This is a genomic window from Flagellimonas alvinocaridis, assembly GCF_004916895.1.
GTDB classification, from domain to species: Bacteria; Bacteroidota; Bacteroidia; order Flavobacteriales; family Flavobacteriaceae; genus Flagellimonas; species Flagellimonas alvinocaridis.
The window spans coordinates 57,672-115,342 of sequence record NZ_SNTZ01000005.1 but is presented as its reverse complement, the minus strand read 5'-3'; the positions used below and the strand labels follow the sequence as shown (position 1 = coordinate 115,342).

Here is a 57,671-nt window from a genome sequence, read left to right as displayed (position 1 = left end):
GGGGAATCACCTCAATGGTATTTCCTCCAAAAATAGATTCAAAAAAGTTGCTGTTCACGTAGAAGTTGGGCAACAAATTTTTTCGGGCCTCTTCACTACCCTCTTTTTTTCCGGTAAAAGCATCAATCTTTTGTTTGAAGTAGGATCTCATCTGCTCTTTCCGAACCAATTCATAATACTGGTCCGGGGTAAGGATAACAGGATAATTGATATTGAAATCACCAATACTTTCTGTGTAGATGTAGCGATCGGTTTGGGGGTCGTAGGTGTATTTGGCAATAATGCTGTCAGGATTCTCCAATATGAGTCGACCAAGGTCTACCCCTGTCTGCACAGAATCCTGAACCTGTTCATTGGTCTCCTCCTGCCCCATCAGGGAAGTGACGGCCAAAAAACAGATCAATACAAAAATGTACTTAAAGCTGGATGGTTTAAGTATTGGTTTTGCCCCTCTTTTCAAACTAGTTACAAATTTTTCAGCGCCTGTTTAATAGTGTTCTCAACGCTTAGTGAAGGATCTCCGGACAACACCTTGTCCACAACCTTTTCAGATTGTTTTCTGGTGAAACCAAGAACCTCTAAAGCAGATAACGCTTCTTCTTTGCTTGTATTGTTTGATGGAAGGGAAACTTCTCCCATATCGTAAACTTTCAAAATTTTGTCCTTCAGGTCCAATATTACGCGTTGCGCCGTCTTAGCCCCTATTCCCTTGACACCCTGTATGGAAGGCACATCCCCATTGGCAATGGCATCCCTGACTTCTGTGGGCGAAAGAGAGGACAACATGGTCCTGGCAATACTGGACCCCACGCCTGAAACTGAAATCAATAACCTGAAAATTTCACGCTCCGATCGTTCCACAAAACCAAACAAAGTATGAGAGTCCTCTTTAATTAAAAGATGGGTGTACAACTGAATGTTTTCCTCATCGCCCAATAAGGAAAATGTATGTAGCGAAATGTTTAAAAAATATCCTACGCCATTACATTCAATAATTACATAGGTTGGGTTCTTCTCTACCAATTTTCCTCTTAAATGGGTAATCATATTTGGTATGTTGGATTATTAGACTTTAAGATTTCAGAAACTACTCAGATTCTCTCCTCATTTTTCTGCGCTTTTCACGTTCTTGGGCATCAATAACGGCCACAGCGGTCATGTTCACCATCTCATCCACACTGGCGCCCAATTGAAGAATATGCGCTGCCCTCGTCAATCCTACCATAATAGGTCCTATGGAGTCAGCCTTATTGAGCCCTTTGAGGAGTTTATATGTAATGTTGGCCGATTCCAAATTGGGAAAAATAAGTGTGTTCACCTTTTTACCGGACAATTTGGAAAACGGAAAATTATTGTTACACAATTCTTGGCTCAATGCAAAATCGGTTTGGATTTCCCCGTCCACCACTAAATCAGGGTTCTTTTCATGAAGAATCCGAACCGCTTCCTTAACCTTTTGGGCATTGGGGTGGTTTGAAGATCCAAAATTGGCGTAGGAAAGCATGGCCATAACCGGACTAAAACCAAACGTGCTGGCCACATTGGCAGTCATTTGGGCTATTTCAGCCAGTTCTTCTGCGTTGGGATCTATATTGATGGAGGTGTCCGCCAAAAATAGTGGCCCTCTTTCCGTAATCATAATATTTACTGTGGAAGCATTTTTAACCCCCTTGGCTCTTCCCAAAACCTCAAAAACAGGTCGAAGCACCCTTGGATATGACCTTGAATATCCCGAAATCATACCGTCGGCATCCCCTTCAAGCAACATCATGGCCCCAAAATAGTTGCGTTTGCCCATGTTTACCCGTGCACTATACTTGGTCTCCCCTTTTCTTTTTCTGGATTCCCATAGCTTTAAGGCATACTTGGTCCGCAATTCCTTGGATTCATCGGAACGTGGATCAATAATAGTCACTTCGGCATCAAAATCGAGTTCTTTTTTAAGGTTTTCAATAGTTTCCCTGTGCCCCAATAGAATGGGTTCTGCAATGCCTTCCTCATAAACTATTTGGGCAGCTTTCATTACATCCAACAATTCAGCCTCAGCAAAAACAATTCGCTTTGGGTTTACTTTGGCCCTATTATGAAGTAGTCTTACCACCTTGTTATCGTTGCCCGATCTTTGATAGAGTTCTTCCTCATACCTGTCCCAATCCTGAATAGGTGCTTTGGCCACCCCACTTTCCATGGCCGCTTTGGCTACAGCCAAAGGAATGGTGGTAATCAGTCTTGGGTCAAAAGGTTTCGGGATAATATATTCTTTTCCAAAGGCCAAACGTGTGGCATCGTATGCTATGTTTACCTGCTCGGGAACAGGCTCACGGGTAAGATCGGCCAAAGCCCTCACGGCGGCCATCTTCATTTCTTCATTGATTTTGGTGGCGCGTACATCAAGTGCCCCTCTAAAAATAAAAGGAAATCCAAGCACATTGTTCACTTGATTGGGATGGTCGGAACGCCCAGTGGCCATGATAACATCCTTTCGGGTCTTGCAGGCCAAATCGTAGGCGATCTCCGGATTTGGATTGGCCATGGCAAAAACAATGGGGTCCTTTGCCATGGATTTAAGCATTTTTGGAGTCACTATATTGGCAATGGATAGACCAATAAAGACATCCGCATCCTTCATGGCCTCTTCCAATGTGTCAATTTTGCGATCTGTGGCAAACTCCAGTTTCTCCCCACTTAAATTTCCCCTATCGCTCCGGATAACCCCTTTACTATCCAGCATAACAATATTCTTGGCGCTGGCCCCAAAAGCTTTGTAAAGTTTTGTACAGGAAACCGCGGCAGCACCGGCACCGCTGACCACAATTCTTACTTTATCAATTTTCTTGTTGGTCAACTCAATGGCATTCAGCAAGGCTGCAGCAGAAATTATGGCAGTACCATGCTGATCATCATGCATTACGGGAATATCCAATTCTTCCTTAAGACGTCTTTCTATTTCGAACGCCTCTGGTGCTTTAATATCTTCCAAGTTGATGCCACCAAAAGTGGGGGCAATGGTCTTTACGGTTTCAATGAATTTATCCACATCCTCCGTGTCCAATTCAATATCAATCCCATCGATATCCGCAAAAATTTTGAAAAGAAGGCTTTTCCCTTCCATCACGGGCTTTGATGCTTCTGGGCCTATGTTGCCCAACCCCAATACGGCCGTTCCATTGGAAATCACGGCCACAATATTTCCTTTGGCGGTGTATTTGTATACATCGTCCTTGTTCTTTTCTATTTCCAGACAAGGTTCTGCCACTCCAGGGGAGTAGGCCAGTGCTAAATCTCGTTGCGTGGAATATGGCTTTGTAGGCACTATTTTTATTTTTCCAGGCTGTGGTTTAGCATGGTATAATAGTGCTTCCCGTCTTTGTTTTTCCTTGCTCATATAGTGAAAAATGAATGGGTAAAGTTAGGGGATTCCTTGGTTTTGGAAAGTCCCTTTCCATCAATTTTAATATAATCCTTGAAACCCCTGTAAAATGGAACTTCACATAAGGGCAGACTCAAGGCATTTCAATGTCCAGTTCAGTATCCTGTTTGTTCTTTGGGACATTTAGGCGCATGGCCAAAAGGGAAGCCATAACAAAACATCCGCCTGCAAACAACATGGCATTGACAGAGTTTGCCCCGAGTAAATTTTTAAAAATGGGACCGAATGTCAATGTTTGGATACCCATTGGAATTACGATCATCATATTTAGGATACCCATGTACACCCCACGTCGCTCTTGAGGAACAATCTTGGAAACCATACTATAGGGAATGCCCATCATGGCTGCCCAACCTATGCCGAATAGAACCATGGGGAACAATACATGCACCGGGTCTTGAATATTGGGAATGGCAAACAAGGCTATGGCAGTTCCCAACAGACTTAATGCATAGATTTTCTTTCCACCAAATCGCATGGTCAACGGGACCAAAATCAATGCCACTACGGCCGTAACAATATTATAGGTAGTACTCATTTTTGCCGCTTGAGCTGCAGCTTCCGATGTATCAAAACCCATGGTTGTCCTGAACAATGGGGTTATAAACTGCCAATACACGAACAGGGCATACCACTGAAACAGATATACGGCAGACAATCGCCACATAAACTGGGGCATTTCCTTCACCGCATGTGATATTTCCACAAACGGGGTTTTAAAACGCTCCATAAAAGGCAAAGACTTGTGCCTATTGATTTCTGCCAATTCTTCATCGGAAGGCGGTATCTCCGGAGTCTTTAAAACCGACCACAATATGGTGACTATGGACAAAAACGAGCCAATAAAGAAGGAATAATACAACCATTTGGGAACGGCACCTTCTATCTCCTGTCCTCCACCAAACCAATCTTGAAATAAAAAAATAGATGCATTGGCCAATAAAATACCAGCTCCTACAAACAAGCTTTGCATTTGGTAGCCAATGCTCAATTGGGTATCGGGAAGCTTATCTCCCACAAAAGCCCGGTAAGGTTCCATGGCCATATTGTTCCCCACATCCAAAATCCACAAAAGGCCTACGGCAAACCACAGTGCAGGACTCAATGGAAATGCAAACAGACAGAGACTTCCCATCACCGCTCCAATCAAGAAAAAAGGTTTTCTTCTTCCCCATCTTGGCGACCATGTTTTATCTGATATGGCCCCAATTATTGGTTGTACAATCAATCCAGTAACAGGGCCGGCAATATTTAAAATGGGCAAGATTTCTTCTTTGGCCCCCAAAAAAAGAAATATGGGGTTTATTGCGCTCTGTTGAAGTCCAAAACTGTACTGGATTCCCAAAAAGCCAACATTCATATTGAATATCTGCCAAAAACTTAAACGGGGTTTTATGATCTTCATCCTGTGTGTTGTTTGGTTTGAAAAGAATGGTGTTTGAAAATCAAGAATTTTCAATCCATTAAAAACATGACTCAAATTTTGAGGATTTCTCAATACGAATCCAATTCAATATAGTCTTTTTAATTATTTCATTGAAAAAACTTAGACGCAAATTGGCCTTGCACCAAAACGAAAACGTTATAGTTGACCTCTAGGATTTTAAAAACTTAACATTTCGCTGAAGACCACTGTACTTAGTGCGCTTAACGGGTGATTTTTTAAAAATCCTCTGGAATACTTCTTCGGTAATTTCTTCCCAATCTTTTTTGGTCATGGACAGCAACTGGGGGTCGGGATCAAAAAGAGGTTCCCTGTGTGGTTTTGAAAAACGGTTCCACGGACAAACATCTTGGCATACATCGCAGCCAAACATCCAATCATCCAACTTCCCCCTGAACTCAGTAGGAATTTGGTCTTTGAGCTCAATGGTAAAATAGGAAATACATTTACTGCCATCCACCATATAGGGTTCCACAATGGCCTCAGTAGGACAAGCATCTATGCACGCTGTACAGGTACCACAGTGGTCTGTTGTTGGCGTATCGTACTCCAAATCCAAATCCACAATAAGTTCCGCTATAAAATAAAACGAGCCAACTTGCTGTGTCAGTAGATTACTGTGCTTGCCTATCCACCCCAAACCACTACGGGCGGCCCATGCCTTATCCAAGACAGGTGCGGAATCCACAAAGGCCCTTCCATGGACCTCCCCGATTTCATCCTGAATAAAATGCAAAAGACTTTTGAGCTTGTCCTTTATTACAAAGTGATAATCGGTTCCATAGGCATACTTGGAAATTTTATAGGAATCTGGGTTTTGCTGTTCTGAGGGAAAATAATTCAACAGTAATGAGATGACGGATTTTGACCCTTCCACGAGCTTGGTAGGGTCCAAACGCTTGTCGAAATGGTTTTCCATATACTTCATCTGGCCATGCATGTTGGCCTTAAGCCATTTCTCCAATCGCGGGGCTTCCTCTTCCAAAAATTGTGCTTTGGAAACGCCGCAAGACAAAAAACCGAGGCGCTTGGCTTCGGTTTTAATCAATGTGGTATGTTTGGTTTTTGGAGTCAAATCAAAAAAGCCCTCCTTGCGTTCCCCCTTTGATCCTCCCCAAATGTTTATAAGCTAACTCAGTGACCTCGCGTCCGCGGGGGGTGCGCATGATAAAACCCTGCTGAATCAGAAATGGTTCGTACACCTCCTCAATGGTCTCAGCACTTTCGGAAACTGCCGTGGCCAAGGTTGTGATTCCGACGGGTCCTCCCTTGAATTTATCAATAATGGTGCTCAAAATCTTATTGTCCATTTCATCCAAACCATGTGCATCTACATTCAAGGCCTTGAGGCTAAACTGGGAAATTCCCAAATCGATGTTGCCATTTCCCTTGATCTGGGCAAAATCCCGAACCCTGCGTAAGAGGGCATTGCAAATTCTAGGGGTTCCCCTACTTCGTCCTGCAATTTCAATGGCCGCTTCCTGGGTTATAGGTACTTTTAGGATTTCCGCGCTTCGTTCCACAATGGTAGAGAGCAGTTCTGTATTGTAATATTCCAATCGACTCTGGATACCGAACCTTGCCCGCATGGGTGCCGTGAGCAATCCAGATCGTGTGGTGGCCCCTATCAACGTGAAGGGACTCAAATTAATTTGAACGGTCCTTGCATTGGGACCGGTTTCGATCATGATATCAATTTTATAATCCTCCATGGCCGAGTAGAGGTATTCCTCCACAATGGGACTCAACCGGTGGATTTCATCAATAAAGAGTACGTCCCTCTCCTCTAAATTGGTCAACAGGCCCGCCAAATCGCCGGGCTTGTCCAACACAGGGCCAGAGGTTACCTTGATTCCCACGCCAAGTTCATTGGCCAGAATATGGGCCAAGGTAGTTTTTCCCAATCCCGGGGGGCCATGGAAAAGGGTATGGTCCAAGGCCTCATTCCTAAGATTGGCCGCCTGCACAAAAACCTTAAGGTTTTCCAATACTTGGGCCTGTCCCGTAAAATCGTCGAATGTAATCGGGCGTAACGCTCTTTCAATATCGAGCTCCTCTTGGGAAAAATTATGGGCCGTTGGATCTAAATTTTCATTCATGGCTTAACAAATATAGTTGAAAAGCCCATGAGGCTAAAAGCAATTCAGCCAAAATGATTGTAAGTACACATCTTAGAAAACTAAACCTTACCTTAGATACTTAGAAAACAAAACAACCCCATCTTAACCCAAAATGCAATGATGACAACAGATTATTCCTTGGGAATCCTACAATACATCCCTTTTTTCTATGTCATTTGGTCCGATGATCTATTATCGGCTTCTGAAATTTCTGTGGTGGAGAAAAGCATTTCCGATGACACCTCTTTGGACCCCTCGGAAAAGAAGCAACTTAATCATTGGCTCAACAGGGAAAATCCGCCCAAGGACCAAGAGATAAAATCATGGAAACATACCATTGCCAGCTCTGGGGTAAAACTCGTGGAAAGTGACACTTATCCTTTAGCATCTTTGAGTAAACGTTTGACCCAAACACGAAGTGATGCCATTACTTTCAATGATCACTTAAAACATATCGAAATTAATTTGGGCATACAGCCCAACCATTACAACCATTTGTTCGATGTTGAAGTGGTCCATGAAAAGACTTCGGACCTATACGATGCCAGCGTTCTGGACAAAATCCTAAAAGGGGATCACGCAACGGTTGTGGATGAATTTCGGCAGTTTTTGAAACACCCATCCTTTACGTGGGACATCCGAAGAAACAAGGAAGAATTTAGGAGCACAATCTTGAAACAAGTAGCGCTTTTGGGTGAAAAGGGGTACGGTGCCATGGCCTATCCGGCTAAATATGGAGGTACGGATAATATGCCCGCTTACGCCGCCATATTTGAGCATTTGATGTTTGTGGACGGTAGCCTTGCGGTAAAATTTGGGGTGCAGTTTGGTCTTTTTGGAGGTAGTATCCAAAAATTGGGCACTAAAAAACACCATGACCAATATTTATCCGATGCCGGGAAAACCAACCTACTCGGTTGTTTTGCCATGACCGAGACGGGGCACGGCTCTAACGTAAGGGGTATAAAAACTACTGCTACCTACGACACTACCACGGATTCCATCATCATCCATACTCCAGGCAAGAATGACAACAAAGAGTATATTGGCAATGCGCTGCATTCCAAAATTGCCACCGTTTTTGCCCAGCTTATCGTGAATGGAAAAAATGAAGGGGTACATGCCATCTTGGTGCCTTTACGGAACGAAAAACATGAACTGCTCAAAGGTATCACCATTGAGGATAATGGCTATAAACTTGGATTAAATGGCGTGGACAATGGAAAAATTTGGTTCGATACTATAAGTGTTCCCCGAGAAAATCTTTTGGACAAGTATGGAGAAATCACTTCAGATGGCCAATATTTTTCATCGATAAAAAATCCTAACAAACGTTTTTTCACCATGCTGGGCACGTTGGTAGGTGGGCGCATCTGCGTGGCTCGAGGGGCGTTGGGAGGCGCCAAGATGGCCTTGACCATAGCCGTGAAGTATGCCTTGAACCGCAGACAATTCAATGATAGCATCAAAATTCAAGAGGATTTGATCATGGACTATCCCACGCATCAGATACGATTGACCCCAGCCATAGCCAGTGCTTATGTCTACCATGTGGTATTGGAAGAAATGATGAAGCGTTACAGTGACGACTCCCAACCGGACAAGCGGCAAATTGAAACCCAAGTCGCAGGTCTTAAATCGGTGATCACCTGGTTTGCCAATGATACCATACAAGAATGCAGGGAAGCTTGCGGTGGAAAAGGATATTTACTGGAAAACCGGATTGCCGACCTCAAAGGGGATGTGGATATCTTTACCACATTCGAAGGCGACAACACCGTGCTCCTTCAACTGGCCGCCAAAGGAATTCTATCGGATTTTAAGGCAGAATTCAACAGTGCTGGGTTCACATCGGTGTTGAAATTGCTGCAAAGTCAACTTTCGGACAAATTAACGGCCATCAATCCGCTGTATTCCAATAAAGTGGATGCCGAACACTTGTACAACCCAAAATTCCACAAGCATGCCTTTAATTACCGAACCCGTAGATTGACCTATACCTTGGCTATGCGGATTCGTGGTTATATCAAAAAAGGGGTGCCTTCGTATCAAGCATTCTTAAAGGTGCAAACCCATTTATTGGCCTTGGGAAAGGCCTATAGTACCGAATTGGCCTACTCCATTTTTTCTGAATTTTGCGCCACGGTACAGGATGAGACCTATAGGAATCTTTTGGAAAAGGTGGGTACACTCCATGCTTTGCAACAGATACACTTGGATGCTCGATGGTATTTGGAACAGGGTTATTTGGGGAGTACAAAATCCAAGGCGATACGCCAACGGGTAGAACGTCTATCCACCGAGCTACGACCCCATATTGAGGTCTTGGTGGACGGCTTTGGTATACCGGAGCATTGCCTTACTGCACCCATTGCCCAGTAAACTTATTCTTGTTTTTTGATGAGTTGGGAAGTATCCAGAAATTCATGGATTGTGATTTTCGGGGTACCGTAGAGGTATGTTCTGGAATCTCCTTTGGCACTGAGCTCAAGTTCCCCATGAGCGTAGATTCTCGCACTGGTATTGCTTTCCAAAGCCATCTTAACGGCTCCTACCCCCATGGTTTCACCCTTATATTTGGCATTTCCGACCAACCGCGCCTGAATTCCATTCGAAGTTCCCTCCAGGGTCAATGAAGCATTGTCTTCCAAATCTACCAAGCTCACTTCGTTCACCGCATAGATGTATGCTTCCGATCTATGTCCCATGGTGATATTCAAACTATCTACATCCACATTAAAATCGCCATGACTTGTGTCTTCTAAATTAATATCCATTACCGCTGCGTTGGCTTTGATATCGAGTTTTGTATTGTTGAATCCATCCACAAATAGCTCATCACTTTCAATAATATCATGGGAAAGGATGCTGCCATCTTTTAAAGTTATTGCCCTTAAATCCACATAATTTACCGTAATGTCCAATTGCTTCTTAGCGGTAACATCATAATAGGAACTGATCAGTAAAGTGCCATCTTGCACATCAAACTTGAGGATATCGATAAGGTTATCATCGGCAACGACCTCATACCCCGGCCCGAAGGATTTCTTCAGTACAATATCGAGATTGTCATTTAAAATTATAGCATTGAACGGAGGAAGCTCTTCATTGACTTGGGTTACGATTCGGCTTCCTTTTATACGCGGTTTGCGCTGTGCTTGAATTAATATGGGAAAAATGAACAGAACTAAGACTACTATTTTTTTCACGGTTTTACTTTTTGGGGTTCTGTGCCTTAAAGATATTATAATTGTTGCTAACTCTTGTGATTCAATATCATACAATCAAAAAAGCCCATCCTTTTGGATGGGCCTCTATTTTATGATATAACCTTAGTGGTTGAGTTCTTCTTCGTTTTCCTGAAGCGGTATGTTCTGCGGAACAAAATCCTGTCCCGGTATAATGTACTCCCCATTTTCGTAGGTCTTACTGTAATCGTAAGCCCAACGGGTCACATGTGGAATGGCTCCAGGCCAGTTTCCGTGCATGTGTTCCTGTGGGGTTGTCCACTCCAAGGTGTTAGCTTTCCATGGGTTTTGCGGACCTTTTTTACCGTAGAATATACTAATGATAAAGTTATAGGCAAATACCAATTGTACACCCGCAGTGATGATGGCAAACACGGTCATTAACACCTGAATGTTCGTTAAATCATCAAACATTGGGAACGCAGTGTTCTGGTAGTAACGTCTTGGAACACCTGCCATTCCCACAAAGTGCATGGGGAAGAAGATTCCATAGGAACCAATGGCCGTTACCCAAAAATGAACATATCCTAAATTCTTGTTCATCATTCGTCCTTGGAACATCTTGGGGAACCAGTGATATACACCAGCAAACAATCCATAAAGTGCAGATATACCCATTACCAAGTGGAAGTGGGCCACTACAAAATAGGTGTCGTGAACGTTGATGTCCAAAGTGCTGTCACCCAAAATAATACCTGTAAGACCCCCAGTAATAAAGGTAGACACCATTCCGATGGAGAATAACATACCGGGGTTTAATTGCAGATTACCTTTCCAAAGGGTCGTAATCCAGTTAAAGGCTTTAACCGCCGATGGAATCGCAATCAAAAGAGTTGTAAATGTAAATACAGAGCCCAAGAATGGGTTCATTCCTGAGATGAACATATGGTGCCCCCATACAATGGTAGAAAGGAATGCAATGGCCAAAATGGAAGCAATCATGGCACGGTACCCAAAAATAGGTTTACGTGCATTTACAGCCATTACTTCGGAAACAATTCCCATTGCAGGCAATATAACGATATAAACTTCCGGGTGGCCCAAGAACCAGAACAAGTGTTCGTATAATACGGGTGACCCTCCTTGATAGTGCAATACCTCACCTTGTATAAAGATATCTGATAGGAAGAACGATGTTCCGAAGCTTCGGTCCATAATCAGCAACAAAGCTGCTGAAAGAAGAACTGGGAATGAAATCACCCCGATAACCGCTGTTACAAAGAACGCCCAGATGGTCAATGGCAAACGGGTCATTGACATCCCTTTGGTCCTCAGATTGATAACAGTTACGATATAGTTCAATGAACCCAACAACGAGGAAGCAATGAATATGGCCATGGAGACCAACCAAAGGGTCATCCCCATACCTGAACCGGGTTGCGCCATTGGTAAGGCACTCAAGGGCGGATAAATGGTCCAACCTGCTGCAGCTGGTCCAGCTTCAACAAACAGGGAAATTACCATGATTACTGAAGACAGGAAGAACAACCAGTATGAAACCATATTCAAGAAACCGGAAGCCATGTCCCTTGCACCGATCTGCAATGGAATCAATAAGTTACTGAAGGTACCACTCAATCCAGCGGTAAGCACAAAGAATACCATGATGGTACCGTGAATAGTAACCAATGCCAAGTAAATATCGGCGTCCATGACCCCATCAGGCGCCCACTTTCCAAGTAGGGCCTCAAAGATTGGGAAGGATTCCCCTGGCCATGCCAATTGCATTCTAAACAACAGCGACATAGCTATACCGATGAATCCCATGATCAGACCTGTTATCAGGTACTGCTTGGAAATCATCTTATGGTCTTGACTAAAGATGTATTTGGTGATAAAGGTCTCTTTATGATGATGCCCGTGATCTTCGTGTCCGTGTTCGTCGTGTCCGGTAGCTGACATAATCTTCTTAAGTTTTGTTATGGTTTCTTTCCTAGCCTAAATTATTCTGCGGGAGCTACAGTTTGTTTGAACGTAGTCTGTTCCGCCATCCATTTGTTGAACTCCTCTTCGGTCTCCACTATAATCTTCATCTGCATGTTATAGTGTGATTTTCCGCAAATTTTATTGCAAAGCAATACATAGTCGAACTCCCATGGATCGGAATTCGGTCTTCCTTCTGCGGCCCACTCTGCCCTAATGGCATTGGTCCGTTTTACTTTTTCCACTACATCTGGGTTCAAACGCATTTCTTCCGTAGTAACAGTAGGCGTGAACGAGAATTGCGTAATCATACCGGGAACACAGTTCATCTGTGCCCTAAAGTGCGGCATGTAGGCAGAATGCAATACATCTTGTGAACGCATCTTAAAATTCACCTTTCGCCCTACGGGCAGGTGCAATTCCTTTACAATGACATCATCATCCCCATTAGGATCTGACTCATCCAAACCTAAAACGTTCGCTCTGTCAATATCAATAAGTCGTACACTGGCATCTCCCAAAACATTGTCGTCGCCTCCATATCGGGCAGTCCAGTTAAACTGCTGGGCATAAAGCTCAACAATCAAGGGGTCGTCCTCATCGTTGACATCCATAATGTTGGTCCACGTATACAATCCCCATAAGATCAATCCGGCCAAAACAACTACTGGAATGATGGTCCAAATGAACTCCAAACGGTCGTTATCTGCATAGAACAAGGCCTTTTTTCCTTCTTCCCCACGGTACTTGTACCCAAAATAGTGCAGCAAAGCCTGTGTAATAAACTGAACAAAGAAAATGATCGCAAAAGACACCCACATCAATTGGTCGTATTCTCCACCATGAGCGGATGAAGCCTCAGGCAACAGTACCTTTGTATATTTTGCAAAACTGAAAATGGTGATTCCGTAGATGAATATCAGGAATGCAAACAAAAGATACCCGTTGTATTTGTTATCCGTATCGTTTGCTATCTCGGCCTTCTCTGTTTTAAGTTGGGACAATTCAAAAATCTTGGTCATTTGCCATATCGCAATCGCCACCAGTACTAAAACAGTCAATGTTAATAATGCAGTCATTGTATACTTATCTAAGACTTAAATCGTATTAATAATGAAAATGTCTACTTTCCTCAATAAATGGATTGCGCTTTGGTTGCAATGGCGCTTTGGTCAAGGTATTGAACACCCAGTACACAAATAACCCTCCAAAGAACAATATACCTCCTATTTCTGGCAATCCAATATACCATTGATCCCCTACTGTTGCTGGCATAACCATATTGAAGACATCCAAATAGTGTCCTGCCAACACCACAACACCAGCCATGATCACAAACCAGTTGACCCGCTTGTAGTCGCTGTTCATCAACACCAACAATGGGAACACGAAGTTCATCACCAACATGGCAAAGAACGGCAGTTTGAAATCTTGGAAACGTGCCACATAATACGTAACCTCTTCTGGAATGTTGGCATACCAAATCAACATGAACTGGGCAAACCACAAATAGGTCCAGAAAATACTGATACCGAACATAAACTTGGCCAAATCGTGGATGTGGCTATTGTTCACTTGCTCCAAGTATCCTTTGGACTTCAGGTAAATGGTCACCATGGCAATCACAGTGATTCCTGATACGAACATACTGGCAAATACATACCATCCGAAAAGGGTACTGAACCAGTGTGGGTCCAAACTCATGATCCAATCCCAGGACATCATGGATTCGGTAACGAGATAGAATACCAAGAATCCGGCAGACCATCTAAAGTTCTTTACAAAGTTGCTGTTATCATCGGACTCATCCTGAGCCAAAGAAAGTTTTCTGGAATATTCACGATAAAAAATCCATCCACCCAAAAATATAGCGGCCCTTACCAAGAAGAAGGTTGGGTTCAAATACCCTGCTTTTCCTTGTAATAGTTTATCGTGTGCCACAACATCGGCATCCATCCACACGAACATATGGTTCATATGCATTACGGACAGTACCAAAATCACAAATACAATGATACCTCCTGGCACCAAATAGGAAGTAATTCCTTCCATGACCCTAAACAACAAGGGAGACCAACCAGCTTGTGCGGCACGTTGTATGGCGTAGAAAGCCAATACTCCCAAAGCGATCATAAAGAAAAAGAAAGCAGCTACATACAGAGCGGCCCACGGCTTGTTCTGTAGTTGGTGCAACAAATGCTCATCATGAGCGGCATCATGTCCTTCATCATGTGAAGCTTCTGCGCTGTGTGCGGCACTTTCCCCATGGCCTTGATCACCTCCATGGCTTACAGCCTCTTGTCCGTGACCACCTCCGTGGCCATCATCATGGGCAGCCACAATGGCCTTTGCCTCTTCCACTGTTGATGGAGCCGATAGAAAACCAATGGCCAAGAAAATAACTCCAAGCCCCATGGCAATGAAAGATCCTATTTTAAGTCTGTTTGAAAAGGTGTACATAGTTTACTCTTATCCAATTATTTTGTTAGGTCCTCCTTTAACTTCATCACGTATTCTGACACCTGCCACATCTCCTCTTCGTTGGCGAACTGAGATGCATAGGAGCCCATGGAATTTAAACCATAGTAAATGGTATGGTACGTAGTACCCACGGTAATGTTTCTTGCCGCATCACTATAGCTGGGAACACCCAATATTTTTTCACGTTTTACCAAGTTTCCTTGTCCATCCCCTTTAGGTCCATGGCATACCGCACAATAAATAGCGTACAATTCCGCTCCGGCAGCCAAGTCTTCCTCCAAATTCAAGGAATCCAAGGGACTTGTATTCAACCTTGCCAGTTCTTTTCCTTCAGGAGTATTTTCGAACTCATAGGGCATATACCCTCTGGAGATGGTTCCTTCCACAGGCAACATGGCTTCCGTTCCTTCAGGGAACAATCCATTATCCACTCCTTGATAGGTTTCATATCCTACGCCTTCGTACATATTTGGCATAAATTGGTAGTTTGGTCTGTTTTTGTCAGCGCAAGCAGCAACAAACAACACCACGGCCAATACAACACTTATTTTACCTAGTAGTTTCATAGTATTAAGACTCCTTTTCTGTAACTTTTATTTCCACCGCTCCTGTTTCCCACAACAAATCGGTCAACTCCTTTTCATTATCGTGCACTCCAATTTCCATTAAAAAATGGTCATCCGTAGTACGTTTGTCTGGGTTTTCAGCTTTTTTGAAGGGCCACATTTTACTTCTTAGGTAAAAGGTGATTACCATCAAGTGAGCTGCGAAGAAAACCGTCAACTCGAACATGATCGGAACAAAGGCGGGCATATTTTCCAAATAGCTAAAGCTGGGCTTTCCTCCAATATCTTGGGGCCAATCCTCAATCATGATGTAGTTCATCATCACAATGGCAACGGTCAATCCCAAACAACCATACATGAAGGAAGTGATCGCAATTCGCGTATCTGCCAATCCCATGGCCTTGTCCAAACCGTGAACTGGGAAAGGGGTGTATACTTCCTCTATATGATGGTGCTCTGCCCTCACTTTCTTTACGGCATGCATCAACACATCGTCATCGTGGTAAAGCGCCTGAATAACTTTTGATGCCATAACTATTTCTTATCGTTTAATTTTTTTGCTTGACCTGCCCAATCATCACGCTGCGCCCTTCCCGGGAAGGAACCTGTAATGGAATCCAACAGATCATATTCTTTTTCGGTCATTTTACTTACCTGTGCAAAGGTATGGATGCCTATCTGGTTCAATGCTTCCTCCATTTGTGGACCAATACCTTTGACCTTTTTCAAGTCATCCGCAGTATCCGTTTCAGGGTCGAATGTGCCGATAGCTTCCAACAGGGATGAAACTTGTTTTGGATCGACCTCTTTTGCTTCAGCTTTAGGAGCCTCTACCTTTTTAGAGCCACCTTTAGCCGGCATTTCATACAATGGTTTTCCAGAATCCCTAAGCTTCTTGTATTTTTCACCTGATGCCTTCAAGATAGATTTCACTTCCGCCTGGGCAATTACAGGGAAGGTTCTGGAATACAACAAGAACAACACAAAGAAGAATCCAATGGTTCCGATGAAGATTCCGATATCCACAAAGGTTGGGGAGAACATGGTCCAAGAAGACGGCAGGTAATCCCTGTGCAATGAGGTAACAATGATCACAAAACGCTCGAACCACATCCCTATGTTTACCACGATAGAGATAAAGAAAGAGAACATGATACTGGTACGCAATTTTTTGAACCACATGAACTGCGGCGAGAACACGTTACAGGTCATCATGGACCAGTACGCCCACCAGTAAGGTCCTGTAGCCCTGTTCAAGAAGGCATATTGCTCGTACTCAACCCCTGAGTACCAAGCAATGAACAACTCCGTGATATAGGCACATCCAACGATGGAACCTGTGATCATGATTACGATGTTCATCAACTCAATATGTTGTACAGTGATATACGCTTCAAGGTTACACACTTTACGCATAATGATCAAAAGCGTGTTCACCATGGCAAATCCAGAGAAAATCGCACCAGCAACGAAGTACGGTGGAAAGATGGTGGTGTGCCATCCTGGAATTACCGAGGTAGCAAAGTCAAACGATACAATGGTGTGTACGGAAAGTACCAAAGGTGTTGCCAAACCGGCCAATACCAAGGAAACTTCCTCGAAACGTTGCCAGTCTTTGGCTCTACCTGTCCAACCGAAGCTCAACAGGCTGTATATTTTCTTTTGGAAAGGTTTTACCGCTCTATCGCGGATCATGGCGAAGTCAGGCAGTAGCCCTGTCCACCAGAATACCAATGATACGGAAAGGTAGGTTGAAATCGCGAATACATCCCAAAGCAATGGTGAGTTGAAGTTCACCCAAAGGGAACCGAATTGGTTAGGGATGGGAAGTACCCAATACCCCAACCATGGACGACCCATGTGGATGATCGGGAACAAACCTGCCTGAACTACCGAGAAAATGGTCATCGCCTCCGCGGAACGGTTAATCGCCATTCTCCATTTTTGACGGAACAACAACAGTACCGCCGAAATCAGGGTTCCTGCGTGACCAATACCCACCCACCATACAAAGTTGGTGATGTCCCAGGCCCAGTTCACGGTTCGGTTAAGACCCCAAACCCCAATACCAGTGGAAATGGTGTAAATGATACATCCTAGACCCCAAAGGAATGCCACAAGGGCAATGGTGAAGACAATCCACCATTGTTTATTGGCCTTTCCCTCTACCGGACGGGCAATGTCCACGGTTACATCGTGGTATCCTTTGTCTCCAAGTACTAAGGGCTTTCGAATAGGTGCTTCGTAATGCGACGCCATAATTTATCTTCTAGTTACTTCTTTTTATTGATTACGCCTCGTTGGTGTTTCTTACCTTAACATGATAGAACACATTGGGTTTTGTACCCACATGCTCCAATAAGTGGTACATTCTATCATCTTCCTTCAACTTGGCAACCTTACTTTCATTGTCGTTGATGTCTCCAAATACCATGGCTCCACTGCTACATGCCGCAGAACAGGCTGTCTGGAACTCACCATCCTTGATGACTCGTCCATCTCGCTTGGCATCCAAAATGGTCTTTTGTGTCATTTGGATACACATAGAGCATTTTTCCATTACCCCTCTTGAACGAACGTTCACGTCTGGGTTGATGACCATCTTGCCCAAGTCATTGTTCATATTGAAATCGAACTCGTCATTGTTGTTGTACAAGAACCAGTTGAATCGACGTACTTTATATGGACAGTTGTTGGCACAATATCTAGTACCCACACAACGGTTGTATGCCATGTGGTTCTGACCTTGCCTACTGTGTGAAGTGGCCGCAACAGGACAAACTGTTTCACAAGGTGCGTGGTTACAGTGCTGGCACATTACTGGCTGGAAGGCTACCTGAGGATTGGCAGATGGATCTTCCATCTCCCTGAATCCGCCCAAGGAACCTTTTTCACCCCAAAGACCATCCATTCCATCCTTCTTCTCATTATCTTGTTCAAAGGTCTCCTCTGAAGAGTAATATCTATCGATTCGCAACCAGTGCATGTCGCGTGAACGACGCATCTCCGCTTTACCTACAACCGGAACGTTGTTTTCAGCATGACAAGCTATAACACAAGCCCCACATCCTGTACAAGCATTCAAGTCGATGGACAAGTTAAAGTGGTGCCCAATGGAACGATCGAACTCATCCCAAAGGTCGGCATCTGGAGAAGTCACAGGGATTTCATTGTGGTTCAATGAAACATGTGGCATATGATTCCATTCTGCATGGTCTTTAGTATTGAAGATTTCCAAGGTGGTTTCCTTGATGATATCTCCTCTACCCATCAATGTTTTTTGCGACTGGATACAAGCAAATTCATGCTCTCCACCCACTTTTTCAATGGTTACGGACTGTACATCTGAAAAATTGGAATACAAAGCGTAAGCATTTACCCCCGTGGCCATTTCAGACTGCATTCCGGCTTTTTTACCATATCCAAAAGAAAGTCCCACGGTACCTACTGCTTGACCAGGCTGTACGATTACAGGAACGTTTTCCAATACTTTTCCGTCCACGGTAAGGTTCACGTAACTACCATTCACTCCACCATCGGCAACCATTTTGTTTTCAACCTCCCATTTTTCGGCATCGGCTTTGGAAACGGTCACATAGTTGTCCCAAGAAACCCTGGAAATAGGATCAGGAAACTCTTGCAACCATGGGTTATTGGCCTGTCGACCATCACCCATACCTACTTTGGAATACAGCACCAATTCTGTTCCGGTACTGGCAGCATTCACCAAGGAGCGAATTGCGGATGCAATGGGAACCACTGTGGATTCACCTTCTGCTTCTTCCGCCTCAGCTTGCGAAGCTGCAACAGCACCCTCCTCTTGGGCAACAGGAGAAGAAGCCACAAAAACCCCATCCTGAAGCGCCTTGTTCCAAGACCCTCCTTGAAGGATATCTGTGCTCCAAGTTTCCTTAATGTAATCGTAATATGTTTTTTCACTACCCATCCAAGTCAACAAAGCGGTTTGAAACTGTCTAGTATCAAACAACTGTCGGATGGCAGGTTGCATTAAAGTGTATTGTCCTTTTCTGAATTGCGCATCTCCCCAAGACTCCAAGTAATGGGAAGCAGCAGCTACATAACCAGCCGCTTGGGCGGTTTCGTCGTTATTGAACGCAAATGCCACGGAAACATCAACCTTTTCAAGTCCGGATACGAACTCCTCGGCATTGGGCAATGTGTACGCAGGATTCACCCCGTCCATTATCAAAGCGCCAACTCGACCGGCATTCATATCGGCAATCAACTTACCTACTTTGGCCGTATCACCCTGACGAACATATCTTGGGTTCTCTGCATCAAAAGCTTCACTGGCCAATAATTTATTGATGGCCAAGACAACAGTCTGCGCATTTACATCATTAAGTCCTGTAACCACAACAGCTTTGCTTCCCGCTTTTTTCAACTCGGAAGCAACCTTATCCACAGCCTCATCCACATCAGAAGTACCTCCACCCACACTACTGCCGTTCAATTTGCCATACAACTTGGCCAAGGCAATTTTTTGTTGGGTGGGCGTCATGGGATAACGCTTGTCCGCATTGGCTCCGGACAAAGACATATTGGACTCCAATTGAATATGCCTGGACATTTTCCCATGTTTGGGCACACGTCCTTTGGCGTATCCACTATCATATCCTCCTCCTTGCCAATCTCCTAAGAAATCAGCCCCGAAGGAAACAATCAATTCTGCTTTTTCAAAATCATAATCAGCCAAGGCACGTTCACCATAGGCCTCATTGAATGCGTTGAGTGCAGCGTCTTCAGAAATGGCATCGTAAACCACGTGGTTCACATTTTCACCATAAGCTTCCTTGAACTCGGCAATCAATTTATCGGTAGATGGGCTTGCATAAGTTTGGGTCAACAAAACAATTTGTCGGTTAGACCCTTTCAAACTGCCCAATTTGGCTTTTACCGTAGCATCCAACACCTTCCACTCAACAGGCTCACCATTGGCACTTGGCCCCTGGACCCTCTTGCTATCATACAGTGTCAATACAGAGGCCTGAACCCTTGCATTGGCACTTCCATTCACCTTGGCATCGGTGTTGTTTTCAATCTTTATAGGTCTTCCTTCCCTTGTTTTCACCAAAACACTGGCAAAATCAAAACCATCCGCAATAGTGGTTGCGTAATAGTTGGCCACACCCGGAACAATATTGTCCGGCTGTACCACGTAGGGTATGGACTTGTGGACCGGTCCCTCACATGCAGCAACCGCTGCCGCAGCTGTACTGAACCCAACATATTTCAGAAAGTCCCTTCTGTTGGTATTTGAAGCGGACAAGTTTTCCTTGTCACCCAAAAACTCATCAACGGGGATCTGTTCTGTAAATTCGTTTTGTCTTAGCGTCTCAACAATGGAATCGTTCGGATTCAACTCCGCTTCACTTTTCCAATATTTTTTGTTTGATGCCATACGATATATCTGAGATTATCTTCCTTTAATTCTTAATAGTGACACTTACCACATTCTATACCACCCATCATGGCCGCAGTCAACTGCTCAACGCCATATTTTTTGGACAACTCCTCATGAATGGCCTCGTAGTATGCATTGCCCTCCATCTTTACATTGGTCTCCCTGTGACAGTTCACACACCAACCCATGGTCAATGGTGCAAATTGCTCCACAACTTCCATTTCCTCGATTGGTCCGTGACAGGTTTGACAGGCTATCCCTGCAACCGACACGTGTTGGGAGTGATTGAAATAGGCAAAATCTGGCAGGTTATGGATTCTCACCCATTGCACTGGCTTTGTTTCACCCGTATATTTTTGATTTTCCTCATCCCATCCAACAGCTTTATACAACTTTTTGATTTCAGCTGTATAGAATTCATTGGTGTGCCCAGCAGCCAAATCCTCAGCTGATGGCCCTTCAGGGTTTCCAGCATATTCATAAATGGATTTGTGACAATTCATACATACGTTCAATGAGGGTATTCCTGAAGTTTTGGACACCCTTGCAGAAGAGTGGCAATACTTACAATCTATCTTATTGTCCCCGGCGTGGATTTTGTGCGAAAAGTGAATGGGCTGTACGGGAGCATATCCTTGATCCACACCAACCTGCATCATCCAACCGTACGCAAAGTAAGCACTTGCCAACAATAGAAAAATAGCACTGACCAATACCAAAAATTGATTTTGGGCAAAAGCTTTCCAAATTGGCAGACGTTTCTCCGCCTTTTCATTTTCCAAGACAACACCATTGGCTTCCGCTATTCTACGCAGCGTCTTATTCACCAAGACCAACATGATCACCAAAAGACCAAACACCAACGCCAAAGCTCCCAAAATCACTTCATTGGATATCCCAGAACTTTGAGCTGGAGTAAGAGTAACATCACCTCCAGCAGCAGCTGCCACAGGTTTGGCTGGCGGAGCGGCCGTGTAGGCCAAAATATCATCGATGTCCTGATTGGACAACGTTGGGAAAGGCGTCATTGCCGCCTGATTATACTCAGCGTAGATTGCGTTTGCATAGGAATCCCCAGAGCTTATCATCCCAGGACTGTTCTTGATCCAAGAATACAACCACTCCTTATCCAATCCTTGATCTTCCGACAAACGCGACTCCACATTGGCCAACGCGGGACCGGTCATTTTGCGATCCAAGGAATGACAAGCGGCACAGTTCTGATTAAAGAGCTGTTTCCCTTTTGCAGGATCCCCACCACCGGCATCGGCGGCAGCTTCTTCCTGCGCATAAAATGAAATGGAAAAAAATAGGAGAGAAAGACCTAAAATTTTAGAAAATAGATGGCGGTACAAAACCTTTTTCATATTAACGAAATTTCTATCGAAATCTTTGGCATGATTGTTTCTATTGATATAGAGAACAATAGCTTTTTATCCTACCAAAATTGATCACAAAAGTACGACATAGCACCATTTTTTGAAATGTTAAGGTATTTATAACATCTAATTTATAAAGATTCTAAATAAAAGACGGTCCACAGGTTTAGACCATAAAAATTTACTTTTGCATAAACACATTAATACAAAACACTTGAATCCTATGAAATCTCTTGTATATGCATTCTTTTTTATTGGGCTTTCCCTACAGTTGTCCGCACAAGAGGGCAGGGTTTCCATACAGCAAGATTCTAGAATAGATGAATTGGTCAAGCTCTATGCCGAGGCAAATTCAAAAGCTGAATTTTATCAGATACAAGTAGGATTTGGTTCCTATCAGAAAGCACAAAATCTAAAGGCTCAAGTAGACATAGATTTTCCAGGATGGTATTCAAAGATTGAGTTTGAATCTCCCACTTATCGGGTACGCCTTGGAAAGTTCAAAACAAAATTGGAGGCTGAACGAAAATACCTTGAAGTCCGAAAAAAATATCCGGATGCCATGCTGCTTAAACCGGAAAATTCTTCCAAATAAAAAAATCCCGTTTAAAACGGGATTTTTTTATTTCTATGTTATCTCTCTTTAGAGCTTTTTCTTTACTGCCACTTCTTGGAAAGCTTCTAAAATATCACCCTCCCTGACATCATTGTAGTTTTTCACCTGAAGACCGCAATCATACCCTTTGGAAACTTCCTTCACATCATCCTTAAATCGTTTCAAGGATGCAAGTTCTCCTGTATATATGACCACCCCATCCCGGATAAGCCGTATTTGGGAATTTCTGAAAATCTTTCCACTGGTGACCATACAACCTGCGATGGTTCCGATTTTGGATATTTTGAAAGTTTCCCTGATTTCAGCATTACCAGTGACTTCTTCCTTCATCTCTGGCGAAAGCATACCTTCCATGGCGTCTTTCAAATCATTGATGGCATCATAAATAATGGAATAGGTCCTGATATCAATCTCCTCTTTCTCGGCGACCATGCGGGCATTGCCCATAGGCCTTACATTGAATCCTATAATAATGGCGTCTGAAGCACTTGCCAACAAGACATCCGATTCTGTAATGGCACCAACACCCTTATGGATGATGTTCACCTGAATTTCGTCAGTAGACAATTTTTGGAACGAATCCGTCAAGGCTTCCACCGAACCATCCACATCACCCTTGAGGATAATATTAAGCTCTTTGAAGTCGCCCAATGCAATTCTTCGTCCAATTTCATCAAGTGTAATATGTCTTTGGGTCCTGACCGTTTGTTCCCGTTGCAACTGTGAACGTTTTGCGGCTATTTGTTTGGCCTCGCGTTCATCTTCCAACACATTGAACCTATCCCCTGCTTGTGGGGCACCATCCAATCCCAAAATTGAAATTGGTGTGGCCGGCCCGGCAATTTTCACGTTCTTACCTCGCTCGTCTTGCATGGCTTTTACTTTACCACTGCATGTACCAGCCAAGACATAGTCTCCTATTTTTAAAGTTCCTGTCTGAACCAAAATAGTCGAGACATAACCCCGACCTTTATCCAAAAAGGCTTCAACAACGGTACCTGATGCCAATCGGGCAGGATTAGCCTTCAGCTCCAATAATTCGGCCTCCAACAAGACTTTCTCCAATAATTCCTTGACACCTTGCCCAGTTTTGGCAGAAATATCATGGGACTGGATTTTCCCACCCCAATCTTCCACCAAAAGGTTCATCTGTGCTAGGCCTTCTTTAATTTTATCGGGATTGGCCGTTGGCTTGTCCACCTTATTTATCGCAAACACAATGGGCACACCAGCCGCCTGTGCGTGACTGATGGCCTCTTTGGTCTGAGGCATGATATCATCGTCCGCAGCAATCACAATGATAGCAATATCGGTAACCTGGGCTCCACGGGCACGCATTGCCGTAAAGGCTTCGTGTCCCGGAGTATCCAAGAAGGTTATTCGCTGACCATTATCCAGGGAAACCCCGTAGGCACCAATGTGCTGCGTAATTCCCCCACTTTCTCCGGCAATAACATTTTCTTCCCTGATATAATCCAACAATGAGGTTTTACCGTGGTCTACGTGACCCATAACGGTAACAATCGGCGCTCTTGGTTTTAAATCGTCCGGAGCATCGACTTCTTCCTCAATGGACTCTTCTATTTCAGCGGTAACGAATTCTACCTCATATCCAAACTCATCGGCAACAATGGAAAGTGTCTCAGCATCCAAACGCTGGTTCATGGTCACCATGATACCTAAAGACATACAGGCAGAAATAATCTGGGTCGTGGAGACATCCATCATGGTAGCCACTTCGTTTACCGTAACAAACTCGGTCACCTTAAGGATTTTGCTTTCCAGCTCTTGCTGCTCAAGATCTTTCTCTGTCTGTTGACGGTGTTGATCTCTTTTCTCCCTTCTATATTTGGCTCCTTTGCCCTTTCCAGATTTCCCTTGGAGTTTTTCCAAGGTTTCCCTTACCTGCTTTTGTACTTCTTCTTCTGTAGGCTCCACTTTGGGAACGGAGGTACGTTGGCCACCCCTTCTTCCTTGTCCGTTACCCCCTCTATTATTGGGGCGTCCATTTCCAGGTTGACCATCATTCTTAACAATTCTTTTCCTTCGTTTCCTACGGTCGGAACTACTGTCGGAATCCTTGGAATCAGTTTTCTTCTGATCCTCTTTCTTCTTCTTTGGTTTATTGAATTGTGTAAGGTCTATCTTGGCCCCAGTAATCTTGGGTCCGGAAAGTTTCTTGTATTGGGTTTTGATGGTATCGGACTCTTCTTTGGGAGCTTCTTCTTTGACTTCCTCCTTCTTTGCCTCTACCTTGACTTCTTTGGGAGCCTCCTTTTTTGGAGTCTCTTCTTTTTCAGGGACTTTTTCTTCAACCTTGGGCTCCTCGACTACTTGTTCTTGTTCTTCAACCTTGGGAGCTTCCGACTTTTTGTCCAAATCTATTTTACCAACGGTCTTGGGGCCGGCAAGTTCCGCTTTGGCTTTGATCACCTGCTGTTCTGCCTCTCTTTTTTCCCTAGCCAGTCTGCGCTCTTCCTGCTCCTGCTCCATCTGGATTCGGATAGCCTCTTTCTCTTTGCGCTTTTCCTCGCCAACCTCTTTGGAAGCTACCTTCTTGCTCTTGTCCGTCTGGAATTCATCCAACAGTACTTGATACACTTCGTCCGTGATCTTGGTTGTGGGACGTGCCTCCACGTCATGTCCTTTTGACGAAAGGTAATCCACTGCCCGATCAAGTGAAATGTTCAATTCCCTGAGAACTTTGTTAAGTCGTATTGTTGGGTTTCCTGCCATAAATTGTTTTACTTGCCCTAAAATTCGCTGCTAATATATAGTTTAATCTTCAAACTCTTCCTTGAGGATGCGAACGACTTCCTTAACGGTTTCCTCTTCCAAATCGGTTCGCTTCACCAAATCATTTACATCTTGCTCCAAAACGCTGCGCGCGGTATCCAATCCAATCTTTTTGAATTCATCAATCACCCAGCCTTCTATCTCATCGGAGAATTCTGTCAATTCCACATCTTCCTCCACACCTTCACGGAACACATCAATCTCATAGCCAGTCAATTGACCCGCCAATCGGATATTATGGCCACCTCTTCCAATAGCCTTGGAAACCTCCTCTGGCTTTAGGTAGACCTGAGCCGTTTTTTTCTCATCATTGAGTTTAACGGAAGACACCCTTGCAGGGCTCAATGCTCTTGTCACCATTAATTGCGAATTGTTGGTCCAATTGATGACATCGATATTTTCATTGCCCAATTCACGGACAATACCATGGATTCGAGATCCTTTCATACCCACACAGGCACCAACAGGATCAATTCTATCATCATAGGAATCCACGGCAACTTTTGCTTTTTCACCAGGGATACGAACCGCTTTTTTGATGGTTATCAAACCATCGAACACTTCAGGGATTTCTTGGAAGAACAATTGCTCCAAGAAAATAGGCGAAGTCCTCGACATGATGATGGTGGGTTTATTTCCTTTTAACTCCACACTCTCAATGATTCCCCTAACGTTATCACCTTTGCGGAAAAAGTCAGATGGAATCTGCTTTTCCTTTGGAAGAATGATTTCGTTCCCTTCATCATCCAACAAAATGATGGCCTTGTGGCGTATGTGGTGCACTTCAGCTGTGTAAATCTCACCCTCCAAGTCTTTAAATTGCTTGTAGATGGTAGTATTGTCGTGCTCATGGATCTTGGAAATAAGGTTTTGACGCAACGCCAAAATAGCCCTTCTCCCAAGGTCGATCAATTTCACTTCTTCGGAAACATCTTCCCCAACCTCAAAATCGGGCTCGATTTTTCTAGCTTCCGTAAGGGAGATTTCCTCGTTGGGATCTTCCACTTCACCGTCCTCTACCACAACTCGGTTTCTCCAAATCTCCAAATCCCCTTTATCTGGGTTGATGATGATATCAAAGTTATCATCGGAACCAAATTTCTTCTTGAGTGCATTTCGGAACACATCTTCCAAAATGGCCATAAGGGTCACCCTGTCAATAAACTTATCGTCCTTAAACTCCGAAAAGGATTCGATGAGCGCTAGGTTTTCCATTTTTTAACTACAATTAAAATTTTAAAATAACTTTTGCTTCTTGTATATCAGAATATGCAATCTCCTGCTTTTTCTGCACAGTAACCTTTCCTTTACCCACTGGCTTGGGCTCGCGGGCCTTCCATTCCAAGGTAATACTATTTTCCGAGGTCTGGATCAAGGTTCCTTCCAATTCTTCGGCCCCAGTCCTGACCTTAATCTTTCTTCCAATATTTTTTTTGTACTGACGCGGCAATCTTAATGGAGAAGTGGCACCTGCCGAGGTAACTTCCAAAGAAAAATCTTCTTCTTCCCGATCCAAATTGTGTTCAATGGCTCGGCTGATGTTCATGCAATCCTGGAGATCCACACCTTGATCACCATCCAAAACCACCCTAATGGTGTTGTCCCCACCAACAGTAAAATCAATCAAAAACAAAGAAGGATACTCTTCCAGAGCTTTATCCAACAACGATTTCACTTTCTCCTTAAACATAAAATCAAGTAATAAAAGAGGGGACCCAAAGTCCCCTCATGAATACTTTTATATCCGTTCAGCGGTGCAAATATACGATAATTTCATCAGTATGTGCAAACTAAGGCCACAAAACTGTTTTCCTCTTCGATCTTAAACCAAAATACCCCTAAAAGCCTCAATTCAATACTAGACATCCATATTCTTCCATTTCACAACAAATATTTTCATCAGCGTACACTACAGTTAGCTTTGCATTCTTAAAAATAGTGATAATGGGCTCATTTTATGGCGATAAGCCGGTAATGCAAAGAGCATCAATGCTTCGTTGCCTTTTTTTCTTTCTCTTTCTACTGGGAGTCACCCCCATTTTTTCACAAACCACACTTTGGAGCGAGAACTTCAGCTATGGCAATGGCACCGAAAATGGAACGGCATCAGGTCCTTCCGCTTCGGATTGGACCACCAATCGCGGGGGCAGGCTATCCGTCAGAAACAATACCTTAAGAGGTAGAAACCTGGATTCCCAAGGCACTTGGCAAACCGACCCCATTGACATAACCGGATACGATTTTATAAGTTTCAGCATGGATACATGGGTGGACGATGAAGATGAAATGGACAATGGCAATGACTATTTTATTGGAACGTACCGCGTTGATGGAGGCTCGTGGCTGCAGTTTGTAAATGTCTCTGGATCTGATTCTGATCCACTGGACCCTTCATACACCGTAAACCTATCAACAACTGGGAATTCCACACTTGAAATCAGGGTACAAATGCTTAACCATGACAACGATGAACAATATTTCATTGATGATGTGGAGGTTGTAGGATATTCTGGAATATGTAATGGTGAGATTGACTTTGAATTTTATGATAGTGTTCCTTCTGGGTATACCACAGACAACATTCCAACCACAGGGGCCCTAGGCACCGGTGTGTTCTCCAGTTTTGACGTGGATGCCCTCCAAAATCAGGAAGACCCTGGTGATGCTGAAAGTTTCAGTATCAGGTACTCAGGATACATCCAGATCAACACGGCAGGCTCCTACACTTTTTACACCTCATCCGATGATGGATCAAAATTATTTATTGATGGAACCCAAGTTGTTGATAACGATGGTCTACACGGCACACAGGAAAGATCAGGCTCAATATCCCTCACTGCAGGCTTGCACGACATAACCGTCCTATTCTTTGAAAACGGCGGTGGGGAGACCTTGAATGTTCAATACCAAGGACCGTCCATATCCAAGCAGAACGTTCCCTTTTCCATATTGTATTCAAATTGTAGTATTGCCATAGCAGATTTAGATGGCGATGGCATTGAAGACAGTGTTGATCTAGACGATGACAACGACGGGATATTGGATACGGATGAATGTGGCGGATTGAGTGGAAACTATGCCATATCAGCCACCAATATCAGACACTTCAGCAATGACTCCAACGCCCAAGGAAATCCCGGGACATCGTACGCCGCCAACTCTGCCACCACATATCCTGGAGCAAGCTCCATTCTACTTTTTCAATTCCCAAATGCATTGCCCATAGGCACCAGTGTAAGTGTATTTTTAGGGGCAGACCCCGCAGTGACCGATACGGATATGCAATTGCAACGTTCTGATGCCGCAGGAAATAGCAATGGTTGGATCGCCAATGCCGACAATACAGCACCAGGCTCTATACGGGAAGTAACCTTCACCGTAAGTGGAAGCCCCTTAGAGTATCTCCGTATTGAGGCCTACCAAATCGGAGCAAGAATCTACGGTGCCAGTTATGGCGGTTCCGTGGATTGCACCACAATAGACACTGATGGCGATGGCATCCCCAATTACCAAGATCTTGATAGCGACGGTGACGGTATTCCCGATAACGTGGAGGCCCAAACCTCTTTGGGATATACGGCCCCCACAGGTAGTGATTCAGATAATGATGGTTTGGACAATGCCTATGAAAGCAGTGGTATTTCGTATATAGATTCCGATGGTGACGGCACCCCGGATTTTTTGGACACGGACAGCGATAATGATGGAACAAACGACACAACTGAAGCCGCTCTCACCTTAGCTGGTACCGATAGCGACAATGATGGCTTGGATGACAACATAGACACCTCAACAGACTATAGTGACCCGGGTGGAACCATTGATAATCCTACCACAACCGGTGGAGGCAGTATTTCCTTACCAGATTCTGATGGGGATGCTGCATCCGGTGGCGATCTGGATTTCAGGGACGATACCAATGATGGCAACCAACCACCATCCATTTCAGCAACTGGAGATCAAATATTCTGTCCCGGAAGCACCATTGCCATTGTTGAGAGTGTATCCATCTCAGACCCGGATGACACAACCTTGGATGCCGTTTATATCCAAATCACATCGAACTACGACAACACAGGAGACCTATTGACCTTAACGGGAACACACCCCAATATTTCCTCTAGTTGGGACGTTTCTGAAGGAAGATTAACATTGACCGGCCCTACAACCTTGGCAGAATTTGAAGCTGCCATTGGCGCCGTGGTCTTTCAAACAACAGGAACAGTTACGTCTGGCGATACCCGGACGTTCTCCATAGTGCTCAATGAAGCCAATTACCTTGCTTCAACCGGTCACTATTATGAGTATGTGCCCGCATTGGGTATCACATGGACCTCAGCTAGGGATGCCGCTGCTCTACGTACATTTTATGGTCTTCAAGGTTATTTGGCCACCATCTCCATTCAAGATGAGTCTGATCTTTTAGGGTCCCAAGCTCCCGGAGCAGGATGGATCGGGGCCAGTGATGCTGCCTTGGAAGGCGATTGGTACTGGGTGACTGGTCCTGAAGCCGGAACCTTGTTCTGGAGAGGAGGTGCTTCAGGAACTGCCTTTGCCTACGAATTTTGGAACGGCGGGGAACCAAACAATTCAGGCGACGAGGATTATGCGCATATTACCGCTCCAGGGGTCGGTTTGCCGGGATCATGGAACGACCTTTCAAACACGGGTGCTGCCAGTGGGGATTATCAGCCAAAAGGTTATTTGGTGGAATATGGCGGCATGCCTGGAGACCCACCCTATCCTAACCTTGCGGCCACCACAACCATTACGGTTGACAATGTAGCCCCAACCGCCAGTAATCCTGCACCCCTAACGGTATATTGTACAGATGATGTACCCGCACCAGATATTACAGCCGTAAATGATGAAGCTGATAATTGCGACCCCAGTCCTACAGTAACATTCATAAGCGATATAAGTGATGGTGGCACCAACCCTGAAATTATAACACGCACCTACAGAATAACCGATGCATCTGGAAACACCTTGGATGTCCAACAGACCATCACAGTATCCCCATATGCCATTTCAAGTCAACCCACCGACCAAAATAGCATTGCAGGCAACAATGTCAATTTTTCAGTTACCGCCAGCAATGTGGACACATACCAATGGGAAGTAAGCACCGATGGGGGCAGTAATTTTGTACCCCTAACAGATGGTTTGGAATATACCGGGACCCAAACGGCCAATCTTTCAGTGATTGCAGCCGGCACAGACAAAAATGGCTACATTTTCCGCGTATTGGTTTCCAACTCCTCGGGATCTTGCAGTATCCTGGCTTCGGACGAAGCCACCCTGACCGTAAAAGTAGGGACCGTAATCACCAATAGAAGGGTTACTTACAGGGTAAACAAGAATTGACCTAGTACTTAAGCCACTGCATATTGAACCACGCCCTTGGCCAAAATCCAAGCGCTTTTTTCATACCAAATTCCTGTTACCTTTACAGCATGAGGTTTTTTCAAAATCCGAAGACTGTATACTATATTAAGCGTATTCTTCCTTTTGGAATCATTTGGCTGGTGCTCAGTTGGTTTATTTTGCTTATTGAGTCCATGGCCACCGAATACAAAAACGTACGCCCTGAAACGGACATAACGGTTACGTGGGATGTTTTCCTATTCGCATCCCTTGCAGTCTTTGTAGTAGGTTTGGCCGTAGGGACCTTAGAGGTCTTTTGGTTGGGCAAATTGTTCAAGTCCAAAGGTTTTGGACAAAAAATCCTCTACAAAATGGGATTTTATCTTCTGTTCATGTTGGCCATTAACCTAATTGCCTATCCAATTGCGGCCAGTATAGAGTTAAAAACTTCGCTTTGGGATTCTGAGGTATGGCAAAAGTTTTCAAACTATAGTACCAGCCCTACTTTTTTGAGCACCATGGCATCCTTGGCTTTTAGCATTTTTGTCTCTTTGCTCTATTCTGGCATCAGTGAACATTTGGGACATGATGTCTTGCTCAACTTTTTCTCGGGGAAATATCATCGACCCAAAGAAGAGTCCCGAATTTTTATGTTCTTGGACATGAAATCTTCCACATCATTGGCAGAGCAATTGGGACATAAACAGTACTTCCGTTTCTTAAGGGATTACTACAACCAACTTTCCAACGCAATCATAAAACACAATGGCGAAGTGTACCAATATATAGGGGACGAAATTGTAATCACTTGGAAGCAAGACAAGGGGCTATCTAGGCAAAACTGTGTACGTTGTTTTTATGCCATGAAGGACAATCTTAACAAAAAATCAGCTTTTTTTATAAAAACCTATGGTGTGATCCCTTCGTTTAGGGCTGGGCTACATGTGGGTAAGGTAACAACAGGGGAAATTGGCGCCCTGAAAAAAGAAATATTTTTTACAGGAGATGTTCTTAATGTTACCGCCAGAATACAAAAGCTGTGCAAGTCCCTTGATCAAGAACTTCTCATTTCCGGAGAATTAAAAAAGTTATTGGAGCCATCAACCCCGTTTGGGTTTGAAAGCCTGGGAACCATGAATTTGGAAGGCAGGAAAGCCCAAGCATCACTTTATGCCGTAAAACATTTCGGTTAGACACTTCAATTGTATTCACATTTCAAAAAACTTGAACCGACTCAAATCCTCTTGTCCTGGAAAACTCACAATGTTCAAAATAAAAAAGCCTCCCAAAGTATTACACTTGGGAGGCTTTCTGTTGGCCTACTAGGACTCGAACCTAGAATGACTGAACCAAAATCAGTAGTGTTGCCAATTACACCATAGGCCAGTACCAAAATTCTGCTGAACTTGATTCAGCTTTTGAGCGTGCAAATTTATAACAAACTTTGGTTTCAACAAATATTTTAGCAAGATTAGCTGCTATTTTTCCGCACTATCCTGTTAAAGCTTTTCCAAAAATGGCCAATCGTCTCTTCTATATTTACTAAATTCGCCACAACTTGGTTAACCACCATCCAATATGTTTGCAAAAGACTTCAAAAAATGGGACACCATCCTTGGATGGACTTCCTTCGCCATAGCCTTTATTGTTTATGCCCTGACCGTTGAACCTACAGGAAGTTTTTGGGACGCAGGGGAATACATTTCCACTTCGGCAAAATTACAGGTGGGCCACCCTCCTGGAGCACCACTTTTACAAATGATAGGTGCTTTTTTTGCCATGTTTGCCTTTGGGGACACTTCAAAGATTGCATTAATGGTCAATGCCGTATCCATAGTTTCCAGTGCTTTTACAGTATTGTTCACGTTTTGGACCATAACCAATTTAGTCAGGAAGCTTATTGTAAAGAACAAATCCATTGGCAATAGTCAGGCCATAGCTATTTTAGGTAGTGGTCTTGTCGGTGCTTTGGCCTTTACATTTTCAGATAGTTTCTGGTTCAATGCCGTAGAGACCGAAGTTTACGCCATGGCAAGCTTGATCATGGCCTTATTGCTATGGCTGGGATTAAAATGGACCGACAATTTGGATGACCCGAGAGGTCATCGTTGGCTACTACTGATTTGCTTTTTGATCGGACTTACCTTCGGAATCCAGTTTATGGGCTTTTTGGCCATTCCATCCATAGGATTGCTTTATTATTTTAAAAAGTATAAGCAAACCAACGTTAAGAATTTTTTGCTGGCCAATATTGCCGTGGTGACTATTTTGATCTTGGTCTACAAATTCTCCCTTACCTATGTTTTAAAGCTTTTTGGTTGGAGCGAAGTCTTCTTTATCAACGAAGTGGGGCTGCCCTTTAACTCGGGAACAATCATAATGGGATTGATTTTTATCGCTGCTTTCTATTTTGGACTGAGCTATACCCGAAAACACCATTTTTATACAGGCAACATCATTGTATTGTGCCTCATGTTTGTTTTACTTGGATTTTCTTCTTGGTTGATGTTGCCCATTCGAGCCAATGCAAAGACCGTGGTAAATGAGAACAACCCTGCTGATGCCCGGGCACTGTTGGCCTATTATAATCGTGAGCAATATCCCGGTGTGGAAAGTCCATTTTATGGAGCGTATTACTCCGATGCATTTGCCCCGGCTGGAGAAGACAAGGACGAAAGTCCCAAATATGAAAAAGATTTACAACTAGGTAAGTACGTTATTGTAAACCATTACAAAGGTGCTCTTCAAGGACCCAACGCAAAACATGTGGGATTCCTTCCCAGAATGTGGAGTGGCCAACACGCAGAAAATTACATGCGCTACTTTGGCGCCCTGGATTTCCGTATCAAGTCCGAATACATTTCCAACAATGATCTTAGGGAAGCCGTAAACCAATTTAAAACTGCCTATTCGCAAGGGGAGTTGGATACTGAACAATACATTCGGTTTTTACGTGAGTTTGGTGAGTACATTGAAGTAGAGCCACCTACTCTTGGCCAAAACCTACGATATCTTTTTGAGTTCCAGTTTGGGTATATGTACATGCGCTATTTTATGTGGAATTTTGTAGGTAAACAAAACGATGTCCAAGGCAGATATGATGAAAATGGGCATTGGCTCAGTGGCATTGGCTTTTTGGACAGCATGCAATTGGGAAGCCAAGAAAACCTACCCACTGAATGGAAAAACAATAAAGGCAGAAACACCTATTTCTTCCTTCCGCTACTTTTGGGAATCATTGGGATTGTTTTCCTTGTTTCTAGAAACCCAAAGTACTTTTGGGTATTGTTTGTCTTCTTCATATTTACTGGACTGGCCATTCAGTTCTACACCAATCCCTATATTTTTCAGCCTAGGGAAAGGGACTATTCTTTAGTGGGGTCTTTTTACATTTTCTGTATTTGGATAGGAATAGGGGTCTATGGTCTATTTGAGGAATTCAAGAAACTGTTGTCTGCCAAGATAGCCGCTCCGTTGATTACCACACTTTGTATTTTGGCCGTTCCTCTTTTGATGGCGTTTGAAAACTGGGACGACCATGACCGTACTGGACGTTACACAGCCCAATCCACTGCAAAAGCGTATTTAGATAGCTGTCAAGAAGATGCTGGGGGTATTTTGTTCACTATTGGCGATAATGATACTTTTCCACTTTGGTACGTGCAGGAAATAGAGCAGTACCGTACCGATGTTCGAGTTGTGAACACCAGCCTATTTGCCACCGATTGGTACATAGACCAAATGAAACGAAAAGCCTATGAGAGCGATCCTATTCCTTCTCAACTAACCCATGACAAATACCGTTATGGTACACGGGATGCCATCTACTATCAAAATGTAACGGATAATCGGTGGAGCATCAAGGACTTTATGAATTGGGTGGGCAGCGATAAGCCGCAAACCAAGTACAGACATATTATGGAAAGTAGGGGTGCGGATATCAGCCAATATCCTGAGAGCACATTGGACATTGTCTATTATCCTACGAACAAAATCCGCATCCCCGTAAATAAAAAGAATGTTTTGGAAAGCGGTCTTGTAAAAGAAAAGGACTCTGCTTTGATATTGGATTACATTGATATAGATCTGCCGCAAAGCGCCCTTCCAAAAAACAGAATCTTAATGCTGGACCTCATTGCGAACAATGACTGGAAACGTCCCATATACTTTTCAGGAGGTAGCTTTGATAGTGCAGAATATATCTGGATGAAAGATTATCTTCAATTGGATGGACTGGTCTATAAATTGGTCCCCATTAAAACCGAGAGTAGAAACTCTTTTGAAATGGGAAGGATAGATAGCGACCTCATGTTTGACATCGTTAAAAAATGGGATTGGGGAAATTCTGGAAGCGACAAGATCTACCATGACCCGCAAACCCGTTCCCAAGGCCTATCCTTTAGGGGCAATTTGGCTAGATTAATGGAGACCCTGATTGCGGAAAACAAAATAGACAAGGCTCGTGAAGTAATTGAGCTTACCATGACCAATATGCCTGTAGACAAATACGGTTTCTACGCATTTGTGGAACCTTTTGTGGATGGCTACTACAAAGTGGGCGATACGGAGAAAGCCAGGGCATTATTTGAAAAGTTGAAAAAGATTTATCAAGAACGTCTGGAATACTATGCAGGAGCACCTTTGGATGAGCAGTATGATAGGATTGAAGACATCTTGGCCGACATGCAGGCGTACAGAAGAAACATTGACATTCTTATCGAGAACAAGGATAGGGAATTGGCCGAATCAGAAACCTTGATTTTCAATGATTATATTGACAAATTCTCACAGTTTATGGGTGATGAAGAAGATGCTTTTGAGGAACCTGCCTTGGAAATCAACCCCGACTTGGAAGACTCTATTTCCCTAGACACCATAGAAGCTATTGAAGATACCGTAGCAGTGGAACAACCATAAAAAAAGCGAGGTGAAAACCTCGCTTAAATATATTCGTTGAGTATGCCGATGAGCGTATTGGCGTCTTGTTCGCCGCTCTGTCGCCAGACCATTTCTCCTTTTTTGTAAATCATCAACGTGGGCAATCCCTTTATTCGTAAGGCTTGCGACAATTCCTTGTTTTTGTCCACATCAATTTTTATTACCTTTCCCTTGTCGCCGAGGGCTGCAGCCACATCGCGTAGAACTGGGTGCATGGAAGTGGATTGTTCGTTCCACTCTGCATAAAAGTCCAACAACACTGGGACCTTTAAATCTATGAGTTCACCAAATTTAGACATATGTATTCTCTGGTTTACTAGCCAAAAGTAAGAAAAATTGTTAAAGTTTTACATCAAGTCAACGCTTTAGGACATTGACGCTCGTTAAATTCACGTTAAACATTACTCTTGAACATGATTGGTTTGGGCAATCCGCTATTCAAAAGCATAAAATCGCACCCAATCGATTTCCATCTCAACAGGCAATTCCGATGCATCTACCTTCCCCACCCAACTACCGCCCAACTGCATATCCAATAAAAGATAATGGTCACCATCCGCATACGGAAACTGTTCGGGCTTGTCCGTTTCAATCCTTGGATAACCAAACGTTCTTTTATGGTTGACATAGAACACTACACTATCCTGATATTTTTCAACAGCGTATATATTAAATCCATCTTTGTTGATGGAAGCTGTTCCATAGTGCTTGGGATTATCCTTGATTTTTAAATCAATGGTATAGGTGGAATGAACGGTCTGGTAGACCATATCATCATGGTTTAGGTGTTCCATAATGTCAATTTCCCCTCCCCCGGGGTATTTCTTTCCTTGCCCAAGCATCCAAAATGCAGGCCATGCACCAGTGGCGCTATTTAGCTTTGCCCTTATTTCCAAACGACCCAAACCAAATCCTACTTTATCCTTGGTATACACTCCGCCAGTAAGATACTTGGCGGTATCACTAGGCACCGATGTATTGTTGATTCCTCTGAGGACCAATTTACCATCCCGCAGGGCATAGCAACTATCATAATCGCTCATACGACGATTCCAGTCTGCTCCTCCTCTGGGAATTTTAGACCATCTTGTGGTGTCCAATCCATTTGAACCATCAAAATTTTCGACCCAATCGGGTGCATTTTCTTGGGGAGTCCATTCGCTCCAAGACAAGGCCACACAAGCCATCAACAATACAATGGATATCATTTTTGTCATTCGCACTACTGAAATTTATTGGCATTATTTCACCTCGATATATGTTCGTGCCAAAAGTGGTTCGCCACTTGGAGTGACACCATCCAACACAATTTGATAGGTACCCGCGGCATCAGCTGTGTTAAAGGAAATCGTCGTTTCAGGTTTGTCCAAAACTACGTCTGGATTCCAAAACAGTACATCTGCCTTCTTGGTTTTATTTTTCTCGGAAGTATTTTGGCCCGCTTGCACCAATCCTGGATGCTTAAAGCTAAGAATGGCGATTTTGGTTTTCTTTTCGGTTTGCTTTTGAACACCGGTTTTGGTGTAGATGGCCACTATGCCATTACCTGCCCGCGCTCCATAAATGGCCGTTCTGGGCCCTTTAACAATGTCTATAAAATCGATTTCATGGAGACTCAGTCCCAAGACCGCCGAGCTATCCGTAGGCATGTTGTCAATCAAAATCAACGCTTGATTGTTCCCTTTTAAAGAACTATTTCCCCGCAGATATATTGCATTACCACGAATTGAAACCCCAGGCAACCTCCCTTGCAAGACATTGAGCAAACTCCCACTTCCAATAAGGGTTTTAGGAACCTCATCAAAGTCTACCGTATGCGAAGGATCCTTTATCAATAATCGACGCTTCGCATAATATTCTTTTTTCTTGGACTCATCTGATTCCACCTTTACTTCCTCAAGGATTATGGTATGGTCATCGGCATCCAAGGTGTAAACTTCCTTGCTATCGCCTTGGATGTTCCGCTTACCCTCGTTAAGGTTTAAGTTTGGGAACAATTCGTTCATTGCCTCGCCCACAGCCACCTGCTGATGCCCCACATTGTCCAATGAAATGAAAACATCTGACGTTTGCTGTTCTTTACTTACTTTTTTATGAGGACCCATGTTCAATTTTTTGGCTTGCAGGATAACCATGGTGGTATCAGGAAAATCCAGATTTCGGAACTCAAATCTTCCATTTTCATCGGTTTGAACCTGATCATAACCAATGGCATCGTCATTTTTATAGGAGAGGGACACCAAAGCCGGAACAGATTGGTGATCTACTGATTTTTTGATGGTTCCACTAAGGGTTACTCCTTTTTCCAAAACGGTTCTCTTTCCAGAAAAATGGGAAGATGTCCCCAATGAAGAACCATAGGTTCGAACATCTTTGGTCATCAGTAGTATATCCAAAAGCTGCTTGGCCTCGTCATCTTGAAAATCCAAATTTTGTGAGGCTGGGGCACTTGGTTCATCCACCTTAATGACCGAAAGAGAAGCCCTTCCCCTACCTTCATCAATAGAAGGGGCTAGATGGATGCGCAGACTCACCTTCTCTTGCTGCCCGAATTCCGATTTGGAGGGTAGCAACTGCACTTTGGAAACAGTTTCTTCCTGTTTATGAAACACCAAACGCTGACTGATCATTTCGCCCAAATTGTTGAAAAGGGTAAGCTGCACAACCCCATGTTGCAAATCTTCTTTGGGCAGTGTAACAATGGCCCCTGACTCCTGACCTTTTAAATTGGAATGTAGGATTGTCCCTTGTCGCTGCTCCGCAACAAATAAAAAACCATCGATACCCCGGCGAAAGGTAGAACTTATATTAATTTGAAAACGGTTTGGATGCTCTATTACTTGCATTACCACTCCCTCGGCATTGCTTCTGGGCAACTCAAACTCATGGAATCTTCCTTTGTGATGGATGAATGCTTTATAGGCGATACCATTTCGGGGCAACAATTGAAACTTGCCTACCCCCAGTTTGGTGGTGGCGATATCGCGCACTTTAATGTTATTGTCCTCTCTAATTTCTCCGGACACTTCCAATCCAACACCATTGGCGTCCATAACCTTAAAAGCAACCTGGTTGAGGTGTCCGTTAACAAGTTGCCCGCCCTCTGGAAAAAACGCTACATAAAATGGGCTTTCCAAAACTGGTGTAGATGCAGCCCTCGCAACCCTGGTGCTATCTGAGAGGGAACCGTCCAAGGTAAGGCATCCAAATTCAAAAAAAGATGGGTTTGCTGAATTCCCATATCCATAGAAAAAAGGGCTGCCCAGCAACAGTAACATTACGAAAAGTGTTCTGAGTATCATAGCGAGATTTTTTTTAATGCCCTGAAACAATGGCCATTATCCCAAATATACAAATTGATTCGCTAGTATAAAAGTCTACAAGCCTAGCGATACTGAAGAATCACCTTTCTGACATGGACTCGTTTTAGGCCATACCCCTTTTCTTCAAGGTAATCACGGTAATTTCTGGCCAGATACCAAACCTACCGGGGTAGCCAATAAACCCAAAACCACGGTTAACATTGATGAACTGCCCCATTTCTTTGTACAGTCCCGCCCAATACTTATACCTCCATTTAACAGGGCTCCACTTTACCCAACCGGGAATTTCAACCCCAAACTGCATCCCATGGGTGTGCCCACTTAGCGTTAAATGATAATGGTAATCATCCTGCAGAGCCACATCTTCCCAATGCGATGGATCATGGCTCAACAATATCTTAAAGTCATCACTAGCAATACCTTCTTTGGCTTTTTGAAGATCACCGGCCTTCTTAAATCCACCACGGCCCCAGTTCTCAACACCCAATAAGGCAATCTTCTGCCCATTTTTTTCCAAAAATCGATTTGAGTTTAAGATAAGGTCAAATCCCATTTCCTTTTGGAAAGTCTTAAGATCTTCCAAGTTTTGGGCTTTCGCTGCTTCTGAATCCCAAGAAGTATAATCGCCATAATCATGGTTGCCCAAGACTGAAAACTTACCATCCTTCGCTTCCAACCGGGAGAATACATCTTTCCAAGGAATCATTTCTGACGCCTTATCGTTCACCAAATCCCCTGTAAAGAAAATAACATCACTTTTCTGCTCATTGATCAGGTCAATCCCATAGGCCACTTTTTTGGCATCATCAAAACTACCGCTGTGCACATCGGATATTTGTGTGATTTGATACCCATCAAAGGATTCAGGCAAATCATCAAATTCCATTTCATATTTCAGGACCTGATAGTTGTACTTTCCCCTATACATTCCATACAGCATGGCACCAAAAGGTATAGCGGCCAAGCCTAGGGCCAAACCACTCAGAAACTTTCGTCTGGATGGAAAATAACCGGTTTCAGTCGGAGTACCACCCACAATTTTGTTATAACCGAATGCTACAAGGCGAACTACATCCTCAAGCAACAGAAAAAAACCAAGTACCAATCCCAAAAGAAAAAACGCCATAAAAATACCAGCAGCTACAGCTATGGTCCCCCTAAATCCTTCACCCGGCACATAGGCAATCACCTTAATGGCCAAGAACAACAAAGCTCCAAGAAATAGGATTCCGTAGGCCCAATGCATCCAAGGACTTTTAAATAAGGTCCTAAAGGCCTGAAAGCCATAGATGGCCAAAACAACGTATAGAATTCCTATGATGATAAGACGAGACATGCGATTTCTTTTTGCAAAACTATTGCTAAACTTCTAAAAAATAGGGTTTTTGGATTTATTTAACGGCTTGAACAATACGACGAACAACTACCTCATTTGTTACCGCCACCTCATCCTCTGCTAAATGTTTAGAAGAATTCATACTGATTTTCCCAGCAACATCTGCTGAATTTCCAAAAGAAGTTCCCGAACAATGTATCGCGCTCAGACCTATTGATTTAAACATTGGGGCATTCTGTGGTGCCACACCACCCCCGGCCATGATGGTCATCGAAGTTTGTTGCTGCCATGCTTCAAGATGGTTGATACCTTTTTCGGCCGATGTTTCTCCTCCCGAGGTCAAAACGGTATCCACGCCCATGGCTTCCAATTCAGTCAAAGCCACAAGCGGATTGGGTATCCATTCAAAGGCACGGTGAAACGTAAAATGTAGCGGTTTAGCCAAGGTGACCAGTTCCCGGGTCCGTTCCACATCCAAAGTACCATCTTTCAAAAGCACCCCGGATACAATACCCTGAACTCCAATTTTTTTGCATTGTACAATATCCGCTTTCATCACCTCAAACTCAGCATCGGAATAGGTAAAATGGGCACTACGGGGACGGATGAGCACATGGATGGGTATCTGTAGATTTTGTTTGACCAGCTCAAGTAAACCATGGGATGGGGTCACCCCACCAACCCCCAGTTCCGAACATAATTCAATACGGTCCGCCCCCGCTTTTTGGGCATTCAATGCCGATTCCAACGAATTGGCACAAACTTCTACAAGCATATTCCTATCTTTAAAACCTAAAAATAAACAACCCTTCAATGCAAAGACGAAAATTCCTTAAAAATTCAAGCCTTACCACTGCAGGATTGCTGTCAGTTCCCGTATTGGCCTCATGCAAAGATGAAAATAAGGCCCCCGAAACCGTTCCTCCCATCCAAGCCGTAAAACCCATTGCGGTATGCACCTGGAACTTTGGCAATGCCACCGCCAAAGCCTGGGAAGTATTGAACAGCGGAGGCTCCGCTTTGGATGCTGTGGAACAGGGTGTCATGATAGAAGAAGCCGATGTGACTAACGAAACGGTTGGAAAAGGGGGGCGCCCTGATCGTGACGGCAACGTAACCTTGGATGCCTGTATCATGGACAAGGACGGCAATTGCGGTTCCGTGGTCTACCTTCAGAACATCGCACATCCCATTTCCGTGGCCCGAAAAGTGATGGAAGAAACCCCCCATATTATTTTAGCGGGTAAGGGTGCCGAAAAGTTTGCCTACGAGCAGGGTTTTCAAAAAGAGGACCTGCTCACCGAAAGTACCCGAAAACAATATCAGGAATGGCTCAAGACTTCAAAGTACGAGACTACCATCAACATAGAGAACCACGATACTATTGGCATGTTGGCCATTGATGCCAACGGGGACATTGCCGGGGCCTGTACCACCAGTGGAATGGCCTATAAGGTCGCTGGTCGTGTGGGCGACTCCCCCATTATCGGAGCTGGATTGTACGTGGACAATGAAGTGGGCGGTGCCACCGCCACCGGAGTTGGCGAAGAGGTGATCCGTACCGTGGGCAGTTTTTTGATCGTGGAATTGATGCGACAAGGCATGAGCCCCCAAGAAGCTTGCGAGGTGGGTGTAAAACGCATCATGAAAAAAAATGAGGGCCGCAAGGATTTCCAAATTGGGTTCCTGGCCATCAACAAGAATGGGGAAACAGGAGGCTATTGCGTACATCCTGGGTTCACCTATCGCGAGTATAGCGAAAACGGCCACGAGAACAGGCAGGTGAGCAGTTTTTATCAAAAGTCGTAGGAGATACAAGACCGCTGTGCTTTAGAAACAAGACCGCTGCGCTTTTAGATTCAAGATGTCTTGACTCTTGGTTCCAGTTTCTTGCTTCTATTAAACCGCAATTCGTACTTTTAAAAACTGCTTATTGCTAATTGATCACTGCATTATTGCTTATTGATAATTGCTTACTGAACATTGTTAATTGACCATTGAAAATAATATGTCCGAACAAAAACGACTTTTTCTACTTGACGCCTACGCCTTAATTTTTAGGGGATATTATGCTCTCATCAAAAACCCACGGATCAATTCCAAAGGGATGGACACCTCCGCCATCATGGGGTTTGTGAACTCCCTTTTTGATGTGATCAAACGCGAACAGCCCGATCATCTGGCCGTAGCTTTTGACAAGGGTGGCAGTGTGGAGCGCACCGAACTCTTTGAGGATTACAAGGCCAACCGGGACGAGACCCCGGACGCCATCCGCATTGCGGTGCCCTACATCCAGGATATTCTTAAAGCCATGAAGATTCCGATTGTGGAGTTGGAAGGATATGAGGCCGATGACCTTATCGGGACGATAGCCAAACAGGCCGAAAAAGAAAATTACAAGGTCTTTATGGTAACCCCGGACAAGGATTTTGGGCAATTGGTGAGCGAGAACATTTTTATGTACCGCCCGGCACGAATGGGTAACGGCATAGAAATCTGGGGCATTCCCGAAGTACAGAAACGCTTCGGCGTGAAACGTCCGGAACAGGTGATCGATTATCTGGGAATGATGGGCGATGCCAGTGACAATATTCCCGGACTGCCCGGTGTAGGCGACAAGACCGCCAAGAAGTTTTTGGAAGACTTTGATTCCTTGGAAGGATTGTTGGCCAACACGGACAAGCTCAAGGGCAAAATGAAAGAAAAAGTGGAGGAAAACGCCGAACTCGGCCGTTTGTCACGCCAATTGGCCGAAATCAAAATTGATTGTGATGTGCAGTTCCACGCCGAGGATTACGAGATGTGCCCTCCCGATTCCGAAAAAGTACAGGAAATCTTTGAGGAACTCGAGTTCCGTAGGTTGAAGGAACAGTTTATTAAAATATTCTCCGGGGAAGCTGAGCCCAGCGCTCCCGTGACCAGCACCGAAACCGCCAAACAGGAGGCCAAAGTGGCCGGAAGCGGTCAATTCACCCTTTTTGGGGGCGACCCCGCCGAGGCTGCGGCCACCATCAAGGACCATAGCGGCCGAAAGACCGTTGCCGATGTGCCCCATTTTTATCAGACCGTGCAACATGGTTTGGGCATGGAACTGTTCTTGGAAATGCTCCTGAAACAGCCCACCGTCTGTTTTGATACGGAGACCACCTCCATCAACCCCTTGGAGGCCGAACTGGTGGGGATTGCCTTTAGCTGGTCGCCCGGCAAGGGATTTTACGTCCCCTTTCCCGAAGGGAAAAACGATGCCATGCCCCTCATTGAAAAATTGCGCCCCTTCTTTGAATCGGAAAAGATTGAAAAGGTGGGCCAAAACCTCAAGTACGACATCAAGGTGATGCAGAATTATGGCGTGGAGGTCAAGGGCAAGCTGTTCGATACCATGTTGGCCCACTACCTCATCAACCCTGATATGCGCCACAACATGGACGTACTGGCAGAGACCTACCTCAACTACACCCCGGTCTCCATTACCGAGCTCATCGGCAAAAAGGGCAAGAACCAGCTCAGCATGCGGCAGGTGCCTTTGGAAAAACAAACGGAATATGCCGTGGAGGATGCCGACATCACCTTTCAATTGGGGCTGCACTTTGCCCCGGAACTGAAAGAAGCCCATACGGACAAACTGTTCGAAGACATTGAAGTGCCCCTGCTCCGCGTCTTGGCCGATATGGAACGGGAAGGCATCAATCTGGATGAGGACTACCTAAAAGACCTCTCCACTGCCCTCGAGACGGACATTGCAGAACTGGAAAAGAACATCTACGAGCAGGCCGGGGAGCAGTTCAACATTGCCTCTCCCAAACAGTTGGGCGACATCCTTTTTGACAAGCTGAAACTGGTGGACAAACCCAAAAAGACCAAAACGGGACAGTACTCCACCGCGGAGGACGTGCTCTCCTATCTGGCCAAGGACCATGAGATCATCCAAAATGTGTTGGACTACCGCGGACTGGCCAAACTCAAGAGCACCTATGTGGACGCCCTGCCCAACGAGGTACAGAAAGAAACGGGCCGGGTACACACGGACTACATGCAGACCGTGGCCGCCACAGGCCGTTTGAGCAGCAATAACCCCAACCTGCAGAACATTCCCATCCGTACGGAACGGGGGAGACAGGTGCGCAAGGCCTTTATCCCACGGGATGAAAACTATGTGCTGCTCGCCGCGGATTACTCGCAGATAGAGTTGCGCATCATTGCGGCCCTGAGCGAGGAGGACACCATGATCTCCGCTTTTAAACACGGAGAGGACATCCACGCTTCCACGGCCTCCAAGGTATTCAATGTGCCGATTGGGGAAGTGACCCGCGAACAGCGTAGCAACGCCAAAACGGTGAACTTTGGGATCATTTATGGGGTATCGGCCTTTGGGTTGAGCAACCAAACGGACCTGAGCCGTACCGAGGCCAAGGACCTCATTGACACCTATTACAAGACCTATCCCAAACTGCGCAACTACATCAGTGAGCAGATAGATTTTGCCCGGGACCATGGCTATGTGCAGACCATTTTGGGCCGAAGACGCTATTTAAAGGACATCAACGCCGGGAACCAGGTGGTGCGTGGCGCTGCGGAGCGAAACGCCGTGAACGCGCCCATTCAGGGGAGTGCGGCGGACATCATCAAGATTGCCATGATCAACATCCACAAAAAGCTTTCCGAAGGAAAGTACAAGACCAAGATGTTGTTGCAGGTGCACGATGAATTGGTCTTCGATTGCTACAAACCTGAGCTGGAGGACATGAAAAAACTCATTAAGGCCGAAATGGAAAACGCCTATAAACTCTCCGTGCCCTTGGATGTGGAAGTGGGTGTGGGCAAGAACTGGTTGGAGGCGCATTGATTTATAATAATTTGTATATTGGGTCTTAGTTGTCATTTATAACCTCATGGCAATCAGCTCCAAAAATTATTATTTTGCAATTATAAGCAATGGTAGAAAAAGCATTTATAACGGCTGATGTTTTAGTATGGGCTAGAGAGTCTGCAAAAATCTCTGTGGAAAATGCTGCCAAAAAATCTTCCGTATCGCCTGAAAGATACTTGACATGGGAAAAAGGAAATGATTTCCCTACCATAAGACAAGCAAAAATCTTAGCAAAGTATTTTAGAAGGCCATTTTCTCTTTTATTCCTACCAGAAGTTCCTAAAGATTTCCATCCTTTGGAAGATTATCGCAGAAATGATTCCCTAGAACTGGATACGGCATCCTTGTTCATTATTCGAGATATCCAAGAAAAACAGAGTTGGATTAGTGAGCTCTATGAGGAAATTGGAGAAGAAGTTCTGCCCTTTGTAGGCAAATACACAATGAAAGATAACCCTGAAGTTATTGCGCAAAACATCTTGAACACTCTCAAAATCAATCCTGCCAACTATCAAAAAACACCTATAAATGAATGGATTGAGAAAGCAGAAATGGCAGGAATATTTGTTTCCCGTGCAGGTTACCTTCATTCAAAATTAACACTGAACAATGACTTAATACAAGGATTTGCAATTGCAGACAAGTTTGCTCCTTTTGTTTTTGTCAACTCAAAAAATAATTGGAAGGCTCCTCAGCTTTTTACCTTAGTCCATGAATTAGCACATATATGGATAGCGAAATCAGGAATATCCAATGAGACTGATATGGATTTAACGGACAAACCAAAATCAAAATTCCATCCTGTGGAATTATTCTGCAACCAAGTTGCAGCCAGTGCTTTAATGCCTAGAGAAATTATCATGCATTTAGGCAAAGATACTTTCGAGTCTCAAAATAAAGTCTTCAAACAGGCAAAAGAACTTGGTATCAGCTCTTTTGCTCTTTTGGTCAGAGCCTTGAACTTAAATTTAATCTCCAATACAGAATATCAAGAGTTAAAATTGGATGTCCAAAAGGAATTTGAAAAATTTTTAGAGAAGGAGAGGATCAAAAAAGAAAAACAAAAAGAAAGAAAAGGTGGGCCAGACACTTATTTACTTCGCTTAGCCAAGAACAGTAAATTATTCACTAGAATCGTTATGGACACTTTCAACAATGGCTCTTTGCAGCCTTCAATTGCCAGCAACCTTCTGAACACACAAACAAACAAATTCTCAAAATTTGAAAAACTGCTTACGTGATGTTCGAAAACGAGAAAGCAGTATATTGTATAGATGCCAACATTCTTATTCAGGCATGGCAGAAATATTACTCTCCAGAAATTTGTCCATCCTATTGGGATGTACTTAACGAACTAGGACGAAGAGGTATAATTTTCATCCCCGAACTAGTTTATGAAGAAATCAAAAAAGGAGAAGACGATCTCTTTGAATGGCTCAAAAAGAGTGACATTCCTATCAAAAAAATTGATGACCAGGTCACCCATTGCCTTAAACAAATTTATGAGTCGAACCCGAAACATAAATTCTTGGTATCCAGCAATGGAATTCACTCTTTAGCCGACCCTTGGGTAATTGCACACGCAATCAAAGAAAAAGCCATTGTGGTCACTAAGGAGACAAAGGACTTCTTTAAAAAGCAAACGAAGATCAAAATCCCTCACGTTTGCGAAAACATGAAGGTTGATTGGATTGACGATTTCGAGTTCATAAAGAAAATGAACATAAAGTTTATTTGTCAATCTGGATAAAACACAAATCTTCCCCCAAACCCAAATCCTACAAAATGCTATCTTTAGAACATGGACATTAAACTCACCAAAGCCGAAAAGATCAAAATCCTCAACGCTTTCGATATTTATGGCATCATGCAGCGCATTCTGTTGCGTGAGGACAAGATAGACCAGGACCGCGAGCACTTTTGGGTCATCGGGCTGGCCAACAACAACCGCATCCTCTTTATAGAACTGATCAGTCTGGGCACGGTGAACCGCGCCCTGGCCGAACCCATGGAGGTCTTTAGCCTGGCGCTCCAGAAAAGGGCCGTAAAGATCATTCTGTGCCACAACCACCCATCTGGCGAGCTGGTGCCCACCGAGGTGGACAAGGACATCACCGACCGCCTTATACAAGTGGGCATTATTGTGAACACCGAGGTGCTGGACCACTTGATCATTACCACCGAGAGCTACGTGAGCTTTAAGAACATGGGGCTTATGGAAGAACTGGCCGAAAGCACCCAGTACGTGCCCAACTACGTGCTCAAGGAACGCTACAAAAAAGAGGCCGCCGCCATGGCGCAACGAAAGGAAAAGTTGGAAATCGCCCGGCAGATGAAGGCAAAGGGTATGGACGTGGAGACCATTTCCGAAATCACCGGCCTTACAGTAGAAGAAGTGAAAAAGTTGCGGGGGAAGGGGAAATAGACAAAACACTTTCAATAAAATGAAGAAACTGCTCTACCTTATGTTTGGACTTTTTATTTCTGGTTGTTCTTCGCAGCCAAAGTTTCTAAATGAAGCTCAATACACAAAAAAGTATTTTAAGATTATTTCAAAAAAATATCCTGAAGTAATTTATGAAATCAAAGAACCTCTTGTCCTTAAAGCCAGTTATGGAAAAGGGAAATCAGTAACTCATTATTTGGACAATTCCTATCGTGAATACAAGCTGGACCCCAATGATTTGGATGATATTATTGAAAAATACACCAATGCATCGGCAGGTGTTTATACAAAAAGCAAAGAAATCGATATTAACCGAATTGTTCCAGTAATTAAACCGAGTGACTATTTTGAGCAGCTAAAAACGCTTGGAAATTCCACTTATGAAGATTTTAAAGTTCCAGAATTGATTTGGGAACCTTACAATGAAGATTTGATTATCGTTTATGCTGAAGACAGAGACAACAACATCAACTATTTTAATCAGGAGGAATTTGAAAAATTAGAAATCGCCAGAGATTCACTCTTGGAATTTTCAGTGAACAACCTTAGTAATATTGTGCCGAAAATTGAGACAGTTGGGGAGAACGGAAATTTTGGATTAATAGCTGGTGGAGACTATGAAGTGAGCCTTATGTTAATGACCAGTATCTGGACGAAGGAGAATTTTGATGTGGATGGTGAAATTGTTATCGCAATACCAAATCGGGATTTAGTTTTCATAACAGGCTCAAATGACAATGAGGCGATTGAAAAACTAAAAAATACAGTACAGGAAAGTTATGAAACTGGAAATCATTCAGTCTCTAGAAGTTTTTACAAATGGAATGGCGAAAAATTTGAAAAATTATAGGTTCGGAAACTGACAACGACCATGTTTCTTTTTTGATTTTCAATAAATCATCCCGGACCTCCTTAAATCCAAATCCCAAAAAATTTAAATCATGGAGTTGAACCAGACCAGCCCATAAGACCAACTTCCCTCCATGGAAACACAAAACATTGAACTCCTCTATTTTACCGGCAAAACCTGTGGGGTCTGCAAAGTGCTAAAACCAAAGTTGTTGGAAGCCGTTCAAGAAAATTTTCCCAAGGTGGCCATTCGTGTGGTGGATGTGGAGGAAGAAGTGGAGTTTACCGGGCAGTCCATGGTCTTCACGCTTCCGGTCGTAATCCTCAAGGCAGAAAACAAAGAAATGTACCGCTTTGCCCGCAGCTTTTCGGTGTATGAAGTCTTGCAAAAACTCAAGCGATTGAGTGGGGAATAGGGCCTTTTCCCCTGAAAAAAACTACGCTGCCATACCCCTAAAATTTCCATCAACGGATTGAACAATTTTATACCTTCAACTAAAAATTCAAGAGTATAAAATGATCCATCCAGATACAGAATTAAAGTTTATCAGCAATGAGATTGGCTATGGCGTAGTGGCCACCAAGTTCATCCCTGCGGGCACCATCACATGGGTCTTGGACCGCTTGGACCGCGAGTTCACCCCTTTGGAGCTCCAACAAATGGACCCCATTTACCAAAACATTTTGGACACCTACACCTTTCGCAACAACAAGGGCAATTACATCCTCTGTTGGGACAACGGGCGGTACGTGAACCACAGTTTCAACTCCAATTGCCTTACCACGGCCTACGATTTTGAAATCGCTATCCGCGACATACAGCCCGGGGAACAACTGACGGACGATTATGGCTACCTCAACATTCCCCTACCGTTTCGAGCAGCCGATGAGGGCACCCGCCGCAAGATCGTGTACCCGGACGACCTTCGGAAATACTACAAGGTGTGGGACAAAAAAATTGAAAAGGTGTTCGGACACATCACCAAACGGCAACAACCCCTTCGCCCCTTGCTCCCCGAAGCACTGTGGGAAAGAATTGAGGGCATTGTGGCCGGCAAGGAGGAACTGGAGTCCATACTTTCCAATTTTTACAACGGGGAAAGCCTATAAAATGCTTGTTTTGGCCATCCAATAGGTTTTTACAGTCCCGATCATTAGTATCTTTAGGGCAGTTCATGAAAGAAGTGCTGCAACATATATTGCCCAAGGACAAAGTGGAACAACTGCTCGCCATAGGTCAGGTGAAAACCCTACAAAAAGGCGATTACTTTGTCCGGGCGGGGGAAATCCCCAAAGGCTTTGGCTTTGTAAAATCGGGACTGTTCAGATATGTGTACATCACTCCCAAGGGGAACGAGTTCACAAAAGGAATCATCATGGAGCATGATTTTATCAGCTCCTACTCGGCCATGACCTCCAATGCCCCTTCCCATTTTTTTATCGAGGCGATGGAAGATGCCGAGATATTGGTCATTCCCTACCCAAAATGGCTCTTACTTTTTGAAACGGATGTGTTTTGGGTGAAATTCTTGTTGAAATCCATTGAAAAGGGATTTTCCAAAAAGGAAAAAAGGGAGCGGGACCTCTTGCTCTTGAATGCCGAAACCCGATATCTGGATTTTTTAGAGGAATATCCCAATATCGACAAAAGGATCAACCAGACCATTATTGCCTCCTATCTGGGCATACAGCCGGAAAGCCTCAGTCGCATCCGGAAAAATATGCACACTTAACATACATCAATGCCGTGCCGGTTCCACCGATTTACTTTTGGTGTGTATCAATTGTAAATGCAAAAAACATGAAACTATCCGGCAACACCATTTTGATCACGGGCGGAAGTTCGGGCATTGGCCTTGAACTCAGCAAACGCTTGATCAACAACCAGAACAAGGTCATTATCTGCGGGCGTTCCCTACAAAAGTTGGAACGGGCCAAAGCAGAGCTTCCCCAACTGGAAACCATCCAATGCGACCTTTCCCAAAAAGAGCAATGCAAAGCATTGGCCCTAGAAGTGATGGAGAAGTATCCTGAAACCAATGTACTCATCAACAATGCGGCCTTGGTCCATAAGGTTGATTTTCTCTCTACGGACCATATCATGGAAATGGCGGAACAAGAATTGGAAACAAATTTTTTGGCCCCGCTTCGGCTGATCCATTTTCTGTATCCGCAATTGCAACAAAACGCGGATGCACACATCATCAATGTAACCACGGGCCTTATTTATACCCCACGGGCCGATTATCCTTTTTACAATGCCACCAAAGCGGCCCTCCACTCCTTCACCCAAGTCTTCCGAAACAAAACGGAAACCGGCAAGGTACGGACCGTCGAGGTCATGTTCCCTGCGGTGAACACCCCATGGCACAAGGGAAATCCGCCCAAGATTGCCATCTCCACCGAAAAAGCCGTTGATGGAATGCTTGCAGGGCTACAAAAAGGCAGTCCCGAGGTGAGGATTGCCGGGGTAAAACTGCTCTACAAAATTTCAAGGATTGCCCCAAAGTTCGCTTTCAACAAAATAAACAGTCTTGCAGATGTGTGATTTCACACCCGCACAAACCCCTAAAATCAAAAAAGGCACCCCGAAAGGTGCCTTCTTCATTTGCTCAAAACATGTTAATTGCCAAAACTGTTGGCCAATCTGGGTTTGGGGCTTTTGCTCCCTTTAAACAAATCCGATAGCGGTTTAAAGTGTCGCTTCCACTGGTAGGGAGCAAAGTCAAACCATAATTTTGCCTCGGCCAATTCGTTTCCATCAATTTCAAAGCCATTCTCCACGGCAAAATCCAAACTTTCAAAGGTATTGGCAGATTCTTCCATTCCATCCCTATAGATGAACTGGTTGCCCCAGCCGGCCAAATAAAAGCGTAAAGCGGTATATCTTCCCTTGGGAAGGGCAAGCAGGCTCTTGGAGCGCAAGAAACATCCCGAAGGGATACCTTTAAGTACCACAGGGTTCTGTCCTGGGAAATCCACAACTTGGTGTTCTTTCCCATCCGCATCCACGGCTGCCAATTTTACAATGTTCAGGGTCATTTCAGAAACTTTGAGCGAGGTAGCGGCATTGTTTTTCATGATCAACTCCTTGCTTCCGTTCTGTGGCGCGTACCAATCGGCCATGATACTGGGCGTAAAAGGCACTGTACTCCATATTGTTGGATAAAATCTTGTCTTTTTCATAATCCTGTATATTAAAATTATACAAGGGCAAAGTTGCGGTGGATTTGAAATGCGTGCGTCCATAGAATTCACCAGTTTCTATGCTATATTACCCATATGATGGATTTTAGGCTTATTTTAGGTTAAAATTTTGTAAACCATCCTTTCTTTGTGACGCAACAACCACCCAAAACCTTATGAAAATCAACTACTTTTTCCTGCTTTTGGCCTTGGCTGCCGAAATCATCGGTACCATCGGTGGTTTTGGGTCTTCGGTCTTTTTTGTGCCTTTGGGCAACTTTTATTTTGATTTTTATTCGGTGCTGGGCATGACGGCCATTTTCCACCTATCCAGCAACCTGAGCAAGATCTTTTTGTTCAAGAAAGGGTTGGACAAAAAACTGTTGCTGTACATTGGGGTTCCGTCCGTATTCTTTGTGATTGCCGGAGGATTTCTCTCGAAGCTGGTGGATGGCTATGCCCTTACCGTGGTTCTGGGGATTTTCTTGGTGGTCTTTAGCCTGCTGTTCCTCATTAAAAAAGAGATTGTGGTGCTTCCCAATAAAAAGAACGCGGTCATCGGGGGAACGCTTTCGGGATTCTCCGCAGGGCTTTTGGGAACCGGCGGTGCCATACGGGGGTTGACGATGGCTGCTTTCAATCTGGAAAAGCATGCGTTTATTGCCACTTCGGCCTTTATTGATTTTATGATTGATTTTTCCCGGACCTTTGTCTACTATAACAACGGCTACATCGGAAAACAGGAACTCACCTACCTCCCCTTTTTGTTCGCCATTGGGTTGATAGGGACCTATTTGGGCAAAAAGATACTGGCGTACATTCCACAAGACAAATTTAGGAGCTTGAGCCTGCTGTTCATTCTCCTTATTGGTCTAGCAACCCTGATACAGATAATGGTGGCAAAGTGATTTAGCTTTCCTCATAATTCTCCCCTATTTGGTCCAAGACCTTTAAAAAGGTCTCAAATTCATTTGGCCCCAGATTTTTTACTGCCAATTTTCGCAATTGGAGCGCGTGCGGCAATACGAGGTCAATCACCTCTTGACCTTTGGGGGTAAACTCCAACTTAAATCGTTTTTGGTCGCCATCAAAACGGGTTTTGGCAATCCAGCCCTTTCGCTCCAACCCACCAATTACCCGTGAAGTTGTGGCCCTGTTCCGGAAATTGCTTCGGACAATGTCCCGTTGGCTGGCCTCATCGCCTAACTCATAGATGCGGTGTAAGATCACCCACTGCTCAATCGTCATTTCAACACCCAAGTCCTCAAAGGTCCTTAAATAGGCATCTTGAATCTTGCGGAGGACCAAATCCAAGTGCAATCCAATCCCCTGTATTTCATCTAGGTAGTTAAGCATCTGTTCTGTGTTCCCACAAAAATAGGAATTCCCTTTTTATAGCTCCTGCTCTTCCCTTGGACAGGGTTCCCAATTCTAGTTTAAAATTTAACGTGGAAAATAATTTCGTTTCCCAAAAATACTTATTTTTGTTGCATAGACAACAAAGTGATTTAACAACTAAAAATATTCATCATGGAGACATCTGCACTTACCAAAACATCTGATCAAGGGACGGATTTTATGCCCATCAATGGCACAGATTATATTGAACTCTACGTAGGCAACTCCAAACAAGCAGCCCATTTCTATAAAACCGCTTTTGGTTTCCAATCCTTGGCCTATGCCGGGCTGGAAACTGGGTTAAAAGACCGCGAAAGCTATGTGGTTGTACAGGATAAAATCCGATTGATCCTTACCTCCCCATTAAAAAGTGGCACAAAGATCGGCGAGCACATAGATACGCATGGTGATGGAGTAAAAGTTGTGGCCCTTTGGGTTGATGACGCTACCTACGCCTACAACGCGGCCATGGAACGTGGCGCCAAATCGTACATGGAACCCCAAGTGGAAGAAGATGCCACTGGTAAAGTGGTACGTTCTGGCATCTACACCTATGGGGAAACCGTCCATATTTTTGTGGAACGCAAAGATTACGATGGAGTATTCCTTCCTGGCTTCAAAAAGTGGGAAACCCCAGATTACAATCCCTCTTCCACTGGCCTAAAATATGTTGATCATATGGTGGGCAATGTGGATTGGAACAAAATGAACCACTGGGTTGGTTTCTATGAAAACGTCTTGGGCTTTAAGAACATCCTTTCTTTTGATGACAAGGACATTTCCACCGAATATACCGCCTTGATGAGCAAGGTGATGAGCAACGGTAACGGCCGTATCAAGTTTCCCATCAATGAACCTGCCGAAGGGAAGAAAAAATCACAGGTAGAGGAATACCTCGATTTTTATGAGGGGGAAGGGGTACAACACATCGCCGTGGCCACGGATGACATTATTAAAACTGTCCGGGACCTTAGAAGTCGTGGGGTGGAATTCCTACGTGTACCCGACACCTACTACGAGGCCGTGACCGACCGTGTTGGCAAAATAGATGAAGATATTGCCCCTTTGAAAGAACTGGGCATTTTGGTGGACCGTGATGATGAGGGCTATTTACTACAGATCTTCACCCGTCCCGTGGAACCCAGACCCACCATGTTTTTTGAAATCATTCAAAGAAAGGGCGCACAATCATTTGGAAAAGGTAACTTTAAGGCACTGTTCGAAGCCATTGAGCGTGAGCAAGAGCTTCGGGGCACATTGCATTAATAGTTGTAAATTATAAATATTGAATTTTAAGTAGGGCAGTGTACCCACTATTCAACACTTAGCACTGATAACTTAAAACTTAAAGAATGCCTATCTATCATAAACTCGGGAAAATACCGCAAAAACGGCACACCCAATTTGAGAAACCCAAGGGCGGGCTCTATTATGAGCAATTGTTCGGTACCATAGGTTTTGATGGGATGTCGTCCCTGCTTTACCATATCCATCGCCCTACACAGGTAAAGGAGATTGGCAAGGCCGTTGATGTACGCCCAAAAATTGCAGTGGACAAGAACATCACCAGTCGTAAACTCATTGGTTTCGATGTTATGCCCAAGGATGATTTTTTGGAATCCCGTGAACCACTTTTGGTCAACAATGATGTCCATATTGGACTGGCGGCTCCCAGAAAATCCCTTACGGAGTATTTCTATAAAAATGCCGATGCGGATGAGATGTTGTTCATCCATAAGGGCTCCGGGACCTTGAAAACCTTTTTGGGCAATATCCCTTTTGAATATGGGGACTACCTCATCATTCCCCGCGGAATGATCTATCAGATTGAGTTTGACACTGAGGACAATCACATCCTCTATGCCGAATCTTTTCATCCCATGTACACACCAAAACGCTATAGGAATTGGTTTGGTCAATTATTGGAGCATTCGCCATTCTGCGAACGGGACTATAAATTACCACAAGATTTGGAGGCCCATGATGAGACCGGGGAGTTTTTGATGAAGATCAAAAAGGAAGGCATGTTGCACCAATTGGTCTATGCCACCCATCCTTTTGATGTTGTGGGTTGGGACGGTTACAATTATCCGTACGGTTTTTCCATTCATAATTTTGAACCCATCACGGGCCGGGTACATCAACCACCACCAGTGCACCAAACCTTTGAAACGAGTGCCTTTGTGGTATGCTCCTTCTGTCCACGGTTGTATGATTATCATCCAAAGGCCATTCCAGCACCCTACAACCATTCCAATATAGACTCGGATGAGGTGTTGTACTATGTGGATGGTGATTTTATGAGCCGTACCGGAATTGGACCAGGATACATTTCCCTGCACCCCGCCGGAATTCCACACGGGCCGCACCCCGGGACCTACGAAGCCAGCATTGGTAAAAAGGGCACCGAGGAACTCGCCGTGATGATAGACACTTTTAAACCCTTGAAGATAACAGAGAATGCCCTCAAGATTGATGATGGCAAGTATTACAAATCTTGGGTAGAGTAAAATTAAAGTACTGCCATTTCGAAATGAGTCCTGATGACATCATATGGAATGAGATTTCTCACGTTCGTTCGAAATGAAATAAATAGATTCCCGCCTACGCGGGAATAATATAAACACCATATATGATCATAGATATCCCTGAAAATTCAGACTTTTCCATCCATAACATCCCTTTTGGGATTTTTTCCACCAAAGACCGAAGCCCACGGGCCGGAGTTGCCGTAGGAGACCATATTTTGGATTTGGTCGCGGTGGCGGAGTTGGACGTTTTTGATTTCAACGTGGCCGTTTTGGGGCGGGAAGACCTCAATGATTTTATCTCCTTGGGGAAAGAAATCACTTCAAGGGTCAGAAAGAAAATCCAATATTGGCTCAAGGACGATACTTCCCCATTGGCCGGCAAACCTGAATTGTTCGTAAAACAATCCGAAGCACAAATGCATATGCCGGTCTGCGTCGGTGATTATACCGACTTTTATTCCAGCATTGAACATGCCACCAATGTGGGCAAAATGTTCCGCGATCCGGAAAATGCCCTGCTGCCCAACTGGAAGCACATTCCTGTGGGCTATCACGGTAGGGCCAGTTCCATTGTGGTTAGTGGCCAACCCATTCACAGGCCTAAAGGGCAAACCTTGCCAAAAGACGCCAACACCCCTGTTTTTGGACCCTCCCAACGGCTGGACTTTGAACTGGAAATGGGATTTGTGGTGGGCAAGAACACTGATTTAGGCGAGAGTGTATCCACCAAGGAGGCCGAAGATTACATTTTTGGACTGGTGCTGTTCAATGATTGGTCTGCACGAGATATTCAAAAATGGGAATATGTACCATTGGGTCCATTCTTGGGCAAGAACTTCGCTTCTTCGATTTCCCCATGGATCGTTACTTTGGATGCTTTGGAACCATTCCGGGTGTCCGGACCTGAACAAGAGCCCAAAGTGCTCCCCTATTTGGTGTACGAAGGAGAAAAAAACTACGAAATCAACCTTGAAGTAGGTATTACCCCGGATGGAGGTGATGAAACCACTGTTTGCCATAGCAATTTCAAATACATGTATTGGAACATGGCACAACAATTGGCACATCACACCGTGAACGGTTGCAACATCCATGTGGGTGATATGATGGCCTCCGGCACTATTTCCGGAAAAGATGAAAACTCCTATGGTTCTATGTTGGAGCTGGCCTGGATGGGTACCAAGCCTGTACAACTGAACGATGGTTCCGAGCGCAAGTTCATCAATGATGGGGATACCGTGACCCTTCGCGGTTATGCACAAAAAGAAGCCATCCGGGTTGGTTTTGGAGCCGTTTCCACTAAAGTATTGCCCGCAAAATAAGTTTATGAGTTACAGATATCACATTGAGCGCAGTCGAAATACCATCTTAGTTTTAATCCATATCTCGACTGCGCTCGATATGACAGCAAAGTCAATCCCATGATCAAGACCGTAGACCCAAACCAGATTTCACAACCCGAACTCCACAATATCATGCTCACTGCGGTGGCCCCAAGGCCCATTTGCTTTGCCAGTACCGTGGATAAGGAAGGTAATGTAAACCTGAGCCCGTTCAGTTTCTTCAATGTGTTTAGTTCCAATCCGCCTGTGATGGTATTTTCTCCCTCACGTAGCGGTAGAGACAATAGCTTGAAACATACCCACGAGAACGTTAAGGAGGTCCCCGAGGTCGTCATCAATATCGTCAACCACGATATGGTGGAACAGATGTCATTGTCCAGTACCGCCTATGACAAAGGGGTAAACGAGTTTGTAAAGGCCGGTTTCACCCAAGTACCCAGTGAAAAAGTAAGACCTCCCCGCGTGGGCGAAGCCCCTGTTTCGTTTGAATGCAGTGTGATGGAGGTCATTGAACTAGCCCAAACCCCGGGAGCTGGCAACTTGATCATGGCCAAGGTTGAACTCATCCATATCAACGAAGCCTATTTTACCAACGGCGTTTTGGACACCGAAAAATTGGATTTGGTAGGCCGTATGGGAGGCAGTTGGTATATCAGGGC

The 57,671-nt window shown here is 44.3% G+C and carries 45 protein-coding genes and 1 tRNA gene (2 of these 46 cut by a window edge); 20 read left to right on the top strand and 26 right to left on the bottom strand.

The features are described from left to right. The 6 genes from sov to ruvB all read right to left on the bottom strand — a co-directional run. Positions 1–460, bottom strand: partial view of a T9SS outer membrane translocon Sov/SprA gene (gene sov, locus EZV76_RS11555; RefSeq protein WP_136566718.1) — the start only. The gene continues 6,698 nt to the left of window position 1, outside the view; 460 of the gene's 7,158 nt are visible here — the first part of the coding sequence; the start codon lies at positions 458–460; its stop codon lies beyond the left edge, outside the window. Positions 461–465: 5 nt separating this feature from the next. After that, entirely contained in the window at positions 466–1,047 is a 582-nt protein-coding gene (ruvA, locus tag EZV76_RS11550) for a Holliday junction branch migration protein RuvA (protein WP_136566717.1), read from the bottom strand. Positions 1,048–1,087: 40 nt separating this feature from the next. Then, on the bottom strand, positions 1,088–3,385 hold the full coding sequence (locus tag EZV76_RS11545; RefSeq protein WP_136566716.1) for an NADP-dependent malic enzyme: 2,298 nt from the start codon (positions 3,383–3,385) through the stop codon (positions 1,088–1,090). Positions 3,386–3,503: 118 nt separating this feature from the next. Beyond that, complete coding sequence (locus EZV76_RS11540) at positions 3,504–4,835, bottom strand: MFS transporter (protein ID WP_136566715.1); 1,332 nt, start codon at positions 4,833–4,835, stop codon at positions 3,504–3,506. Positions 4,836–5,025: 190 nt separating this feature from the next. Continuing rightward, complete coding sequence (gene queG, locus EZV76_RS11535; RefSeq protein ID WP_136566714.1) at positions 5,026–5,949, bottom strand: tRNA epoxyqueuosine(34) reductase QueG; 924 nt, start codon at positions 5,947–5,949, stop codon at positions 5,026–5,028. A gap of 1 nt (position 5,950) precedes the next feature. Further along, positions 5,951–6,973 (bottom strand): Holliday junction branch migration DNA helicase RuvB, encoded by a 1,023-nt coding sequence (gene ruvB, locus EZV76_RS11530; RefSeq protein WP_136566713.1) that lies wholly within the window; start codon positions 6,971–6,973, stop codon positions 5,951–5,953. 138 nt (positions 6,974–7,111) lie between these two features. Here ruvB and EZV76_RS11525 point away from each other — a divergent pair, with 138 nt between their 5' ends. Continuing rightward, entirely contained in the window at positions 7,112–9,376 is a 2,265-nt protein-coding gene (locus tag EZV76_RS11525) for an acyl-CoA dehydrogenase family protein (RefSeq protein WP_136566712.1), read from the top strand. Positions 9,377–9,378: 2 nt separating this feature from the next. Here the strand turns inward: EZV76_RS11525 and EZV76_RS11520 are convergent, their stop codons facing one another. The 9 genes from EZV76_RS11520 to EZV76_RS11480 form a co-directional block, all read right to left on the bottom strand. After that, the gene (locus EZV76_RS11520) at positions 9,379–10,203 is read right to left on the bottom strand and encodes a GIN domain-containing protein (protein ID WP_161594411.1); all 825 of its coding nucleotides are present in this window, start codon (positions 10,201–10,203) and stop codon (positions 9,379–9,381) included. A gap of 123 nt (positions 10,204–10,326) precedes the next feature. Further along, positions 10,327–12,144 (bottom strand): cytochrome c oxidase subunit I, encoded by a 1,818-nt coding sequence (locus tag EZV76_RS11515; protein WP_136566710.1) that lies wholly within the window; start codon positions 12,142–12,144, stop codon positions 10,327–10,329. Positions 12,145–12,185: 41 nt separating this feature from the next. Then, positions 12,186–13,244, bottom strand: coding sequence for a cytochrome c oxidase subunit II (locus EZV76_RS11510; protein ID WP_136566709.1), 1,059 nt, complete (start codon positions 13,242–13,244; stop codon positions 12,186–12,188). A gap of 28 nt (positions 13,245–13,272) precedes the next feature. Further along, the gene (locus EZV76_RS11505; RefSeq protein ID WP_136566708.1) at positions 13,273–14,625 is read right to left on the bottom strand and encodes a quinol:cytochrome C oxidoreductase; all 1,353 of its coding nucleotides are present in this window, start codon (positions 14,623–14,625) and stop codon (positions 13,273–13,275) included. A gap of 17 nt (positions 14,626–14,642) precedes the next feature. Then, positions 14,643–15,212 carry a c-type cytochrome gene (locus tag EZV76_RS11500; RefSeq protein ID WP_136566707.1) on the bottom strand — a complete coding sequence of 190 codons (570 nt, stop codon included), beginning with the start codon at positions 15,210–15,212 and terminating at the stop codon, positions 14,643–14,645. A gap of 4 nt (positions 15,213–15,216) precedes the next feature. Beyond that, positions 15,217–15,744 (bottom strand): DUF3341 domain-containing protein, encoded by a 528-nt coding sequence (locus EZV76_RS11495; RefSeq protein ID WP_129655472.1) that lies wholly within the window; start codon positions 15,742–15,744, stop codon positions 15,217–15,219. A gap of 2 nt (positions 15,745–15,746) precedes the next feature. Then, positions 15,747–17,471 (bottom strand): helix-hairpin-helix domain-containing protein, encoded by a 1,725-nt coding sequence (locus EZV76_RS11490; RefSeq protein WP_136566706.1) that lies wholly within the window; start codon positions 17,469–17,471, stop codon positions 15,747–15,749. 31 nt (positions 17,472–17,502) lie between these two features. After that, the gene (locus tag EZV76_RS11485; protein ID WP_136566705.1) at positions 17,503–20,634 is read right to left on the bottom strand and encodes a TAT-variant-translocated molybdopterin oxidoreductase; all 3,132 of its coding nucleotides are present in this window, start codon (positions 20,632–20,634) and stop codon (positions 17,503–17,505) included. Between the two features lie 32 nt (positions 20,635–20,666). Further along, complete coding sequence (locus EZV76_RS11480; RefSeq protein ID WP_136566704.1) at positions 20,667–22,004, bottom strand: c-type cytochrome; 1,338 nt, start codon at positions 22,002–22,004, stop codon at positions 20,667–20,669. Positions 22,005–22,239: 235 nt separating this feature from the next. Here EZV76_RS11480 and EZV76_RS11475 point away from each other — a divergent pair, with 235 nt between their 5' ends. Further along, positions 22,240–22,611: an SPOR domain-containing protein gene (locus tag EZV76_RS11475; RefSeq protein WP_136566703.1), complete on the top strand. Its 372-nt coding sequence runs from the start codon at positions 22,240–22,242 to the stop codon at positions 22,609–22,611. Between the two features lie 48 nt (positions 22,612–22,659). Here the strand turns inward: EZV76_RS11475 and infB are convergent, their stop codons facing one another. The 3 genes from infB to rimP are packed head-to-tail and all read right to left on the bottom strand — an operon-like array spanning position 22,660 to position 27,118. Then, positions 22,660–25,368, bottom strand: a complete 2,709-nt coding sequence (gene infB, locus EZV76_RS11470; RefSeq protein WP_136566702.1) for a translation initiation factor IF-2 — start codon at positions 25,366–25,368, stop codon at positions 22,660–22,662. 42 nt (positions 25,369–25,410) lie between these two features. After that, positions 25,411–26,643: a transcription termination factor NusA gene (gene nusA, locus EZV76_RS11465; protein WP_136566701.1), complete on the bottom strand. Its 1,233-nt coding sequence runs from the start codon at positions 26,641–26,643 to the stop codon at positions 25,411–25,413. Between the two features lie 13 nt (positions 26,644–26,656). Beyond that, on the bottom strand, positions 26,657–27,118 hold the full coding sequence (rimP, locus tag EZV76_RS11460; RefSeq protein WP_136566700.1) for a ribosome assembly cofactor RimP: 462 nt from the start codon (positions 27,116–27,118) through the stop codon (positions 26,657–26,659). 254 nt (positions 27,119–27,372) lie between these two features. On the opposite strand from rimP, the gene EZV76_RS11455 reads away from it, so the two are divergent. Further along, positions 27,373–30,795 (top strand): PA14 domain-containing protein, encoded by a 3,423-nt coding sequence (locus tag EZV76_RS11455; RefSeq protein WP_136566699.1) that lies wholly within the window; start codon positions 27,373–27,375, stop codon positions 30,793–30,795. Between the two features lie 89 nt (positions 30,796–30,884). Next, the gene (locus tag EZV76_RS11450) at positions 30,885–31,988 is read left to right on the top strand and encodes an adenylate/guanylate cyclase domain-containing protein (protein WP_136566698.1); all 1,104 of its coding nucleotides are present in this window, start codon (positions 30,885–30,887) and stop codon (positions 31,986–31,988) included. A gap of 121 nt (positions 31,989–32,109) precedes the next feature. Here EZV76_RS11450 and EZV76_RS11445 read toward each other — a convergent pair. Continuing rightward, positions 32,110–32,181, bottom strand: a tRNA-Gln gene (locus EZV76_RS11445). A gap of 192 nt (positions 32,182–32,373) precedes the next feature. Between EZV76_RS11445 and EZV76_RS11440 the strand changes: the two genes are divergently transcribed. Beyond that, positions 32,374–35,712, top strand: coding sequence for a glycosyltransferase family 117 protein (locus tag EZV76_RS11440; protein WP_136566697.1), 3,339 nt, complete (start codon positions 32,374–32,376; stop codon positions 35,710–35,712). 23 nt (positions 35,713–35,735) lie between these two features. On the opposite strand, the gene EZV76_RS11435 is transcribed toward EZV76_RS11440, so the two are convergent. The 5 genes from EZV76_RS11435 to EZV76_RS11415 all read right to left on the bottom strand — a co-directional run bounded on the left by EZV76_RS11435 (position 35,736) and on the right by EZV76_RS11415 (position 41,167). Then, positions 35,736–36,032 (bottom strand): thioredoxin family protein, encoded by a 297-nt coding sequence (locus tag EZV76_RS11435; protein WP_036382448.1) that lies wholly within the window; start codon positions 36,030–36,032, stop codon positions 35,736–35,738. Positions 36,033–36,167: 135 nt separating this feature from the next. Further along, positions 36,168–36,950, bottom strand: coding sequence for a glycoside hydrolase family 16 protein (locus EZV76_RS11430; RefSeq protein ID WP_136566696.1), 783 nt, complete (start codon positions 36,948–36,950; stop codon positions 36,168–36,170). Positions 36,951–36,974: 24 nt separating this feature from the next. Beyond that, entirely contained in the window at positions 36,975–39,035 is a 2,061-nt protein-coding gene (locus tag EZV76_RS11425) for a TonB-dependent receptor plug domain-containing protein (protein WP_136566695.1), read from the bottom strand. A 124-nt stretch (positions 39,036–39,159) separates the two neighbouring features. Further along, positions 39,160–40,392 carry a metallophosphoesterase gene (locus EZV76_RS11420; protein ID WP_136566694.1) on the bottom strand — a complete coding sequence of 411 codons (1,233 nt, stop codon included), beginning with the start codon at positions 40,390–40,392 and terminating at the stop codon, positions 39,160–39,162. 55 nt (positions 40,393–40,447) lie between these two features. After that, positions 40,448–41,167 carry a copper homeostasis protein CutC gene (locus EZV76_RS11415; protein WP_136566693.1) on the bottom strand — a complete coding sequence of 240 codons (720 nt, stop codon included), beginning with the start codon at positions 41,165–41,167 and terminating at the stop codon, positions 40,448–40,450. 38 nt (positions 41,168–41,205) lie between these two features. Here EZV76_RS11415 and EZV76_RS11410 point away from each other — a divergent pair, with 38 nt between their 5' ends. The 10 genes from EZV76_RS11410 to EZV76_RS11365 all read left to right on the top strand — a co-directional run bounded on the left by EZV76_RS11410 (position 41,206) and on the right by EZV76_RS11365 (position 51,102). Beyond that, on the top strand, positions 41,206–42,201 hold the full coding sequence (locus tag EZV76_RS11410) for an isoaspartyl peptidase/L-asparaginase family protein (protein ID WP_136566692.1): 996 nt from the start codon (positions 41,206–41,208) through the stop codon (positions 42,199–42,201). 199 nt (positions 42,202–42,400) lie between these two features. Next, the gene (gene polA / locus EZV76_RS11405; protein WP_136566691.1) at positions 42,401–45,235 is read left to right on the top strand and encodes a DNA polymerase I; all 2,835 of its coding nucleotides are present in this window, start codon (positions 42,401–42,403) and stop codon (positions 45,233–45,235) included. Positions 45,236–45,324: 89 nt separating this feature from the next. Beyond that, positions 45,325–46,500 (top strand): XRE family transcriptional regulator, encoded by a 1,176-nt coding sequence (locus EZV76_RS11400; protein ID WP_136566690.1) that lies wholly within the window; start codon positions 45,325–45,327, stop codon positions 46,498–46,500. Then, on the top strand, positions 46,500–47,009 hold the full coding sequence (locus EZV76_RS11395; protein ID WP_136566689.1) for a DUF4411 family protein: 510 nt from the start codon (positions 46,500–46,502) through the stop codon (positions 47,007–47,009). The genes EZV76_RS11400 and EZV76_RS11395 overlap by 1 nt, the downstream gene beginning before the upstream one ends. Positions 47,010–47,060: 51 nt before the next feature. After that, the gene (locus EZV76_RS11390; protein WP_136566688.1) at positions 47,061–47,684 is read left to right on the top strand and encodes a JAB domain-containing protein; all 624 of its coding nucleotides are present in this window, start codon (positions 47,061–47,063) and stop codon (positions 47,682–47,684) included. Between the two features lie 19 nt (positions 47,685–47,703). Continuing rightward, complete coding sequence (locus EZV76_RS11385) at positions 47,704–48,555, top strand: DUF1444 family protein (protein ID WP_136566687.1); 852 nt, start codon at positions 47,704–47,706, stop codon at positions 48,553–48,555. A 133-nt stretch (positions 48,556–48,688) separates the two neighbouring features. Further along, complete coding sequence (locus EZV76_RS11380) at positions 48,689–48,970, top strand: thioredoxin domain-containing protein (RefSeq protein ID WP_136566686.1); 282 nt, start codon at positions 48,689–48,691, stop codon at positions 48,968–48,970. Positions 48,971–49,070: 100 nt separating this feature from the next. Continuing rightward, complete coding sequence (locus tag EZV76_RS11375) at positions 49,071–49,664, top strand: SET domain-containing protein (protein WP_136566685.1); 594 nt, start codon at positions 49,071–49,073, stop codon at positions 49,662–49,664. Positions 49,665–49,729: 65 nt separating this feature from the next. Beyond that, complete coding sequence (locus EZV76_RS11370) at positions 49,730–50,287, top strand: Crp/Fnr family transcriptional regulator (RefSeq protein ID WP_136566684.1); 558 nt, start codon at positions 49,730–49,732, stop codon at positions 50,285–50,287. 68 nt (positions 50,288–50,355) lie between these two features. Continuing rightward, a complete protein-coding gene (locus tag EZV76_RS11365) occupies positions 50,356–51,102 on the top strand; it encodes an SDR family oxidoreductase (protein ID WP_136566683.1) in 747 nt (248 codons plus the stop codon). 74 nt (positions 51,103–51,176) lie between these two features. Here the strand turns inward: EZV76_RS11365 and EZV76_RS11360 are convergent, their stop codons facing one another. Beyond that, complete coding sequence (locus EZV76_RS11360; protein ID WP_136566682.1) at positions 51,177–51,740, bottom strand: hypothetical protein; 564 nt, start codon at positions 51,738–51,740, stop codon at positions 51,177–51,179. Positions 51,741–51,916: 176 nt separating this feature from the next. On the opposite strand from EZV76_RS11360, the gene EZV76_RS11355 reads away from it, so the two are divergent. Continuing rightward, a complete protein-coding gene (locus tag EZV76_RS11355; RefSeq protein WP_136566681.1) occupies positions 51,917–52,648 on the top strand; it encodes a sulfite exporter TauE/SafE family protein in 732 nt (243 codons plus the stop codon). A 1-nt stretch (position 52,649) separates the two neighbouring features. Here the strand turns inward: EZV76_RS11355 and EZV76_RS11350 are convergent, their stop codons facing one another. Continuing rightward, entirely contained in the window at positions 52,650–53,096 is a 447-nt protein-coding gene (locus EZV76_RS11350) for a MarR family winged helix-turn-helix transcriptional regulator (RefSeq protein ID WP_136566680.1), read from the bottom strand. Between the two features lie 174 nt (positions 53,097–53,270). Here EZV76_RS11350 and hppD point away from each other — a divergent pair, with 174 nt between their 5' ends. The 4 genes from hppD to EZV76_RS11330 form a co-directional block, all read left to right on the top strand. Continuing rightward, a complete protein-coding gene (hppD, locus tag EZV76_RS11345; RefSeq protein WP_136566679.1) occupies positions 53,271–54,404 on the top strand; it encodes a 4-hydroxyphenylpyruvate dioxygenase in 1,134 nt (377 codons plus the stop codon). An 86-nt stretch (positions 54,405–54,490) separates the two neighbouring features. Beyond that, on the top strand, positions 54,491–55,648 hold the full coding sequence (locus EZV76_RS11340) for a homogentisate 1,2-dioxygenase (protein WP_136566678.1): 1,158 nt from the start codon (positions 54,491–54,493) through the stop codon (positions 55,646–55,648). A 122-nt stretch (positions 55,649–55,770) separates the two neighbouring features. Next, positions 55,771–56,991, top strand: a complete 1,221-nt coding sequence (gene fahA, locus EZV76_RS11335) for a fumarylacetoacetase (protein ID WP_136566677.1) — start codon at positions 55,771–55,773, stop codon at positions 56,989–56,991. Between the two features lie 99 nt (positions 56,992–57,090). Beyond that, positions 57,091–57,671, top strand: the 5' portion of a protein-coding gene (locus EZV76_RS11330) for a flavin reductase family protein (protein ID WP_136566676.1). 289 nt of this gene lie beyond the right edge of the window; the window shows 581 of its 870 coding nt (coding positions 1–581); it begins with the start codon at positions 57,091–57,093; its stop codon lies beyond the right edge, outside the window.

Excerpts from the sequence above, each read along its gene's own strand:
- ruvA (WP_136566717.1), bottom strand. The coding sequence starts at position 1,047 with ATGATTACCCATTTAAGAGGAAAATTGGTAGAGAAGAACCCAACCTAT.
- EZV76_RS11545 (WP_136566716.1), bottom strand. The coding sequence starts at position 3,385 with ATGAGCAAGGAAAAACAAAGACGGGAAGCACTATTATACCATGCTAAA.
- EZV76_RS11540 (WP_136566715.1), bottom strand. The coding sequence starts at position 4,835 with ATGAAGATCATAAAACCCCGTTTAAGTTTTTGGCAGATATTCAATATG.
- ruvB (WP_136566713.1), bottom strand. The coding sequence starts at position 6,973 with ATGAATGAAAATTTAGATCCAACGGCCCATAATTTTTCCCAAGAGGAG.
- EZV76_RS11525 (WP_136566712.1), top strand. The coding sequence starts at position 7,112 with ATGATGACAACAGATTATTCCTTGGGAATCCTACAATACATCCCTTTT.
- EZV76_RS11515 (WP_136566710.1), bottom strand. The coding sequence starts at position 12,144 with ATGTCAGCTACCGGACACGACGAACACGGACACGAAGATCACGGGCAT.
- EZV76_RS11510 (WP_136566709.1), bottom strand. The coding sequence starts at position 13,244 with ATGACTGCATTATTAACATTGACTGTTTTAGTACTGGTGGCGATTGCG.
- EZV76_RS11505 (WP_136566708.1), bottom strand. The coding sequence starts at position 14,625 with ATGTACACCTTTTCAAACAGACTTAAAATAGGATCTTTCATTGCCATG.
- EZV76_RS11500 (WP_136566707.1), bottom strand. The coding sequence starts at position 15,212 with ATGAAACTACTAGGTAAAATAAGTGTTGTATTGGCCGTGGTGTTGTTT.
- EZV76_RS11495 (WP_129655472.1), bottom strand. The coding sequence starts at position 15,744 with ATGGCATCAAAAGTTATTCAGGCGCTTTACCACGATGACGATGTGTTG.
- EZV76_RS11490 (WP_136566706.1), bottom strand. The coding sequence starts at position 17,471 with ATGGCGTCGCATTACGAAGCACCTATTCGAAAGCCCTTAGTACTTGGA.
- EZV76_RS11485 (WP_136566705.1), bottom strand. The coding sequence starts at position 20,634 with ATGGCATCAAACAAAAAATATTGGAAAAGTGAAGCGGAGTTGAATCCG.
- EZV76_RS11480 (WP_136566704.1), bottom strand. The coding sequence starts at position 22,004 with ATGAAAAAGGTTTTGTACCGCCATCTATTTTCTAAAATTTTAGGTCTT.
- EZV76_RS11475 (WP_136566703.1), top strand. The coding sequence starts at position 22,240 with ATGAAATCTCTTGTATATGCATTCTTTTTTATTGGGCTTTCCCTACAG.
- infB (WP_136566702.1), bottom strand. The coding sequence starts at position 25,368 with ATGGCAGGAAACCCAACAATACGACTTAACAAAGTTCTCAGGGAATTG.
- nusA (WP_136566701.1), bottom strand. The coding sequence starts at position 26,643 with ATGGAAAACCTAGCGCTCATCGAATCCTTTTCGGAGTTTAAGGACGAT.
- rimP (WP_136566700.1), bottom strand. The coding sequence starts at position 27,118 with ATGTTTAAGGAGAAAGTGAAATCGTTGTTGGATAAAGCTCTGGAAGAG.
- EZV76_RS11455 (WP_136566699.1), top strand. The coding sequence starts at position 27,373 with ATGGGCTCATTTTATGGCGATAAGCCGGTAATGCAAAGAGCATCAATG.
- EZV76_RS11450 (WP_136566698.1), top strand. The coding sequence starts at position 30,885 with ATGAGGTTTTTTCAAAATCCGAAGACTGTATACTATATTAAGCGTATT.
- EZV76_RS11440 (WP_136566697.1), top strand. The coding sequence starts at position 32,374 with ATGTTTGCAAAAGACTTCAAAAAATGGGACACCATCCTTGGATGGACT.
- EZV76_RS11435 (WP_036382448.1), bottom strand. The coding sequence starts at position 36,032 with ATGTCTAAATTTGGTGAACTCATAGATTTAAAGGTCCCAGTGTTGTTG.
- EZV76_RS11430 (WP_136566696.1), bottom strand. The coding sequence starts at position 36,950 with ATGACAAAAATGATATCCATTGTATTGTTGATGGCTTGTGTGGCCTTG.
- EZV76_RS11425 (WP_136566695.1), bottom strand. The coding sequence starts at position 39,035 with ATGATACTCAGAACACTTTTCGTAATGTTACTGTTGCTGGGCAGCCCT.
- EZV76_RS11420 (WP_136566694.1), bottom strand. The coding sequence starts at position 40,392 with ATGTCTCGTCTTATCATCATAGGAATTCTATACGTTGTTTTGGCCATC.
- EZV76_RS11415 (WP_136566693.1), bottom strand. The coding sequence starts at position 41,167 with ATGCTTGTAGAAGTTTGTGCCAATTCGTTGGAATCGGCATTGAATGCC.
- EZV76_RS11410 (WP_136566692.1), top strand. The coding sequence starts at position 41,206 with ATGCAAAGACGAAAATTCCTTAAAAATTCAAGCCTTACCACTGCAGGA.
- polA (WP_136566691.1), top strand. The coding sequence starts at position 42,401 with ATGTCCGAACAAAAACGACTTTTTCTACTTGACGCCTACGCCTTAATT.
- EZV76_RS11400 (WP_136566690.1), top strand. The coding sequence starts at position 45,325 with ATGGTAGAAAAAGCATTTATAACGGCTGATGTTTTAGTATGGGCTAGA.
- EZV76_RS11395 (WP_136566689.1), top strand. The coding sequence starts at position 46,500 with ATGTTCGAAAACGAGAAAGCAGTATATTGTATAGATGCCAACATTCTT.
- EZV76_RS11390 (WP_136566688.1), top strand. The coding sequence starts at position 47,061 with ATGGACATTAAACTCACCAAAGCCGAAAAGATCAAAATCCTCAACGCT.
- EZV76_RS11385 (WP_136566687.1), top strand. The coding sequence starts at position 47,704 with ATGAAGAAACTGCTCTACCTTATGTTTGGACTTTTTATTTCTGGTTGT.
- EZV76_RS11380 (WP_136566686.1), top strand. The coding sequence starts at position 48,689 with ATGGAAACACAAAACATTGAACTCCTCTATTTTACCGGCAAAACCTGT.
- EZV76_RS11375 (WP_136566685.1), top strand. The coding sequence starts at position 49,071 with ATGATCCATCCAGATACAGAATTAAAGTTTATCAGCAATGAGATTGGC.
- EZV76_RS11370 (WP_136566684.1), top strand. The coding sequence starts at position 49,730 with ATGAAAGAAGTGCTGCAACATATATTGCCCAAGGACAAAGTGGAACAA.
- EZV76_RS11365 (WP_136566683.1), top strand. The coding sequence starts at position 50,356 with ATGAAACTATCCGGCAACACCATTTTGATCACGGGCGGAAGTTCGGGC.
- EZV76_RS11360 (WP_136566682.1), bottom strand. The coding sequence starts at position 51,740 with ATGAAAAAGACAAGATTTTATCCAACAATATGGAGTACAGTGCCTTTT.
- EZV76_RS11355 (WP_136566681.1), top strand. The coding sequence starts at position 51,917 with ATGAAAATCAACTACTTTTTCCTGCTTTTGGCCTTGGCTGCCGAAATC.
- EZV76_RS11350 (WP_136566680.1), bottom strand. The coding sequence starts at position 53,096 with ATGCTTAACTACCTAGATGAAATACAGGGGATTGGATTGCACTTGGAT.
- hppD (WP_136566679.1), top strand. The coding sequence starts at position 53,271 with ATGGAGACATCTGCACTTACCAAAACATCTGATCAAGGGACGGATTTT.
- EZV76_RS11340 (WP_136566678.1), top strand. The coding sequence starts at position 54,491 with ATGCCTATCTATCATAAACTCGGGAAAATACCGCAAAAACGGCACACC.
- fahA (WP_136566677.1), top strand. The coding sequence starts at position 55,771 with ATGATCATAGATATCCCTGAAAATTCAGACTTTTCCATCCATAACATC.